This is a genomic window from Escherichia albertii (assembly GCF_028622335.1).
In the GTDB taxonomy this organism is placed as follows: domain Bacteria; phylum Pseudomonadota; class Gammaproteobacteria; order Enterobacterales; family Enterobacteriaceae; genus Escherichia; species Escherichia albertii.
The window spans coordinates 1-57,671 of record NZ_CP117569.1 but is presented as its reverse complement, the minus strand read 5'-3'; the positions used below and the strand labels follow the sequence as shown (position 1 = coordinate 57,671).

Here is a 57,671-nt window from a genome sequence, read left to right as displayed (position 1 = left end):
ATCATATTTGTTTTCATTGTGAATATACTTGGCAATCAAATCAAAGTAGGCCCCGGACGGGAACAGGCCACTGGCATAGAGTCCACCGCCCCATGATTTTGTTTTACCACTGTACAGACCCGCTGACGCATCAGTATCAGTGTAGGTGGCCATCACACCGGTAAACAGATCCATACTCCCCAGCTCATGTTTACGGTCTGCCCCCATCTGCAGCAGGGTGTAGTGGTCACTGAAACCGCCATCGGCAGAGCCGGAACCATTCAGCAGGCGAACCCAGGTACCGGCTTCGCCGTTGATGTCCCGCAAATCCCCCATGCGTTTGTTCAGGTTGTTAACTTCAGTGATAAAGTTGTTATAGCTGATATGCATGAAGGTGGCAGCAGCCTTGCTCTGACCGTCATTGCGTGCAACCTGATAACCATCGAGGACCCACTCTTTTTTCCCGTCACCTTTTCTGACACTGAGGGTTGGGGTGACATTACTGAATCCCACAACCCGTGTTGATGCCCTGAACAGATTATCAGCTGCCGTTTCTGGTGCGCTGACCAGTGGGATATCAAGCGTGTCCTTATCGGACGGTTTTTTCAGGAAGTTAACCCAGATGCTGTTGTCATGACCCGTCGCAGATTTGTTTATCACCAGATTATCTGCCTTATTAAGGTCAGTACGCATAACAAATGCAGACTGAACCGCATCCAGATTATCCGTCGTCAGTGTCGTAAACGGCGACGTTCCTCCGTTAAAACCGATTATCGTCCGGTTAAGTTTCAGGTGTCCTGCCGTGGAGTCTCCGTTCATTGACCACCGGGTGTCTGCCATGCTGACACTGGCATCAGGTGCGTGCAGACTCCCGTCCCAGGTGTTCCGGTAGTCGTTGAACAGACTGTAAAACATTTTATCCTGTAACGTCAGTTCAGGACTCAGCTCTCCTTCGCCTCCGATGGTGACGGAGCCTTTATCCTGAACGGTGATATTACCTGACAGCATACTGAAAGGCCCCACGTTCAGGCGGGCATTATCGCCCTTCAGGTTCCATGACCCCGCACTACTGTAAACGGGTAAAAGTGTGTGGGATATTTCACCAGGATGACTGTTCAGACTCAGAGTGGCATCTGAAATATTCACAGGACCGTCAGAAATAAAGCTCTGGCTGAGCAGTGCCCGTGCACCTTTGTTCAGGTTCAGCGCGGTATCGGTCAGTGTTGAGTTTTCCAGCACGGCATCAGCAGAGGAAATATTTACCGTACTGTGATTAGCCTGTATTCCGCCGCTGAATTTCTCATTAATATTCAGTACTGACTTGTTGTCCAGGCTGACGGTGCCGTTGAAAACACTTTTATCGCTATCTTTAACGGCAACAGATGTTCCTTCTTCCAGGGTGAAGGCTGTTCCCTTACCGTCGTTTTTGTCGATAAATACCCGACTGTCGCCCAGCGTGACACTGGAGTTATCAGCCAGGATGTGTGTGTTCAGTGTGGCATTGCGTCCCAGACCAAAGTCCGTATCCTTTAATACCAGTGAACCAAAACTGAACGTTCTGTTCTCCCAGTCATCCTGAGTGAATGAGGTGGGCTGTGTCAGAACGGAATTGTCGCCCTGGGACGCGACTGTATTTGCAACACTCTGAGAGGTTGATGCATGGATAACCGGGTGTCCCTGAATGGTCAGACGGCCATTTTCCTGGCTGAAAGAGCCCCGAATGTTTGCAGAACCATCCAGAACCAGCGCTCCTGTTGTATCCGGGAGTACTTTATTTGAAACATTAATATTTCCCAGCAACCTGCCGTGATACAGATATCCTTTGCTGTTAGTTCTGTCTGCAAGCAACGTCTGTGCGCTGCTCTGGTCATGACCGATATATTCCCAGTGTTCATTACTGACCTGTCCGGTCGGGAACCAGCCATAGTCGTTTGTCTTCAGGATAAAATAATCGACGGTATGTGTGTAAGGGTTGTTATAAACATATAATGCCCCTGCAGTACCTTTTTTGGATGATGACCATTCGTTAATTTTCACGTCTGCCGGATGCATCTGATAATCCAGCGTGATACTGGCCATTTTATCACTGCTGTTACCCAGCACGGCGCCGTAATCAGCCGCATTCAGTTTATGAAATGTCAGGTCATTACCGTTAACATCCAGAACACCGCCCCGGTATCCCCAGGAAATATTGTCCGGATTAACCTGCCGGTTATCTGCCAACACGACTGTCGGGCGGCCACTGGCAATATTCACACTACTGAATGCCTGAACCTGTCCTGAGCTGTCTGCCTGCTGATTCAGGACAACGGTACCATCCCCGACTTTCAGGCCGCCCTCATTAACACCGGTCCCCTGTACAACCAGGGTTCCCTCGCCGATTTTATGCAGATTGTCGCCTTTTACACCATTAACCTGCCAGTTTACGGAGGCATCCTTATCCACAATAATACCGGCGCCGGTCCAGGTACTTCCGTTTGAGGTGGTTACAGTGTAGTCATCATGGAATGTCAGGGAGCCGGCGCCCTGAGCCACACTATTCCGGATATCTATAACGCCGCCATGCCCGCTGAATGAAAGGTCTTTACCTGCATTCAGGTCAGAGCCTTTTTGCCCGTGCATTGTATGGGAATGATTTCCCTGAGACAGACTTCCTACGCCTTCTTTAGCATCAAACGACCAGATAATGTTCTCATGAGAAGCGCTGTCGTAACTCACCAGACCATCAAAATAAGAGTCCATTATATTCTGAATTTTGCTGGCTGAAACCACAGACCATAAAGCATTTTTTCCTGAACCAGAAGACAGATTAGCTATCAATACCCATTTACCCTGCAATTTATCATATGCATATAATGGGGAGCCACTATCTCCTCCCAGAGTATGCGTCGGAAGAAGTCCCTGAGCAGAGGCAAGGTCTGCAGTGGTGGCCATAAGGGACCCGCCAAACCAGCCATAATAGCTGAGACCGGAAACAGTTCCTCCTGTCAAATATTGATAGGCTCCGCTGACACTTATGTTTTTTCCGTTAGTATCTTTTATCATCTGAGAGCCAGAACCCAAGCGGTAGAAGGCAGCATACTGGTTGCTTTTGTTGAATGAAGCATCAGTAGTCGCCGCATCTATAGGTGCCACTTCCGTAACCAGCTTATCCAGTCGTGGGGTATGAATATCCATATCAGATGCATTGTTTCTGCTGACCAGTTTATAGAGATTTTCACCATTTCCAAACCTGACCCCTGTATATCCACCATTGTGCCTGACACCAGAGAGATATTGAGGGTTGACAAGCGTGGCAATACCACTCGTATCAGTAGCACTGAAGTCAGGCATTGAAACTGAACTCAATATTCCGGATATGTTGCCATTTTTGTCTTTTATTATAATACTCATGTTTCCTGCCTGAAACTCCCCTTTATTTTCCGCAAAGTCGCGATATGTCTGATAGGGAATGTTTCCACTGACTACTGATGCTATACTAATAGGAGGAAATAATGCAGCCAGTGTCAAAGAGGAAATAGCAGAGAGTCTCCTGCCTCTGCGAGTACTTCCCTTACATACTCTTCGTGCCAGTTCTGAAACCACTTTTATGGTATTGGTAATATGACAATATTTTAGAGAATATATTTTATTCATTGTAAATAACTCCGGAATAACCATCCAAGGAAGGCCACATTAGCAACATTTGTAGCCTGAAATGAACAATATTTATGTTGTTTGTAATTTGTCAACACTAAATGCAACAGTGATTGTGATATTTATCACAATCACTGCCTCCCCAAATAATAAACGTTGGTAGTTGCAACATAAAAACACTTGTGTTCTGTTTTATATTAATGACTTAGGGGTATTACTAATATTAAAACAATAATTGAGAAATAAATCAACCTGCCGAGTTATGCATTAAATAACAAAAAAAACACACAACAGATAACTTTGTATTGCCAATGTTTTTTTAATTATTTGCAATTTGTTTTTTGTGTAAAATATTACTGATATTGTTCTTGCCTCCTTATCTCCAGACAGGGATTGTATCTTAAGTTAACGTTACCCGCTGACGTCGATATTCTCGCGGAGAGCGATAACCCAACGCACTGTGCGGATGGTTTTCATTGTAATGTTCGATCGCCACTGCAAGATTATGCAATGCCGTTCTTACATTCGGTTTCGGCATGAACGCGATGTAGTCTTCCTTCATCGTTTTCACGAACCTTTCAGCCATTCCATTACTCTGAGGGCTGCTGATTGCCGTTGTGCAGGGCTTCAGATTCAGCTCTCTGGCGAACTGCCCTGTTTCATGCGCTCTGTACGCTGAACAGCGTATCTGTCAGCTACTGGATGGACTGTTCCGGTACTTTATCGCCAAAGCGTTTTTCTATCGTTCCTAACATCACATCCTGCACTGTCGCTTTATCGTAACCTCCCGTGCTTGCGGCCCAGTCTATGGCTTCACGATCGCAACAGTCCAGGACGAACGTAACACGCAGTTTTTCTCCATCATCGCAACCGAACTCAAAGCCATCGGAACACCAACGCTGGTCGCTTTCCTTCACCGATATTCGGCCTTTATGTTCCCGCTGCCGTCGTGATGGTTTGTCATGTAACAACAGTCTATTTTCGCTCATTATCCGGTAAACACGCTTTGCATTCACGAATGGTAGTCCTTCATTTCGGGACTGCCGCCTGAGTATCGCCCAGACACGGCGATACCCCTATGCTGGCATATCGCCAATGATATCCAGGATGCGCGATAAGACTTCTGCATCCGCAGCCTCATCGTGCCTCTGACGCCGTTTATCTGGCTTGTTATCATAGGCCTTCATCCGTAATGTTAACTGCGCACGCGACACGCCCAGAACACGGCTTACCGGGGCTATTCCTTGTCCGAAGGTAACAAGGGCACATGCGCTATCCATTTTCGCGATTGCGCGTACTCCACCGCTTCTTTGAGGCTCTCAACTTCCATGGTTAATGAGATGGTCCCCACCACCCTGTGAGCTGTACCCTAGTTGAGTGTTTTTCTTTCATGAAGAAGACCATCATGCAAAACATTACGCTTATTGGTATAGATCTTGGCAAGCATTCCTTTCACATTCACTGCCAAGATAAGTCAGGCAAGGTATTGCTGCGTAAAAAAGTTTACCCGTACCAAACTTATTGAGTTTCTGGCAGGCTGTGCCTCGTCTACCGTTGTGATGGAAGCCTGCGCCGGAGCTCATTTTATGGCTCGCCGGATTGCTGATTTAGGTCATGAAGCAAAATTGATTTCTCCGCAGTTCGTTCACCCTTTTGTTAAGAGCAACAAGAACGATTTTGTCGATGCAGAAGCCATATGCGAAGCGGCATCTCGTCCCTCCATGCGATTTGTGCAACCACGAACAGAAGCTCAGCAGGCTATGCGGGCGCTTCACCGGGTCAGGGAATCATTGGTCAGTGATAAAGTCAAAACGACCAATCAGATGCATGCTTTTTTGCTGGAATTTGGCATCAGTATGCCGACAGGAGTCGCAGTAGTAAAACGACTTTCAACAGTACTTGCAGAGAACGAACTTCCTCCCTATCTGGCGCAGTTACTGATGCGCTTACATGCCCATTATATTTATCTTGTCGGACAGAGCACCGAGCTTGAAATCGCACTGGAGCAGGAACTGAGTCGTGATGAGACAGGACAACGTCTTCAGACAATACCCGGTATTGGTCCGATAACCGCCAGCGTACTGTCATCACAGCTGGGAGACGGTAAACAATATAGCTGCAGTCGGGAGTTTGCTGCTTCAACCGGTCTGGTACCCCGGCAGTACAGCACAGGTGGTAAAAATACTCTTTTAGGGAGTAAGCGTCAACGGAGCACCGTATTGACGCTTATTTATTGGTGAGTACTACGTTCCATGGCAGGAGTTCGTCAACACGGTTGGAGGGCCATTCCGGCAGTACGCTCAGAATATGGCGCAGATACGCTTCCGGATCGATACCGTTCAGACGGCAGGTGCCGATCAGCCCGTACAGCAGTGCTCCACGCTCGCCGCCGTGATCGCTACCGAAGAACACGTAATTTTTCTTTCCGAGACAGACTGCACGAAGCGCTCTTTCCGCTGTGTTATTGTCCGCTTCTGCCAAACCATCATCACTGTAATAACAGAGGGCGTCCCACTGATTCAGTACATAGCTGAACGCTTCGCCCAGTCTGGATTTTTTCGACAGCGTGCCATTCTTCTCCACCATCCATTCATGCAGCGACGTCAGTAACGCTTTGCTTCGCTGCTGCCTGGCTGCAAGACGCTCTGACTCTGGTAATCCCCGTATTTCATCCTCGATGGCGTACAGTTCACTGATTCGCTTCAGGGCTTCTTCTGCCGTCGCACTTTTGCTGCTGATGTATACATCGTGGATTTTTCGCCGGGCATGGGCCCAGCACGCAACTTCTGTCAGTGCACCACCTTCACGTTCTGCACTGAACAACCTGTCGTAACCTGTGAACGCATCCGCCTGCAGGATACCCCGGAAGGGGCGAAGGTGTTGCTCCGGGTGTTTTCCCTGCCGGTTCGGCGAGTACGCGAACCAGACCGCTGGAGGAGATGACGAACCCACATTGCGATCATCCCGGACATACGTCCAGATACGCCCTGTTTTCGCCTTTTTCTGACCCGGTGCCAGTACCTTTACCGGTGTGTCATCAGTGTGAACCTTGCGGGTATTCATTACATAACGGTACAGGGCATCATTCACCGGTGTCATTAACTGGCAGCACGCGTCAACCCAGTTGGAGAGTAAGGCCCGGCTCAGTTCGACACCCTGGCGGGCAAAGATTTCACTCTGACGATACAGTGGCAGATGTTCGCAGTATTTTCCCGTTAACACGCGGGCAAGTAATCCGGGGCCCGCGATACCACGCTCTATCGGGCGGGACGGCGCCGGTGCTTCAACAATACAGTCACATTTTGTACAGGCTTTTTTTACCCGTTCTGTGCGGATCACTTTCAGGGCACTGCTCACCAGTTCCAGCTGTTCAGCGCTGACTTCCCCCAGATAATCCAGCTCACCGCCACACTCCGGGCAACAGCTTTCTTCTGGCTCCAGGCGGTGTATTTCACGGGGAAGGTGTGCCGGTAACGGACGACGATGGCGCGACTGTCGCAACTGGCGGGGAACCTGAGGATCGTCTTCCCGCCCACTGTAACGATCGCTGTCCTGTTCACGTTGTTTCAGCAGAGCCTCAGCCAGTTCAACTTCACGACGCAGTTTTTCAGAACGGGTACCGAACAGCATCCGGCGCAGTTTTTCTATCTGAGCCCGCAGATGTTCTATTTCCCGTTCATCTTCTTCGATCTTTTCTTCGGCACGTGCCAGTGCAGAGCGCAGGAAGGCCTCCGTCTCTTCAACCAGACTCAGTTGCTGGTCTTTCTGACGGAGCTGGCTTTCCAGTTCTGCAATGCGAATGAGGTATTTCTGACTCATGGCCGTTTTTATAATGCGGCCAGGCGTTTTTTACAACATTGTCAGTGCGTTAAGGCGGGATGTTTTTGGCTGACGCCAGTCCAGCTTATCGAGGAGCATTGCCAGTTGCGAGCGGGTAATGGATACCTTGCCGTCACGTACCGCAGGCCAGATAAACTGGCCTTCCTCCAGGCGTTTGGTGAACAGGCACAGACCATCAGCATCAGCCCAAAGAATTTTAACGGTGTCACCCCGTCGGCCACGGAAGATAAACAGGTGACCGGAGAAGGGATTATCATTCAGCACATGTTGTACCTGTTCTCCCAGTCCGTTGAAGGATTTACGCATATCGGTAACGCCGGCAACGAGCCAGATACGGGTACCTGATGGGAGTGAGATCATCTTCCCCTCCCGGTCAGTTCACGGATCAACACCGTGAGCAGCTCTGGCGATGGATTTTCCAGCGTCATGTTACCGTGACGGAATTCCACCTTGCAGGAACTGGCACTGACTCTGGTCTGAGTGGAAGTGGATAAAGACGGCGCAATGGCCGCCACAGGTTCTTTCTGCTCATCCGGCGTTATTTCTACAGGTAATAATTCAACGCCAGTGTCAGAAGAGGTCGTTACCGGAAGACGCCGCGAAACACGCCCTTCGTTCTGCCAGAGCCTGAGCCATTTGAAAATAACATTATCATTGACGCCATTTTCACGTGCAATCTGTGCAACACAAGCTCCAGGTTGTGATGCCAGTTCCACCATACGAAGTTTGAATTCATTCGAATAGTTTTTACGAGGTTCTTTTCGCCAGTCCTGTAATTCCATACTTAGATGTCCGTCTATATCAGATGGGCGTCTAAGTTACCAATTCTCGTCTGATGGCTACATACGGCGGTCAGTTTACGCTTACTGAATACCTTTGAAGGAGGGTAAGCAGATGACTGCGAAAAACATAAACGCGGGTGCACCCACCGACATCGTGACTCACTGGCACAATATCAACTGGGCCGGGTGCCGTCGCGAGGTCAGAAGGCTGCAGGCGCGTATCGTGAAGGCAATACAGGAGGAGAAAGCGGGCAAGGTAAAAGCCTTGCAATGGCTACTCACCCACTCGTTCAGCGCCAGAGCAATGGCAGTTAAACGAGTGACAGATAACAGAGGGAAGAGAACGCCGGGTGTTGATGGAAAAACATGGTCAAAACCCGGCAGCAAGATGAAGGCTATATACACACTGAAAAGAAGGGGTTACAAACCTCTTCCGCTACGGCGTATATATATCCCAAAATCTAACGGCAAAAAGCGACCATTGGGGATCCCGACAATGAAAGACAGAGCCATGCAGGCACTCTATCTGATGGCGCTGGAACCTGTTGCAGAAACAACGGCTGACCCAAATTCGTTTGGGTTCAGGCCCTGTCGCTCAACAGCCGATGCCATTGAGCAATGTTTCACAACGTTGCACAGGGCTGATCGGGCACAATGGATTCTGGAAGCCGACATTCGCAGTTGTTTTGATGAGATTTCACATGAATGGCTAATCGCCAATATTCCAACGGATACGGCGATCCTGAAACGATGGTTGAAAGCCGGATATATTGATTTGGGGAAATTATACCCAACCAGTGCAGGAACTCCACAGGGCGGAATAATATCTCCAACGCTGGCAAACATGGTTCTGGATGGTCTGCAGCCTCTGTTGAAGAAAACCTTCTATCGAGGCGGACTGAATCCAGAAAAGATCAACATAATCCGTTATGCGGATGATTTTGTGATCACGGGGATAAGCCACGACACGCTGTCAGAAAAGGTTCTTCCCTTGTTAGAAAACTTTCTGGCAGAAAGAGGGCTTACCCTCTCACCAGAAAAGACACGAATCACACACATCAGTGATGGATTCGACTTTCTGGGTATGAACATCCGTAAATATAACGGGAAACTGTTGATTAAACCTTCACCCCAAAAGGTAAAGGAATTCCTGAAAAGGGTCCGCCAGACGATAAAAGACAATCCGACAGTCAGCCAGAGCACACTGATATGGCATCTCAACCCAGTCCTCAAAGGCTGGGCCAGATACTATCGTCATGTTGTTTCAAAAAAGATCTTTCAGAAAGTCAGTCATGAAATATGGAAAGCACTATGGCGCTGGGCATGTCGACGACACCCAAAGAAAGGTACAGGCTGGATAAGAAAGAAATACTTTCGTTCAGTTAACTTCCGACACTGGGTATTCGGCACAGAAACAGGGAAGATCCTGCCATCAGGCAAACGTGAGTTACTGGCGCTATATGAAATCTCGGATATGCCAGTCAAAAGACACAGACAAATAAAAAGCACTGCTAACCCTTTTGATCCCAGCTACGAATCGTACTTTGAAGCACGGCTAAAAGCTACGATGCTGGAATCCATACAGGGTTACTCTCGCCTAAGAAATCTGTGGCTCCGACAGGGAGGCCAGTGCCCCGTCTGCCATCTGCCAGTGAACGCCACAACAGGCTGGCAACTTCGACACATTGTGCCGAAATCCGAAGGGGGACTGGATAACATAGGTAATCTGGCCATGTTACATCCGGCATGTCATCACACTGCAAAACATCAGGGAATATCTGTTATGAAGCCGGCTCTAATGTGGAGTTATTGAAAGGCTTGAGCCGTATGCCGGGAAACTGGCACGTACGGTTCTTAGGGGGCGGCTGCACAGTAATGTGCAGCTGCTACCCGACATGAAATCAATGGCGTTATCAGGGATACGCGCCATAACATCGATGCAGTTACCGAGGACAAAACGGGACATAACAGCACTCCTTCTCTTACAGAGGGCACCGGGAGGGCGCCCCTGTGGCGTCCGTTCCCCGCTGCCTGTGGGCTGTTCACCGCGTCCGGTAACGGGTCAGGCCGACCGTGGAATACCGCAGCCGTCGTCTTTCTGACGGCGAGGATATGCCTATAAGGACATCTGTTGTAGAGTCAACGATGATGATGAAATTAATGTATCAATATGAAATAGAACGATTTTTATGAGAGAAAGGCTCATGTCAGAGACTTCATCCGCGAAACAGAGAACCAATAAAAATCTCCTGCATAGCTCAAGTACGCAATGACACAAGCCTTAATGCTTTTAATTAAACGCTGTTGCAACTGGATTGAGGCGGAGCGCAGCAAAGCGAGCACCGAACACTCCAGGTGCAACAGTGGAATAATTCTTTTATCTATCATGAGATTGATTTCTGCACACAACTTGCACAGTCAGAGTAAAAGGTTACGGACAGCGAGCCTATAAACGGTTATTAACGTGCTGTTGTTAGCAACGAACCCTGACGAAAGACGCACGCCATAGACTCCATCCGCGAAACAGATATCCACATAAACATGGCAGCCTCTTGCATATCTCGAGTAAACCATGGCGCAGGTCCAAACCTTTTAAATCATCATCGTGCAGTCGTCATGCAAGGAAAGAAATCAATTTCATAAACTCATTAATAATCAGTAGACTAGGCAGGAAATCTGAATTCATCTCTCAGGTGCAACATTGCCCAGCACATACGTGCATTTTTTGCTGCTATCGCAACAAGCGCTCGTCCATATCCTCGCCTTTCTTTTAACTGCAGGGCCCATCGACTGACCGGATCATCATTTTTAGCTGCTCCCAACAATACAGATCTCGCCCCCAAAACAAGAAGTGTTCTGAGATAGCTGTCGCCGGCTTTAGTTATTCTCCCTAACCGTGCTTTCCCCCCGGAACTTTGTTGTCTTGGTGTTAGCCCCAGCCAGGCACTAAACTGACGTCCGTTCTTGAAATCATGACCATTACCTATGCTGGCAACGATTGCTGTTGCAGTCATCGGGCCTATCCCCCTGAATTGCATTAGTAGTTGTGCTGCTGAGTTATCTCTGGCAAGTTGCTGAATGAGTTTTTCACTGTTTTTAATCTTTTCTTCTATGTGATAAAGCTCATTAAGAAGATCACCAATAACCTGATTACAGTAACCGGGCAAATCCTCAAGGACCTGAGCCACCCCGGATAAAAACGCTTTAAACGCCTGCGGGAGAACAATACCTAACTCACTGAGCAATCCCCGGATGCGATTAATCAATGCTGTTCTCTCACTGACATATCCCTGATGAGCTCTGTGTACAAATAACTGCCCTTGCTGCTCAACTGATTTTATGGGAACAAACCGCATATTAGGACGGGTAACAGCTTCACAAATGGCAGCGGCATCTGCAGCATCATTTTTCCCATGACGGCCACCCATACGGTATGGAGAAACCAGTTGCGGCGCCATAATTCGAACTGTATGCCCCATTTTCTGGAACTCTCTTGCCCAGAAATGTGCACCTGTACATGCTTCAATTCCAATCAGACATGCTGGAAGTGTTGCAATCAATTCAAGCAATTTAGCCCGACGCACAAGAGGCTTAACTAAAACAGCTTTTCCTGCAGCATTAACGCCATGCACAGCGAACACATTTTTAGCTAAATCAATACCGACAGTAACAACAGTCATAGAGGATCCCTTAACAATGGCTTTGTACGCTTATCATCGTGTTGACGCAGTCTTCCAAAGTAACTCCCCAGCGTAAAGACCGAATAAGATGTCCCTTTCATTCGCGAAAGCGGCTTGAAGGGCGTTCATCAGAAAAGGGCGACGGGCTGGCGTACACTGTCACCGACGCCAGCCGGGAGCGGTAAAAGCGCCCGTCCCGTGCCCGCCGGACGCGGGACACTGACCACAGGCAGCGTTTATGCCGCGCCGCGTCAGCCGGCGCAGTAAAAAGAGGAGCCCGGCGACATCCTTTACCGGAAAAGAAACGGGCGGTTGCCCGCCCGTCTCCGTCATACTTCATCCGCCATAATGCGCCACCTTGTCGACTATCCACGCAGGTCCGGTGACTTCCGGCAGCTCATCGTCATCTGTCGGGGAAGACCATTCCAGTTCCCCCCACAGCACATCAACAAGCTCTCCGCGCTCATACAACTGCCAGCCACAGAAATTGCAGCCCTGTTCGGCGTACCAGTGCTCCAGCGTGCAGCCGAAACGGCGGCTTAATTCTGCAACAACGTCGCTTTCCGGCTGACACCACGGCGTGTCGAAATCCACCTGAATGAAGTTGTCTCCCTGACTGCTGATATTCACCTCATACCCCACAGGCCACTTCACGCCATACTGTTCCGTATACCAGTGATACGCAGAAGGAACACCGTTCAGAACACCACCGTTAAAGCCATTCACTTCAACATCCAGGCGGGTGGGCAGAACCGTCAGCAGGTCAAACGGCATGGTTTTTTCCGGCAGTACATTGTCACACAGACGGTTCCACCACACCGATACATCCTCGTTACTCCAGAAGCCACACCAGTCACCTCTTTTGGCGGTGAAATGCACGGTGATGGTTTCTCTGACCTCATCCGGTAATCCTTCCCAGCGACGCTGGCCAGTACCGCTCTGCAGCCAGAGTTCATGCAGCATCAGGCAGTTTTGCTCATCCAGCAGTACACCGTCCTGCAGGTATGTCAGCCAGCGGGTAAACGCGATATTCTCCGGCGATACAACGCCACGCCCGGCAGCCGTCAGTCCGGGGCATGGTTCAAACCGCACATCTTCAGTGGTCTGCAGAAGTCCGGCACTTCCGGCCAGAAACAGCTGAATACCTTCATTTGTGGCGCGGCGATAAAACGGTGTGACTGCACCGCTGGCCAGTCGTTTAATCTCAGCAATCTTTGCCGGTTCACCAGAAAAATGCATACGATTTGAGCACCAGTTTGGCATGGGAATTCTCCTCTCACATGCGGCCTCCATCAGGCCGTGCCGCACCTGTAACCGGGCGACCGCATACGAATGCAGGTGCGGCCCCGAAGCCGCAGCGCGTGGAGGAGGAACGACGAAACGTGACCGGGTGAGGAGGCCGGCGACAGCGACACACTTGCATCGGATGCAGCACGGTTAACGTGCCGGCACGGCCTGGGTAACCAGGTATTTTGTCCACAGAACCGTGCGCAAAATGCTGTGGATAAGCTGGACACAGCAGTCCACAGCAGGCATACAGCCACACACTCAGAGAATTGAGCGTTTTTTAGTCACAATAATGACATTTGACTGTGTGCGGATTCAGTTATTAGAATACTGTATATAAATACAGAAAAAGAAAAGGGAGATGAGAACATGATCCGCATTGAAATTCTTTTCGACCGCCAGAGCACAAAAAACCTCAAATCAGGCACACTTCAGGCGCTACAGAATGAAATCGAACAACGTCTGAAACCACACTACCCGGAAATCTGGCTGCGTATAGACCAGAGCAGCGCCCCGTCTGTATCTGTCACAGGAGCCCGCAACGACAAGGATAAAGAACGTATCCTGTCTCTGCTGGAAGAAATCTGGCAGGACGACACCTGGCTGCCTGCAGCATGAGTACCGTTTATCACCGTCCGGCTTCCCCTTCAGGCGATGACAGTTAAGTGCGACCGTTGTTTGCCGATCGTTGCCAGGCCGGTTTTCCTTCTCCTGCCACTGATTATGCTGAGCAGGAACTGGATCTGAACAGCTATTGCATCAGCAGACCTGCAGCCACCTTCTTTCTGCGCGCCAGCGGTGAATCGATGAACCAGGCTGGTGTGCAGAATGGTGATCTGCTAGTAGTGGACAGGGCCGAAAAACCACAACATGGGGACATCGTTATCGTTGAGATCGACGGGGTGTTCGCCGTCAAACGACTGCTGTTGCGCCCACGCCCGGCACTGGAGCCGGTTTCAGACAGCCCGGAGTTCCGCACACTGTATCCGGAAAACATCTGTATTTTTGGTGTTGTCACTCATGTGATACACAGGACGCGGGAGTTACGCTGATGTTTGCACTGGCTGATATCAACAGTTTCTACGCCTCATGTGAAAAAGTTTTCCGCCCGGACCTTCGCAACGAACCGGTCATCGTACTCAGCAATAACGATGGCTGTGTGATCGCGCGCAGCCCGGAGGCAAAAGCTCTTGGCATCAGAATGGGGCAGCCCTGGTTTCAGGTCAGACAAATGCACCTGGAGAAGAAAATACATGTATTTTCCAGCAATTATGCACTGTACCACAGCATGAGCCAACGGGTTATGGCTGTTCTGGAGTCGCTTTCTCCCGTAGTTGAGCCCTACTCAATTGATAAAATGTTCATTGATTTGCGGGGGGTGAACCGTTGCATCTCTCCGGAGGTTTTTGGTCATCAGCTCAGGGAACAGGTAAAGAGCTGGACAGGACTCACCATGGGGGTGGGCATTGCGCCTACAAAAACGCTGGCCAAAAGTGCACAGTGGGCAACAAAGCAATGGCCACAGTTTTCCGGTGTGGTTGCGCTGACGGCAGAAAACCGTAATCGGCTCTTGAAACTACTGGGGCTGCAGCCTGTTGGTGAAGTCTGGGAAGTAGGACGCAGACTGACGGAAAAGCTGAATGCGCTGGGTATTAACACAGCACTGCAGCTGGCGCAGGCTAACACGGCATTCATCCAGAAAAACTTCAGCGTCATTCTTGAGCGTACGGTACGCGAACTCAACGGCGAGTCCTGCATATCCCTGGAAGAAGCACCACCGGCAAAACAGCAGATTGTCTGTAGTCGCAGTTTTGGTGAACGAATCACAGACAAAGATGCCATGCACCAGGCTGTTGTTCAGTATGCGGAGCGGGCAGCAGAGAAACTACGTGGGGAGCGTCAGTATTGCCGGCAGGTGGCGACATTTATACGAACGTCACTCTTTGCAGTGAAAGCCCCCTGTTACAGCAATTCCGCTGTGGAAAAGCTTCCATTGCCCACTGGATTTGCCCCTATATTTCCAGACACCTGTTATCACTTAACCCATTACTGGCCTGCTGCCGTAGATATTCCCGTGGCGAGCGATAACCCAGTGCACTATACGGATGCCATTCGTTATAATGCTCGAACGCCTCTGCAAGGTTCTTTGCTGCCGTTAACCCGTCTGGTTTAGGCATGACACTGATGTAGTCACGCTTTATCGTTTTCACGAAGCTCTCTGCTATGCCGTTACTCTCCGGACTCCGCACCGCCGTGTTCTTCGGTTCAAGCCCCAACATCCGGGCAAACTGGAGTGTTTCATTAGCCCGGTAGCATGAACCATTATCCGTCAGCCACTCTACTGGAGACGCCGGAAGCTCGTTGCCGAAGCGGCGTTCCACCGCTCCCAGCATTACGTCCTGTACTGTTTCACTGTCGAAGCCGCCCGTAGTGACTGCCCAGTGCAGTGCCTCACGGTCACAGCAGTCCAGCGCGAACGTGACTCGCAGTTTTTCTCCGTTATCACAGCGGAACTCGAACCCGTCAGAGCACCATCGTTGATTGCTTTCTTTCACGGCCACTTTGCCTGTATGTGCCCGTTTCGATGGCGGTACAGCGGTTTTTCGCTCAAGCAACAGCGCATTCTGGCGCATGATCCGGTAAACCCGTTTGGCATTGATCGCAGGCATACCATCAAGTTCGGCCTGTCTGCGAAGCAGCGCCCATACCCGACGATAACCATACGTGGGCAGCTCTCCGATAACATGGTGTATACGGAGAAGCACATCCGTATCATCTGAGTGACGGCTGCGGCGACCATCTTTCCAGTCATCGGTTCGTCTGAGAATTACGTGCAACTGCGCACGCGACACCCGGAGACAACGGCTGACTAAGCTTACTCCCCATCCCCGGGCAATAAGGGCGCGTGCGCTATCCACTTTTTTGCACGCCCATATTCAACGGCTTCTTTAAGGAGTTCATTTTCCATCGTTTTTTTCCGAGCAGGCGCTGGAGTTCTTTAATCTGCTTCATGGCAGCAGCAAGTTCAGAGGCAGGAACGACCTGCTCTCCTGCGGCCACAGCAGTAAGACTTCCCTCCTGGTATTGCTTGCGCCAGAGAAATAACTGGCTGGCTGCCACACCGTGTTGCCGGGCAACAAGGGAGACCGTCATTCCCGGTTCAAAACTCTGCTGAACAATAGCGATCTTTTCCTGTGTAGTACGCCGTCTGCGTTTCTCCGGTCCTAAGACATCAATCATCTGCTCTCCAATGACTAGTCTAAAAACTAGTATTAAGACTATCACTTAAATAAGTGATACTGGTTGTCTGGAGATTCAGGGGGCCAGTCTAGTCATAATACATAAATTCACATCTGATATAATATTTACCAAAGTAGAGATAAATTATTCAATATATGATTTTACCTATTAATGTACATAATCAAACGGAGCATGCAGGATGGATGAAAAAGTATACTTTCGCCTCAGCTATGAAACGATGACCGGCGATACGGAAGACTTCATTAACGCATGTCTTGAACGGGCAAACCGTGCGGACTGCAACGATACCGATGCGGAGATTACCCGCGCACGCAGCGCTATTGAACTCTGGTACTGTCTGGCACTCGCGGGGCGTGCCCCAGACGACGTCGCCGACAGGGACCATCTGCGGTTCACCGAAATGCTCCTGCGCGCCCCGACAGCAGAACAACGCGCATGTCAGCTGTAACCTCCCGTGGGCCGTCGCCGCTGCAACGACGGGTGCTGATTGTGCTGGCTGCCCTTGATGAAAAACGGCCTGGCCCCGTGCTGACTCGGGACATAGAACGGGTGCTGGAGCGAAGCGGGGAAGCCCCGGTCTACGGACCAAACCTGCGCGCCTCCTGCCGGCGCATGGAAGCATCAGGCTGGCTTCGCACCCTGCACACCCCGAATCTGCAGCTGGCTGTCGAGCTGACGGACGCCGGCCGGGCCGTGGCACAGCCTCTGCTGCTGGCAGAACAGCGCGCGGCAGAAGTCGTCGTACTGCCGCTGGTCCCAGCATCAGGTCTGCCCGCAGACGGCACTTCTGCCACTGATCTGGCGGTGGAGCTGAACGGCATGACGTATCAGGCCTGCCGTGGGGATTTTGTGGTACGTCTCGACGGCAGTACCTGTCTGCAGTTATGGAACAGAGAAGGTAGGGTGGTACGCCGGGAGGGCGATCCGCTGGAAGTTGCGCAGTGGCTGCAGGCCTGTCATGATGCCGGAATAAAAGTTCGTGTACAGGTTAATGAAAGCGTCACCCCGTAAAAACATGCCAGCATGTCAACGCCACGATCTTTGACCGTCTTGGGGATGCGGACGATTTCCTGGACTGCTTTATCATTCCAGCCCGCATTGTTGGCGGTACATTTCAGGGCTGACTGCACCCAGCGATAATTTTATACGCCGCTCGTTATACCATCTGATGTAAGCATCTACATGCTGCATTCACTCTTTCCAGCCAGCCTGGCCAGCGATAATGCCCACCTCTGTCACTGTGTATCACCGGTCGTTCGCCAGCATTTAACGTTTCGACAGCGCTATCCAGCATAGTGTTGACCAGTTCAGCATCGGGGCGTGTACTGAGAGACCAGCTCACAACTTTTCCATCGAAGCAGTCCACCACCGGTGACAGCCAGACTTTACCTGCAGGGAGCTGGAACTCCGTGATATCTGTCAGCCATTTCTGATTAGGTTGCTCCGCCTTAAAATCTCTGGCGATAAGGTTATCCGGAGCCGGTCCGATTTCTCCGCAATATGAGCTGTAGCGGCGACGACGGTTACGGCTGACGACAAGCTGTTCCTCCACCATAAGTCTGCGTACAACCTTTTCTGATAGCCGAACCCCCTCATGCCTGAGCATCGCATGCAGGCGACGATAGCCATAACACTGGTAATTACTGTTAAATATATCTGTCAGCATCGTACGTATCGTGGCGTATTTATCACCGGCTTTCAGTGCAGCCCGGTGATAAAAATAACTGCTACGGGCAAGGCCCAGAACATGCAGTAATTCTGTCAGGGGATATGTTTGTCTCAGGGCATCAGCGATCTTCGTTTTTTCTCTGTTGTTCAGGTGACTGATACTGATGCCCGGGTCTTTTTTTATGATTTCCTCCGCCTTTTTCAGAATATCCAGCTCCATCTGCCGGCGGCGTATTTCCTTATTCAGTCGGGCGACTTCCTCCCGCAACGCATCGCGTTCTGCCTCCAGGGAAGGTTCGTTATGTTTACGCATAGTCTGGTAAGCACTGTTGCCGATAATTTCATCTTTCCATTTATACAATACCGCACGACTGACACCAATACGCCTGGCGATTTCACTGGCTGATACTTGTCGTGTACAGAGTGCCATGACAGCCTGACGTTTGACTTCTGGTTCAAAGGGCGCAACCGGGTTGGCCTTACTGGTAAATATACGTCGTCTGTCGGGATAAAGTTCATTAACCCAGCGAGCGAGTACATCAGTGCAGGGATAACCCAGGGCTCTGCTGGTAAACGCCAGGCAGCAGCCGTGGTTAAGATAATGTTCAACGGCAACCTGTTTTTGCTCATCGGAGTAACGGTGCTTATGACGAATGGATTCTTTTGCGCCACCACCTGCTTCCCATGAGCGGATCCAACGCCGCAGATTTCTTTTCGAAGGGTAGCCCAGTTCGCGTACGACGGGAGCCAGCTTCTTACCATATTTGAAATAAAGCTCAATGGCGCGGATTTTTTCTTCTTCAGTAAACATGTTTTATCTCCTGAGAGTCCAGGAAATCATCCGCATCCCCCTTATATCACTGGCGCTGACAGAGTTATCCGGCATGGTGTCAATCAGTTCACAATTTTTCCATCGGAGCAGCCTACCACCGGTGATAACCAGACTTTGCCTGTAGTTTGTATACACAATCCCTGGCATTGAAACACACATATGAAGTGTACTTCGGATATGACCGTGCGCTCAGGAAGTACGGCAGATTCCGTCAAAAATTACCTGTAAAGGCAGACTTCAGAAAAAACAGTGCTCGCCGCAGACCGGTGACCGGTGACCGGGCGAAGCACGCGAACCGGCGAGGAAGCGCAATGGATCTGTAGTTACAGTGACCATAGATCCGTTTTCCAAGCGGAGCCCTTACGGTAGCCCGGCGTGCGCCGGGCAGGAAGATGTTTCAGAACAAAACTGAGTAGTTCATACCAAAAGTGCGGCCCCGGCCTTTATAGTCGTACAGAGAAGCGGGACCGTAACCCGGACTGTAGTACAGTGGTGCACGTTGCCCCCAGACAGTGGTGTAGTCACGGTTGAAGAGGTTTTCAATGCTGAAGCTGAGTGTACCCACCGGAAGCTGATAACTGCCGAGCAGATCCACGGTGGTATAGCCATCGACCTTGTAGCCCTGTGCGTCGCTCACGTCAAAGGAGGTGGTGCTCTGCACGCGCAGACTCCACGGGTCCGATGCCCAGCCAATGTAGGCTGTCGCTTTTGATGGGCTTGCTGTCTTCACATCGTATTTCTGCCAGGTACCGTTCGCTTTAGACTCAGTTTTCAGCACGTTGAAGTTCACTCCGGTACTCCAGTCAGTATCAGGAATCAGGTAGTCCAGTGCGCCTTCCACACCGTAAATGCGGCGTTTGTCGTCCATAACGCTAATGCTCAGGTCCTTATTGGCTACCACGCTCTTATCGGAAATCGAATAGTAAGCAGCGATTTGAGTACGCAGGTTGTCACCGGTAAAGCGCCAGCCCAGTTCATAAGAATCGACTTTCACGCCTTCCAGCTTACTGTCGCTGACGTTCACACTCCTTATCAGGGGAAGATGACCGTTCACTGCTGTATCATAGATACCGCGACCGTAGTATTTACCCGGATCCGACAGATTCACCCCCTGAGAAAAGTTGATCCATGCCTGCTGGCGTTCGGTGATGTGCATCAGCAGACCGGCGTTGAACAGGAAGTTGTCGTAATCGACTGAGCCGCCAGGAATGGCGTCGGCGGAGGTCGCCTTCCCGGCGGCAATCTGCCGTTGCTGAGCGTAGCCGATGAAATCATCAATCTTGTTTTCAGTGTACTGATAGCGTACGCCACCGCTGAGGGTAAAGATATCATTGATGTCATAGCCTGATTGCAGGAAGGCCGCCAGGTTGGTGATGTCATACGACGGATAGCGCCCGGTGGTGTAAATCTTCTTGTTGTTCAGCCCTCCGGAAGCACTTGCCTGAGCCAGGTCGAAGAACATCTGGTTGGAGGTAAAACGCTCATGATCAGCATCCAGCCCCCAGGTGATTTGCCAGCCGTCCGTCACTTCGTTGTTCAGGGTCAGTTTCATGCCATACTGGTCGGTATTCTGCTGTGACGAAGAGAAAGCCGTCGCTTGTTTGTTCGCATTTACCGTCGGGAACGGGTAGAACCGCAACGACTCATCGCGGTAGTAAACCTGACCGATCAGCTCCTGTCCCAGGAAATCGCTGTCAGAGTACTGCAGACTGATCAAATGCCGCTCAGTACCGGGAATACGGTCGGAATTCAGCCCCTTACTGACGTATGGCGTGCTGGTCCCGCTGATAGCGGAGAAGCCTTTCCCGAGATTAAGCCCGTAATTGTCGTCCCCCTGACTTTTATAGTACTGTGTTATCAACTGAAGTTGCCGGGATGCATCGATATTCAGCGTACCAGTCCCCATGATATCCAGCCGATCGGAGTGCTGCAGGCCAGTCTGGGTGTTATCGAACAGGGTGGCATCGTTATTACCGTCAAACCAGCCGCCAAATTTCTGATATGCCAAGGAAATACGTCCGGAGATATGGTCATTTCCACCGGAGACAGCACCGGCAATGCGCTCATCGTGATCTTTAGTGCTGTTAAAGCCACTTTTGGTGCCAGCCTCAAACTCCATCATTGTTTCCGGCTGGCCTTTTTTGGTCACGATGTTGAGCAGCCCTCCGGTACTGCCGCCACCGTACAGAGCCGTCGCGCCGGAGATCACTTCGATATGATCTATATTAAAAGGATCGACAGAGTCCAGTTGTCGGCTGTCGGAACGTGAAGAGTTGAGGCGCACACCGTCAATCAGCACAACCAACGGGCGGCCACGCATATTCATTCCGTAGTTGGTTCGGCTCTGGCTGCTGATATCAAGGCCAGGGATTAACTGAGCCAGTGCGTCTTTCAGCTCTTTACCGCCCTGAATCTGCTGCTCCAGTTCAGCATTTTCGATAATCCAGGTGGTTTGCGCCATCTCCGCTACAGTTCGATTGCTGCGGCTGGCGGACACTATGATCTCATTATCATCGTTTTGCTGAGCGACAGCTGGTGACAGCACGACAAGAAGCAGCGGACCAAGAGCCCGGGTCATATACTTTTTGCGTATCATCGTTATTCCTGAATATCTGCTGTATAGTGAATAAAAGAAGCAGCCTCCGACTGCGGTTCGCTGCGCCACTGAATCAGTGCAGGCGGCATACTGAGATCGAATAAATCACGCCCCAGTACGCAATTAAGAATACGTGCAGATCGCCATGCCATCAGGCTGAGCTGGGGTTCGGCGATGCCATGAGTTTGCATGCTGGCGTTGACCGCGAAGATATTATTTTCTTTCGGGCCACTCCATTCCAGAGTGAAGTCATCACGCACTTTAAAGGTGTTCTTATCGTGCATGGTGATCAGGGGCATCAGTGAGGGAAGTATTTGTGGCAACGCAGAACGGTAACCTGTAGCGAAAATCACCACATCACTTTCCAGGATCTCCCTGCCCTGATCCAGATGATGTTCCAGCAGCAACTTCCAGCCCGGACCACGACTTTCCAGAGTTGTTACCGAGCGGCTGGGTAGCAGACGGATATTTCTTGGTTTTCTCAGAACTTCAAAACGGTGGTACAACTCACGATAAATTGCCAGTAAAGAATCGGCAGTGATGCCATCCGATGTCATTTTCTGCTCATCCAGTAACTGATGGCGAATATCTTCCTCAAGTCCGGAGAAACCTGAAATATATTCAGGTGTAAAATACTCATCAGCAAAAGCCGCCTCATCCAGTGCGTTAAAATTATTGCGCCGGGAGACCCAGTTTATTTCCGCAGACTCTCCCCATTCCCCGCGTAAGGCATTAAGTAACAGGTCTGCACCACTCTGTCCTCCGCCAACCACAGTTATTCGTTTTCCACTAAGGTCCGGCCGACGAAGATTCATTTCACTGGCATGGAAACAGGATTGTGTCACTCGCTTCACACAAGGTGGTAAATAAGGTTGTTTTCCTGTACCAAGGCAGATATTGCGGGCAAAATATTCTCCCCGGCTGGTTTGCACCAGAAACAATCGGCGTTTTTTATCGAAATCAATATTTTCAACGGTATGACTGAAATACAGGTTATTCATATCTTCAGCAGCCCAGCGGAGGTAGTCAGAAAACTCTTCACGGGATACTGTACGTAGTCTGCTTGTAAGGAAACGATAGAACTTTTTGTGCTTCACCAGATAGTTAACAAAGCTGTATGGATTTGTAGGTGCAACAGCACTGACCAGATCTTTCAGAAATACGGTCTGCATATGGCAATCCGGTACCAGCATACCCGGATGCCAGGAAAAATGAGGATGTTCATCAAAGAAGAGACAGTCCAGTTCTTCGATCTGATGTGACAACGCAGCAATGCTGAGATTAAATGGCCCTGTCCCTACACCAATAAAATCGACACTTTTTTTCATGATTCATATTCCTGAGTTACCAGCCACAGCGGATTTTGCAGATCCTCAAGGTAATTCGGCAACATGCGGCTGCCGCCATCCTGGTCAGGCCAGGTCAGTTTTACCGGGTTCAGCACCACGCGAATGATTTGTGGCCTGAAAAGTGAGAAAAGCGCAAAACGCTCTGACATTTGTGGATGTTTTTTCATGTAATCACTCAACACTGCTGCCAACAGTTGATAAAATCGCCTTTCAGGTACGCCAAGATGAACCATCAGTGGAGAAATAAAACGCAGCACTGTCACGAAGTGACCCGTCTGCAAATCATGGATTAAGTAGTCCGCACTCAGGCGGGATGTAACATCACGAACTTCCTGAGGCAAAGAGTCCATTTCGGGGAACTCTTCTTTCACCAGCCGCATATCGCCCTGGAAGTCTTTCAGCAGAACACGCTGTGGAACCCCCTCTTTCATTGCGAGCGTTATATTTTGTCCATGTGCAATAAGCGCGACACCGTAGCGGCAAAGCAGGTGATACAGCGGAACCACGACCACCCGGAACAGTTGCGTAAGCCAGGTTTCAGCGTCAAGCCCTGATCGGTCGATATATGCGCCTGCCAGCGGCTGATTGTTTTCGTCGCACTCCATCAGTGTTGCCATCAGAACCGGACTTTCATCCGGATCCAGCCAGCGGCACGGATTCTCCCGCCAGATAACACCAAGCATTTCTTGGTAGCGATAGGGAGCCCGGGCAAGCGCGCCATAGCCTTCATGGGACACATAGCCCGCAGCCGGTTCACCAAGGATGACTGCGCCGCTTTGCACCAGGGTGGCGTCGGTCGCAAAAACCTGTTGTAGCCAGCGTGAAGCCAGTGGTCCGGCAGCGATGTATCTGCCAGGGATCCCCCGGTAGCATGAGGTGTTGTAGATGGTCAGCGGCAGCTTGACATCCAGTCCACTCCGGCGACTGGCGTTGGTCAGGGTACGCAGCGACTGCTGGGCGAGCCACTGATCGCCAAACTCGCCGAGAGACACCATCCTGCCTTCAGCAAAATCAGCGATGAAGTCGGAGGCGATTTTTTGCTGCCACTGCCACGGATGTACCGGCAGCGGCAGCCAGTTATGATCCAGTCCGTTTTCCTGCCAGACCTGACTGAAGCGGCCAAACTCCTGCGGATCCATTGCGGCCGTCAACAACTGCTGAATATCCAGCTCGTTATCACAGCGCCAGATCATATGTTCACGTTTTACCGCCAGCCAGTGCAGTCTGAAGGTGTTGGCATACTCTGGCGCATATCGTTCCAGCGCCTCTTTACCCCAGCCACGGCGACCTTTATTAAAAACGAATTTAGGATGACCGCTCAGCAGGCATTGCAGGCGGTCGGCATCAAGATTAATCAGGTCACTGGCGCTCAGCCCGCGACGGGCTTTCAGCAGTTGCAGGTCGCCCTGCAGCGTGGCATACAAATCCTGCATATGCTCAGCAACGGTTGCATCGCTCATTGACAGTACCGGCTTTAGCTGCATCAGCAGCGTCTGCGCCCGTACAGGCTCGTCCGCGCAGCGCAGAGTTTGAGCATCAATCCAGAGCCAGCCCCAGATACCACGTTCAGCGATGAAGCGCCATTGTGCACCCGGCAGGTTAATGCAGTAGCGGTCATCGCCCTGAGATTCCGCGTGGAAAACCTGCTCATACTCCAGCTCTGACAACATTTTTGCCACCAGGCGGCGGTTGACCAAATCCCAGTCTTTGTGATCCATTACAGACCGACCTCCGTGAAGAAGTGATGACGCTCCGCCATCACCATGCGCGAGCGTTTATGTGGGAAATCGAACTCTTTAATTGTCCGGTATCCCGCAGGCTCAAGATGGCGGAACAGGCGCTGGTTATCGGTGCGTGGCTCCAGTACTGTGCGTTGCGTACGGGGCTCATTCAGCAGCAGGTAATGTGTCAGCCCGCGCAGCCAGCTCTGCACATAGTGGGCTCCGCGCCATTGCTGTTCACCAACGAGCAGATGCAGGCCACGGTCAAAGGGCTGCCACGAATAGTGGCGGCCAATGCGGTCTTCCGCCGCCCAGTAGATTTCGAAATAACTGAACGGCCGATCGTCGAAGCAGCCAATCAGCGGGAATGCATGTTTATCTGTAAGCTGGCGCTCCAGATAGGCGCTCTGTACCTCCTGTGAGCCACTTTGCTCCCAGAAATACTCAACGCGCGGATCGTTCATCCAGCGAGTGAAACGTTCTGCATCAGAAACGGGATCGGCAATGCGAAAACTCAGCATCCTGCGAATGCGTGGATCGTAACGACGGTAAACCTCACCCTGCGGACGTGGGGGGCGCTGCGGGAAATAAATCTCACGCTCTGCATCAAAAAACATTTCACCGGAGGCCCGGTTTGCCGGAGAACTCAGCCATAACGGTAACTGCCAGAAAGCGGAACGATGGATAATGTCGCTTTGTACCTGTCCGAAAAGCGTCAGCGCCTGTGGCTCCTCACGCCATTCGGCCCAGGGAAGAACCACTGCTGAAAGTTGTGGTGCGGCAATAAATATCTGATCCAGCGCGTCGCACAGCCACCCTGTCGGCAGCGCCCCGGGCCAGTGCAGTACCGCGCTATTGTCCAGCCCCCACCCAAGATTCAGAGGCTTGTCGAGTTTTTCACAGCGCAGTCCATATCCGCTGTGAACAATGTTTGCCCCAGACATTCAGACCTCCTGAGCCAGCAGCGGGTTAGCGAAATCAAAATAGATCACCGAAGGGTCAACGATGGTGTTCTCGTTATGATCGTTCAGATAACAGAAAAAGTTCCCTTTTACGTTCCAGTACGGACTTTCCAGCACATAGTTGAGACAGGTTTTATGAGTCACCTGGTCACGCACTTCAGCCAGCAATGTTCGTACACGAGCCATCAGATTCGCTTCGCTGTCCAGCCCGGCAGCACCCAGCGCAGCAGTTACGGCAAAAGTGGAGTTAACCATCAGGTAATAAGGGAAATAGCGCAGCAACTGCTCACGGGTGAAAATATTTTCCGCCTGCGCCTCGTCAATGGTGTCGAGCCAGTCTGTCGCGTGAGGCATAAACGCGCAGCCCTGGCAGTCACGGTAAATAAATCCGACCGGCAGATCCCCAAGCATCTGCACAAGAATATTTTGCTGATGCGCCAGCAGCACCAGGCCGTAATCCGCTTCAGCCGTAAACAGAGGCTTCAGCACCTGCTGACAGTAAGCATCGACCCATGCGTGGGCGGCCTGTTGCACAGTGATACCTAGGCGATCGCTCAGGCGTTTTACCGCCGAAACCAGCAGAGAATCACCGCCATCCGGTGCGGCCTGAGTCAGGGAAACCAGTACGTTGGTCTGATTTTGCGGTTGCTCTACCAACAGGTTTTCACGCAGGGAAAACAGACTTTCATGCATGATGTTGCCGTTAAGATCGCGCAACCCGGCCCAGCCGTCCTCCAGCATTACCCGGAACGTCGGGAAGCGGGCCTGTAGCATCTGCCAGCCGTCGGTTTTCGCCAGGCGTGCCAGGCGCATTCCTCGCTTCACCTCTTTCACAGATAGAGTACGGACGGAGTTGGTCAGCCGTACGCTCAGGGAAAACTTGATCATATCGCGGCTGGTTGCACAGTAGAGGGAGCGGGAAGAGGTGGTCGGCAGCCACGACGTGCCGGACTCGCCTAAGTCTCTGATAAGTCCTTTAGCAACAAGTGACTGGCACCACGCCTGCTGCAAAAGATATTCTCCCTGCCACGGGTGCTGTGGGAGCAGCCATTGATTGCCACTTAATTCGTTGAGTAACTGGGGGGCATTCTCTGCGGCAAATCGCGTCAACCGCTGTTGAAGGTTGAGATGCAGACTTTCACCAGCGATTTGCGTTTTATCCACCGAAAACCACCGCAGCGGGAAGTGGGGCGCCATGTCAGGCAGGTATCGTTCAGCCTCCTGCCGGTTAAACGGTTCATGAGACTTGGGTGCAGGGTGGAAAGCGTGCCCTGTCAGCAGTGCCTGCTCAGCCTCGCCAAAATTCAACGCTTTTTCACGCAGGACGGCCCAGTCATGGCGGGCATCTATTGTCTGTTGCGTATGGGCGTAGCTTTCCAGCACGCGTTGGTGGAAAGTTTCGCAGAGGGGAGCTGGCAGAAAAAGTTGACGTCGTAACTTATCAATAATAAGCCGGGAGAGAGTGGTAAAGTCGACAGGATAACTGCCTGATGCAGTGACCAGATGAGCAGGAAATGCAAAGCGGTGATGCTGGGTTGGTGAGAAATAAGTCACTCTGAAATGGAGCGACTTCTGCTCGTCCAGCGGGATAATCAATTCGTCTGACGGGTATTCCGTCAGTTGCCAGTCTTTGGTTTCACGAATCAGGGCATTCAGGAAGCACTGCGCAGCCACATCTGTGGCGGATTTTTCAGAGGGCAGGGTCATCATCAAACAGCTCCCACACAGTAAAATAATAACCATTATGTAGATAACGATTCTCATTATCAATGAGAAATGTTATTGTCAGAAAAATTAATTTTACAAACAAACACAATTAATACATGGAGTTGAAACATTACAATGCCACCTGAGAGCGAAGAAACGCCCCAAAAAACACTGTCCTGCTGGCCACTTGCGTTCAGTGCCGGGCTTCTCGGTATCGGACAGAACGGTCTGCTGGTTATACTCCCTGTTCTGGTCATACAGACAAATCTGAGTCTGTCTGTATGGGCTGCCCTGCTGATGCTGGGCTCAATGCTGTTTCTGCCATCTTCCCCATGGTGGGGAAAGCAAATTTCCCTTACTGGCAGTAAGACTGTGGTGCTGTGGGCTCTGGGAGGATATGGCGTAAGTTTTACCCTGCTTGGGCTGGGAAGCCTGCTGATGGCTATCGGTGCTGTAACAACAGCGGTGGGGCTGGGAATATTAATCATCGCCCGGATCGCCTACGGGCTGACCGTGTCGGCAATGGTGCCAGCCTGTCAGGTCTGGGCATTGCAGAGAGCGGGAGAAGGGAATCGCATGGCCGCTCTGGCAACTATCAGCTCTGGCCTGAGCTGCGGCAGGCTATTCGGGCCGCTGTGCGCGGCGGCAATGTTGGTCATTCACCCTATAGCGCCAGTATGTATGCTGATGGCAGCGCCAGCGCTGGCACTGGTGATGCTTCTGCGGTTGCCCGGCACACCACCACAGCCCACACCGAAGCGCAAGAGCGTCAGCCTGAAGCGGGATTACCTGCCTTATCTGCTTTGCGCAATGTTACTGGCTGCGGCAATGAGCATGATGCAGCTTGGACTTTCGCCAGCCCTTACTCGCCAGTTCGCCACTGATACCACCACTATTAGCCAACAGGTGGCGTGGTTGTTGGGGCTGTCCGCAGTAGCTGCGCTTATCGCGCAGTTCGTGGTACTCCGTCCACAGCGCTTGACTCCAGTGAATCTGCTCCTGAGTGCCGGGATGTTGATGAGTAGTGGTCTGGCAATCATGCTCGCTGAACAGCTATGGTTGTTTTACCTGGGCTGTGCAGTACTGTCATTTGGGGCCGCTCTGGCAACCCCCGCTTATCAACTTTTACTGAATGATAAGCTGGCCGACGGCACAGGCGCGGGCTGGCTTGCGGCCAGTCACACACTTGGCTATGGGCTGTGCGCATTGTTGGTGCCACTGGTGTCGAAAACAGGTGTCTCAATCGCGCTGATTGTGACGGCATTATTTGCCGCAGTATTATTTACCATAGTGTCTGCATGTATTTGGCATTACCGTACAATCAAGTAAGGCTATGATGTTGCACTCACAGCCAGCATGTGCTATTTCGCTGTCGAAACCGCTTGTGCTGACCGCCCGGTGCACTCACCTGAAGCACATCGACAGCATGCCACCTGGACGCTAGATCGTCTTCTGAAATGGGTGGACACATTGACCGTAAGCGGCTCGCCAGAACCGTATTGATATTTACTGAGAGCTCAGATCAACTTTCCAGGGCAACAGATCGCGTACCCGGTTTGCCGGCCAGTCCAGGATATGCTCAATGACGTAACGCAGCCATTTTTCTGGCTCCACATTGTTCAGGCGGCATGTGCCGATCAGCGAGTACAACACCGCCGCATGTTCGCCACCGCTGTCGGAACCAGCGAACAGCCAGTTTTTCCGGCCTACGGCCACTCCCCGTAAAGCGTTCTCTGCGATGTTGTTGTCGATTTCCACCTGGCCATTACTGCAGTACACGTTCAGGCCCTCCCACTGTTTCAGCAGGTATGCGAACGCTTTTGCCGTATCTGAGTGACGCGACAGTGTTTTCATCTGGGTCTGTATCCAGTCATACAGTGACTGCATCAGTGGCGCAGCTCTGGCTTTTCTTGCTGCCAGACACTGTTCTGCTGAACATCCCCGGACTTCTGCCTCGATGGCATACAGTTCACCGATACGCAGCAGGGTTTCCGTGGTGATATCGGTTGGCGCTCTTGCATGCACATCGTGGATTTTTCTCCGGGCATGGGCCATACACGCGGCTTCCGTTATTCTGCCGGATTCGTATAACGCCCGGTAGCCACCGAAGCATCGGCCTGAAGCACTCCGCTGTAACCGGACAGGTGATTCTGTGGATGTATGCCTTTCCGGTCCGGGCTGTACGCGAAATAGAGAGAATGATACCTACCGCTTTCAGCGTCGCCACAATGGTCAGAGAAACCATGCACAGCAGCCCATAATGTAGCCATCTTGTATGCAAACCACTTACCTGCGCCTGTTGATAATCAAAGCAGAACAGCAAAAAATCCCGCCATTTTACGCTAATAACAAGTGTAACCAGCCCGGCAATAATCACCGTCTGGATTATATCGCCGATGGTTATCCCGAGCATGTCGCCGAAAAGAATATGGTCAAGACGCACGTCTGGTTTGACTGCAATATACAAGATCAGACCTGCGGCAAACATGCCAGAAAAAACAATCCCCATCACTGTATCTTGCTTGATTCGGCAGTTGTCTTTCAGGTATCCCGTCGCCACCGCACAGAATACTCCGGCGACAAATGCCCCTGTCGCCAGAGGTACCCCCAGAATCCAGGCAAGCACGATGCCAGGAAAAACCGCATGGCTCATCGCATCTCCCATCAGTGCCCAACCTTTCAGGACCAGAAAGACCGAAAGCAGCGCACAGGGGATGGAAACATGTGAAACCAGAAAAATGGCTGCGTTACGTCATTGAGCATATCCTGGACTGGCCGGCAAACCGGGTACGCGATCTGTTGCCCTAGAAAGTTGATCTGAGCTCTCAGTAAATATCAATACGGTTCTGGCGAGCCGCTTACATTTGAACAGGAGGTTATCATTGATATCGTGTTCCCGGGCAATACGGGCAACAGAGGCTCCTGGTTGTGAAGCCAGTTTAACCATTTGAAGTTTAAACTCATTTGAAAATGATCTGCGGGGTTCTACGGATAATATTTTCTGCTCCATAACAGGTGTCCACTAGTTGAAAAGGTGGGCACTTACGTTACCAATACTGGCTTAATGTCATGTTCTGACAGCGCCTGTTTATGACCACCACGTTTATACCGGTGAGTCGGCTGCAGCTGACCAGCCCCAGCTCTTTCATGGCCTGCCAGCAAGCCAGCGTCCCATCTGGTAGCCTCTCCGGGTTGCCATTGTGGCGATGCTTCTTGCTCCGGCCGAACCGTGGCTGATGCCATGTAGCTCAAGTACCTGACTGCGTAATACAGCCCGTCTGCCGTCTGGTTTTTCAGGACGGTTTTTCCAGTATCTGTAGCTGCTGCGATGAACCCCGAACACATGGCAGAGTGTGACCACAGGATAATGCGCTCTGAGTTTCCCGATTATCGCGAACTGTTCAGGGAGTCTGACATCAGGAGCGCGGTAGCCTTTTTTAATATTTCATTCTCCATTTCAATGCGTTGTAGCTTTTTCCTCCGCTCACGTATTTCGATTTGTTCTGGTGTTATCGGAGGGGCTTTTGGTGTTTTGCCCTGACGCTCATCACGCAGCTGTTTGACCCATCTTGTCATTGTGGAAAGGCCAACATCCATAGCTTTGGCGGCATCTGCCACCGTGTAGTTCTGGTCAACAACCAGTTGAGCGGATTCGCGTTTAAACTCTGCGCTGAAATTTCTTTTTTCATTGGAGCACCTGTGTTGTTCTGAGGTGAGCATATCACCTCTGTTCAGGTGGTCAAATTCAGTGTGTCACTACAGTTTCAACCGTACAGAGGATTGACAGTATTTCCATGCTAATTGTTAAGCTTAAAATTGAACTATATCTATCTGTCATTTGGGGTATTTGCCAATGACATGCGGTAGCTTTACCTAAACAGTCAAAGAGCGTGGCGTTGACATCATGCGCCAAAATGCGCTGTTGCTTAAGCGTAACCCTGTTGTAACGCCATCTAAAAGGGCACATATAGGCAGAGTGGCTGAGAAAGAAAGTAATCAGTGATGGTTCTCTGACGGGGTCGAGTTCCACTGTGATAACTGAGAAAAACTGTGTGTTACGTTCGCGCTGATAAGCTTTTTCTGCTTCTGCAGAAGGAATGTAGCCCTGCATTTCCAGTAATCATCGATTGTTATATTTGTCCGATGTTATTGGGACGGGTCAGAATGACATCCACATTGTGTTCTGAGATATTGTTCACTACGGGAATATCTGCGGCGACGGTTCAGTAATGGGGTAAGTGATACTGGTGTCTGGCAATATAGGGGCAAATACATTTAGCACGATATATTTATAAAATAATGGAGAATATATGAGAGTTGAGAAATCACAAGTACATAAAGAAACAAATCTAATTCAAGATAAGAAAAATATAGGTACTTTAAGTTTGTTGCGAAAAATAAAACCATCCTCAACTGAGGATGTTATAATGGCAGGAAAGCTTATCCAAGATGAAATAAGAAAAAGTTTTTCAATAACTGAGATAAAAAAAACCCATACGTGGGGGGGGGGGGAACTGGAAATCAGCGCTGGCTCATAGGATAGTTTTACTGATATCATCGATACAATACGTGAATAATTTAGCAGTCCCTAGCAACATCAAAAAAGATAGTATCGCTCATAAATTTTTAGGTCTCTATAATAATAAAGACACTCAAATACATTATAACAATTCAAAAGAAACGCATAGTCTATCTTGGTCAGACAAAATACCTCAAGAACCATATAAAAAGAAAATAAAAAGATCTTTAGATGATATTGTTGTCGATAGTGCAATTCACAACCAGAATAAAGAGCACACTTATGGTTTAACTGAGGGGAATATAGAGGAAAAAATTCACTCAGGAAGTGATCATACTTGTTATATTTCTGATGGTCTAATAAAATCATTAAAGTCAAATATAAAGCTTTATAATGAACTAAGTAACAAAAATAGCCGAGATGGCCTAGAAGCACTGATGCGTCAGGCAAATATCTTGTCAAAAATATATAAAGAAATAGATATTAGTGATAATGGAAGCATTGAAAAAGAAAATATTTCATCATTAATTAAAACAATACAAAATGAGTATAAAAGTCACAAAGTGCAAATAGAGCCTAATATTCATGTTATTTGGGTTGCAGGGGCCCCGCCTGATAGCATCACAAAATATGCTAAAGCTTATAAATTAGCATATCCTGACTTTGTATTTAATTTATGGGTTGATCATGATGCAATGTCGGCTTATTCATTTAATCAAAAACTAAAAGAACTAGCTATTGAAAATGCAAAACATGAGATGCTTAACTCATTAACTCATAGTGAAGTTTTAGATATAAAATCTGGGAAAACGCTAAATAACAAGACTTACTCAAAACTGAGCCATGTTTTTGAAATTCATTTATTTAATTCAATATTGAACATTCAGGATTCAATAATGAATTACGCATATGCAAAGGGATTGTTGACATTTAACGACAATGACCGCATTGATTTTTTAAAGGATATATTAAAATACGATGACATTCAATTAAGTGAATTTAAGGAAAATATTTATCAAAATAAAGAAAAAATAAAACATCTGGAGAAGAAACTCATTGATATCTTTGGAAAGGAGAAAGTATCTATAAATGACATAAAAATACTTTCAGATATGAAGAAAGTGCACAGAAAACAACAATACCAACAAGAATTAATTCTTAGGGGAAATTATGCTGCAGCAACAGACCAACTGAGGATATCTGTCTTGAAACAATACGGAGGAATTTATACAGACTATGATGTAACCCCTGCCTATACAAAAGATGTATATAAGATAATAACTGATAATAGTAATAATTATGACTTCTTAGAAGATATAACATACCGTCGCGCACTCAGTGATGAAATTCTTTCGTACATAAGTGGAGAGGCGAGCTCAGGCCTTAAAAAGGCGTTACCCTTAGATGGTCAAAATAGATTAGAGATAATTATTAGTAAAATAAAAGAGAATAATGAAGTATTTTCGCCAATAGACACAAAAGTCATACGTGACTACCTAGTATTATCAAAACGTTATCAGTGGTGGGGGGAGGAAAAGGGATGGAACATTAGAGGGAATAATAATTTTATGGCTACGCATAAAGGTAGTCGTGCTTCCGACTTTATTATGTCTGGACAGGATGAGACATACCGGGAGATATTGGGGATACGAGAACAACTTAGGACAGAAAAGATTAAAGAGCAGGATTATTATCATAATAGAGATAATCAATATTCATTTCGACGAGAGCGTGAAAAAATGGAGGCTACATTATTTGTTTCTGGACTGGAAAATGATGACAAGAAAAAATCCCAAAAGGAAAATTTAAATTATTTGGAAAAACCGATGAAGGAGTACCTCAAACTCTTGTATCCTGAAAATATAAGTGATTCAAAAGATGATATAAGAGGTAATATCGATTTCCTTCAAGGATATAAGGATGGGAATGCTGTTGATATAGTTCCAGGTTTCCAGAATACGATGAAAGCAAAAGACATTGTGTTATTAATGAAACACAATAAAGATAAGTTTAATAAGAAACAACTTGGTGCATTATCTTATGAAGTTGAAAAGCGTGTTTTATCAACTTCATTTCAAGCAAAACCAGAAAGAGAACACCTACTTTTTAGTAAAACAGCTAATAATGACGGTATTGATTTTTTTGCAAAAGAAAAGATGGTACCGCAATTGTTCTTTTTGGATTTAGTTGGAGATGGATATAGTGGGAGAAGAGATCCACTATCGGTTCTTATACTTACTGAAAAATATTTGACACACAAGAAAAAAAATAACAATGATGGTGTAATAGAGAGTTTACATATTACAGCATCCATCCTGAATGATCCAGATAGATATTCAGAAACAGAGGTTGCAAAGGCAAATCAGTTATTTAAAACATTAATACAACTTCATGTTAAAAACCCTATACATTCAACAGACACACAAATATCAACAGAAAAACTAGAAAGTCAATCTTTAACAGAGATAAAAGAGCGACTTCTTAGAAGTGATATTAGCAATGAACCTTTGCTATTAGAGTTAGAAACAAAAAAAAATACAATGGCACTATGGTCTATCCTTGAAGATTCTGTCCAAAAATACGGTTTTTATGACACTAAAATGGGGACTGTTGAATTTTCAAGTATAAAGAAAATAAGTACCTATCTGGATGATTTTTTTAATGATGATGGTTTGTCATATGGAAAAAAATACCATCTCAAAAAAGTAAATGGAGATTATGTCTTTGATCGTGTCATATCAATTAATGGAGATGCCCTATCAAATTACAACACAGATTTAAGAGGTAAAAAACTGTATGAAATATTAAGTGATAATATATTCAACTCATCAGAAAAACTTACTAGACGAAAAGAAAAAGTTAAGTTTGTTCCCCATAAATATTCAGATAATAGCTTGTTTTCAAAGTACAGAATGGATGGGCTTATTCCCCGTGTATATAGCACCCTTCATATAACTGGTCCCGATGCGATAATGCGTTCGCTCAAAAACTATTATAATTCGTTAGGAGAACTTGGAAAATGTCGAATGGACTATGAAGACACTCGATTTAAAGGATTGTCAAAGGATTCATTCGTGGGAGATTTGGAAAAGATTAGTAATCTAGCGGGAGAACATTATGATTGGATTAACCCACAAAGCGTGGGGATTAATGATATAACCCCCGATGACGCAAGCACATGGACTGGTAAAAATATAAATATAAAAGAAGTAGTGTCAACATTACCCACAACAAATATAAAAACTCATCAATTAGATATAAATCCTATAAGAATTGATTTAAAGAGGTTAATGATTGGTTGGCCGGCAGAGTTAAAGGATAAACTACAAAAAGAACATCCCACTTTCGAGCATGATTATAATGCAATCATCAACTCTGAGAATATTAATTTAGAACATTTGTCATCCATTGATAAAAAAATTTACAATAATCTCATATTATCTGACAATAACCTTGTAAAATGGGCTGGAATATCTTTATCCTCTCAACTAATAGAGAAAATAAATAATATAAAGATTCCAATAGACAACAAAGTCCATTATTTATTGAGCGACATAAATAAACATCCTGAGCAATACAAAAAATCAATTCTCTCATTCCTGTACGGAGATCCTTCAACAAAAGTGATAATATGGAGAGATGATTTTTATAGCAAGAATTTATTACTCAGAGAATTATTTATAATAGGAAAAAGAGAAAAACTCTTGGCAGAGCTAATGCTTACATCCAATACAGAAGAGAAGAAAAAGCTAGAGCTATATAGTAATTTGAAGAAAAAAGAACAGATGGGCATTATAACATCACATGAACAAGAGACCTTGCAGGTTGTTTTAATGGAGTTGTCAGATAATGAAGAAATAAAGAAAAAAATAACTGACATTGAAATTAAAGCACATGCATCACCTCATAAAAAAAACATCAACATAATGGGGAAAGATATTAGTATCATTGATATACATATGCTTAACTCACTAAAAAACTACGCTGGAATAAAACCTATATGGAATAAATATATAACAAGTGAAAAAAACATGCTTGATATGCTATTACAAACAGCAAAAGATAGAGGTATAGAAAAAAGGATCATAGTGAAATATATTTCGCATGACCTTGATAATAGACTGATAAAAAAAATGATGCACAGTGATTATTATTTTGATGACCTTGACAGTATAGTCAGATATGGGATTCTTCGTCAAGAATCAGGTGTTATGATGCAGGAAGCTGCCATGGCCTCTCCATCAACAGAATTAGTAAACATTGTTTCTCAATATACTCTACAGAATGAATCAGACACAAAGTTCATATTGAGTAAAATATATGATTACATTTTAGGTAATCAGGTACTTTTTGGTACCGGACATGAGCAAGAATTAAAAATAGCGTTTGAACATATTATAGATGGCTTAGAGTTTAACGCTCTCAATAAATACTTCTCATCTATAATGAACCAATCTGTTTCTCCGCTTGGTATAAAACTTTCTTGCTCAGATGGCATTTTGACATCCGATATTATTACATCAGGAATTAAGGATTATGAGAGTCGATATAGCAATGTTATATTAGATAGACTGAATGACTATTTATCAATGCTTTATGACATAAAGAAAGATATCAAAGAAATGACAAGGGAACAAATAAAAATATTATTTAATGACAGAGACTTCCGGTTCCTTTTACAAGATGACACACACCTTGACAGTTCACTGAGTCAATTAAAAAGTATCGATGATATTTCCGTCTCTGAATTAAATCGGATTTTTTCAGGAAAAAACGGGTTTACAGAAATAATTACAAACATTGCAGCATCTGACTTTCCCTCTATCATTGGATTTACATTAAAGAATGTGGAGTTCAAAAAACCATCACTATTCTCAATTGCCGATTCAATATTTATTGAGGATAAAACCTTTAACGAGATTGGTTATACAGGGGGAGTTGATTATATTTCTCGACGTAAAGTACATGATATATCTATACAAGCAAAATACAGAGCATTAAGCTGGCATAATTTTTATAATAAACATGCAGTGCAGTGGAAAGATACAGTAACAAAGTTTAATGGTGAAAATATCATATTTCACCCACAGATGCTGTTATCACCCTCAGAAGGACGTTGCATGGGGCTTGCTGAGTTATATTTGCGGGTGAATGATAAAGAACACTATACAATATTACAAAAGAATTTAGATCTAGTGAGTGCATTGTCTCAAGAAAGTCAAGAAGTGCATATTTCTGAAAGAGATAAGAGGACTCTGGAGTTGATCAATAACCAAATTCAGTATTCTCACCAACATGGAAATAATTATTTACTTCACTCTAACTCTCTTGAAAAAATAAGAATCTCTGATTTTGAGTTAAATAGCGTTGTTGAGTACTTATTAGATAATAATATAAAAAAGATATTGGTTACAACTGATTACCATGGGATGATTATTTCTAAATTTGACAATGATTACCGTGTAACAGATCCAAATTTTGGTCATGCTGATTTTCCTGATTTAAGATCAGCATTAAAGTTCACTGAGGCGTCAATCAGTATTTCACCTGAGGTACAGCATCTTTATACTGGTGGAAGTGAAGCTATTGATATTTTTTTTACTAAGAGTGAGAACTGGGACTCAATTACTGGAAATGATGCATTAAATTTACAACGCTATTATAGAGAAAACACATTTGAAAAGATAAAAGGATCAAATATCAAAGTTCTTATAAAAGAAAAAGAGTTTGAACTAATAAAGTTGTATGAGTATGGAGTAACTATAAATGGCGCTCGTATTGATGAGCAAAATGCAAAGACCGGGGTATTAAAAATAAAAGACCTAAAAATAGATGTTAATATATTGAAAAAGTATATTGATACACATCATATTGACATAAATGAATATGATCGCCTTCAAGTTATAATGGATGAGTTAGCTCCTCTTGATGGACAAAAAATTACTAAATTAAATGATATATTGCCAGCGCAATATCAGGAAGACATTATGTCAATCCGCCAACAAGAACAATATAAACATATATCTAATATTATTACAGCTATTTATTCTAAAGTAGCTAAAAATATAAATAGCATTGGAGAACAGAATCTCAAACTCAAATCAATAAATATAAACACCTCAGATAAAGCTATCGTATCATTAGAAAGTACATCTGGTAATAAAAATATTGTATTAGATGTTGATGTTTCTGATTTAACTTTAAACATGCGTAAGGGGCTTGATGCATTATCGGATGGCATTAATAATATGAATATTGATGCCATCATGTCTATTGTATCTATTATTCAATATGTAAGACTATCTCTTGGTGACAATTTTATATCATCTATTGACCATTCTAATATGGTAAGTGATGTTAAGACAATAACTGAGAAAATAGTCGGGTTATCTCTTAACTTTATGGGGAAAAGTCAGTTCGGCTCAATTAGTGATTTCACCTTAGAAGGGATTGCATCACTGAAACTTAACCAATTAGCCATACAGGTTGGAGGGGCGACCGGTAAATTCCTTTCTAAATTATCCAGTATTGTTCGTTTTCCTGTTTTTGATACTGCCTTAAACTTATGGTCTTTAGGTGAGTCGTTTAAAACATACTCCAGAGCACCTGATGGCAGTCTAGAGAAGCTTCTGGCAGAGGTTGATATTGCTTTTGCTTCGACGTTTACTGGTATAGCTCTATCAGGTTTTATTCTTCCTCCAGTTGGATTGGCATCATTTCCATTAATGTTTCTTCAACAAGAAATAAGACAATTTGAGGGCTATATACATCAAGAGAATATGAGAAGAGAGGCATGGGTAAAATTGGAGGAATTTTTTGAAACGACATCTAAGACTCTTCTTAATGTTGATATAGAAAATGGAACGATTGACCTTTCCTCTTGCCATATTCTTGGTGGGATAACATTAAATCTCTCCGTTACCCCCCCTGAATTTACGGGCTTTCCTTCCTATAATGATGGTAAGAATGTTGGAAATGATCCCTCTCTTTCGGATGAAGAGGTTCGAAGAATAAGCAAATATGCTATTGCGTGTGTTGACAATTCAGATGCCCATATCCCTAATATTTTTGGTAATACAGATCAGATACAATGCTCAGATTTATCATCAGAGACCGCTATTGTAAAAGGTTTTGCAAACAGAAATTGGCCTTCAAAAACCCCCCAGATTCCCGAAGGGAAATATAGTGCTGTTATTCTGGGTTATGGTTCCCAGATAATAGCTCATACAGAAGTTATTCGTATGACTTGGAACGATTTTCAGGAAGTGGCCAGAACAGACTTACCTTTGATTTCTCGTAGGTTTAAATATACCAATATTATATCTGGTGATGACTTTATAAATCTATTTTTACCAAAAGTTGAGGGGGCATGGCACGATATAGATGAACTATCAGAATATAAATTTAATGTAGAATTTGGGAAGAAAGGTGGAGTTATTTATACCAATGGTATTGGTAACTTCAAATTAAATGGAAAAAAAGATACACAAAATGCCATATCTTTTAAGGAGTTGAGCTCTATTGGTGGCACTGATACAAATGTTACTGTTGATTTAAATAATAATGAAAAGCAAAATGTTGTAACTTATACTTATCCTCAGTCACATTTTAAAAAACATACAACAATGACGCTAACCCAAAACAATATAAATTCTCTTATTGGTTCTGATTTTGGTGTTAATACTTTTATAGGAAACAGTCATAGTAACAACTTTGTTGTAGGCGCTGCGGACACTAAAATACATTTATGTGGAGGTGCAAATATAATTGCTATCCCTGATGCGAACAGAAAAAACTTTAAACTGTCTGTTTTTTTGGGAAGTGTTGAGCATCACCAGCACATTAATATAGGATGTAAATTTGAGGATATTTACCATATAAGTTATGATGCGTCTCACCTTATTATCTCTCTTAATGAAATGACAATAGATGATAACAGAACAATAAATATTTATCCCAAAAAAATATATCCATGGCTACTTATGTAAACACTTTGAACTTTATTACAGATGATGGCATAGAATTTAAAATAAATGATACTGGGGAGCCGGTGCTAGAGAAAATAAACATGAGCACCTATTTTAAACATCATACTGAATACTGGTTAATAAAACCCGGCAATATAAGCTCTTACGATAAGAGAAATATATTGAAAAGAGCAGCCAAGGTCTTTGATTATCGGGACTACACAATAGAAAACCATGAAAACATATTAACATACAAAGTAAAAAATAATGATGTAAATATTACTATAGATAAAAACAATGCTTCTTATGTATTTGGTAATAAAGGAGGTGTATATCGTTTTTACTGTGTTGAGCAACCCAGTCATCATGTTTTCCTTCATAATGACAATAAAAATCCTGAAACTATAGATTTATCTATTTTGAGTACTCATAAAAAAATAAAAGTGACCGCTACTTGCAACGAGGATAAATGTATTCTGAAAATTTATGACACATTTAGAATATTTGAGATAGCATTAAAGCTGAGAGCGACAGGAAACGGTCATTTACGTAACTCTCTTACCAAAATAACTATATCTTATAAACATCACATATATCTAAGAGATATATTTTTATTATCTAATAATGTCGTCAATGAAGTTATTATATATAATAGTTAAATTCAAATATCATATATGATGAGGGTCCAGTCTACTAGACTGGACTCCCTGAATCTCCAGACAACAAATGATTCGTAAGCTGTATTCGCTCAGACCTGATCTGACAGTTACCGGTTATTTATACAGTGAGCCGGCCCCCTGAAATACCAGACAGTAGATGTGGATTTGCCCCTATATTTCCAGACATCTGATCTTACCCAGCAATAGTGGACACGCGCAAGCTATTAAGAGTTATGGTAAACTTGTACTGGACAACATTGATGAAAATAGAGATTTAGAGTATCTGCTTTCAGCATTTAAATGTGAATCATATGGTTCTAATAAATATACCCCAGGATTGTTTGCTGCATTTCAAAATGGTCATGCTGACGCAATACGAGCTTATTGCGATGTACTTAAAAATAGTAATCTCACAAGAAGTGAGATAATCAGGATGCTTGAAGCAAGAAATTATGATGGAGCCCCTGGATTACTTCTTGCGTATCAAAATGGGGACATTAATACGATTCAGTTTTTTTTGATTCACTAGTAATGTTAGATATACCAAAGGATATTATCGAAGAGTTATTGACTGTAAAATATTATGATTTTACTGGTCTGTCATTAGCGATTACTCATGGACATGCTCAGGTTGTTCAGTTATACAGTAAGTTATTAAAAATAACTTGACACCAGTCCATATCAAATGGCAAGAATCTTAGCATTAGCAATTGGTTGTGAAAGAAATAATGTGAACTTAATTATTGGTGGTGAGTATAAATCAAATAAAGCAGTAAAGGAATATGTGGATGTTTTAAAAGAATTTAATATATATCCAGAAAAGATAACAAAACATCTGGGCGAGGCTAGCAGCAAGTATTTTCTCGATGTATATAAGTATTATTATGATGATTGAGAATAATATAAGACTTCTGTCATGGCACTCTGAGTTGAGGTCACAGATTCGTATATTTCTTTAACATGTGCAGATAGTAGTTAGACTGAAAGAATATTTTTCCCGTCGCCGTTATTTTTATAACCAGGCTGCACTGAAGACCTATGATAAATACGTAACGATACGTACGATGCTGACAGATATCTTTTACAGTAACTACCAGTGTTATGGCTATCATCGTCTGCATGCGATACTCAAACATGAGGGGCTACGGCTATCAGAAAAAGTTGTACGCAGACTTATAGTGGAGGACAGCTTATCATCAGATGCAGAGATAATATTGGAACGGTTAATCTGATAATTATTCTGCAGGCTAATATTGCTGTTTTGCGGAAAGTTTTTCTCTCTCTCAGGGATTCAGTCATACCATCGCGCTTTTTGGGAGTAACTGTTCTTATTCTGAAGAATGCACTCAGCATCAATCTTTCCCAAACACGAGGGCAATAGCTGACTTGGTATTACCCCAATTCTCCCAAAAACGGCAAACCAGCCCTCAGCCCGCGCCACGACTGGCTTAATACGGGATCCCTGCTGCAAAACGTACCTTTACGTATTTGGTTTTACCCGCAATAATGCGTGATAAGCAAACAAAAGGATCCGCACGCTGCGATTTATTGTCGTGGAAGGATCCGGGCGTTCAGGTCAGAATACCTGTATCCATAAACAGTGCGTGTGCTACGTGAAAAATAACTCATGAACAATGTCATTCCCCTGCAGAATTCACCAGAACGCGTCTCCCTGTTACCCATTGCGCCGGGGGTGGATTTTGCAACAGCGCTCTCCCTGAGAAGAATGGCCACTTCCACAGGGGCCACACCGGCCTACCTGCTGGCCCCGGAAGTGAGTGCCCTTCTTTTCTATATGCCGGATCAGCGTCACCATATGCTGTTCGCCACCCTCTGGAATACCGGAATGCGTATTGGCGAAGCCCGGATGCTGACACCGGAATCATTTGACCTGGATGGAGTAAGACCGTTTGTGCGGATCCTGTCCGAAAAAGTGCGTGCGCGACGCGGACGCCCGCCAAAAGATGAAGTGCGCCTGGTTCCGCTGACAGATATAAGCTATGTCAGGCAGATGGAAAGCTGGATGATCACCACCCGGCCCCGTCGTCGTGAACCATTATGGGCCGTGACCGACGAAACCATGCGCAACTGGCTGAAGCAGGCTGTCAGACGGGCCGAAGCTGACGGAGTACACTTTTCGATTCCGGTCACACCACATACCTTCCGGCACAGCTATATCATGCACATGCTCTATCACCGCCAGCCCCGGAAAGTCATCCAGGCACTGGCTGGTCACAGGGATCCACGTTCGATGGAGGTTTATACCAGAGTGTTTGCACTGGATATGGCTGCCACGCTGGCAGTGTCTTTCACAGGCGACGGGCGGGATGCTGCGGAGATCCTGCGTACACTGCCTCCCCTGAAGTAACGGCACTTCCTTATATAAGCAGTGGTCAGCAGAACAGACATAACATAAGCTGGAGCAGGTAGATAAGCTGTAGTGAGTAAACCATGTTTTATGAAGGGAGCAATGCCTCAGCATCGGGTTACGGGGTGCTTTACACAAGGAACAGGCAGATGGCAGTTCGGCCACAGACAATACAGCAGGAAACAGAATATAAACTGCAGTGAGCAGAGCACTCACTGCATCTGTTAACATAAGCTGTAGTTAGTAAAAAACGCCCCTTCTCTGACTACAGTTTATGTTCAGCGGGATTTGAAGAGTTTTTCCAGATCGTCCAGTGTGATACCCAGTTTTTCAAGCAGGGCAAGTTTCTCCGCCATCTCCGGACTGACTTTTTCCGCAGGTGAAGGTTGCAACGGATTTTCCTTACTCTCATCATTCGGCGCTTTTAACCGGGGACGCCGGTAGTGAATACAGAAGAATTTTGTCCGCCCCCGCTGGATCTCCGTGTAATCAAGATATCCAATCTCGCGCAACTGCTCCATTGCCCGTCTGACCGTCTGGTTCTGGGAAAATACAGGAGACTTCAGATTGAGGCGTGCACGCAGCCGCGCCAGCGATATCGGTGCCGGATCCCGGGGCAGGCTCTCTATAAAGGTGTAGAGTGCCTGGGCGGACTCCCGTCGCTTCAGGGCATTAATCGCCTTAAGCTGGAGAAGGACTTTTCTGTCAAACTGGTACAGTTCAAACAGGCGGGGATCGGCCTGTAACTGAACAATATCCCGCTCAGTATCGTAGTAGGCTGACTGTACCAGATGAGTGATGTATTCCCGGGTGTGCTTCTCATCGGTACGGGAAAACGAAATCACGGTACCGGCAATGCGCTTCAGGGAAGGGCTGATGCGCTCACGCAGCCTGCGGGATGACTGGCTTGAAGGTATACCACACAGTTTTGCAAACTCGACAAAAGGCAGTTCAACTTTGTCACCAATCACGTTATGGCGGGCAAAGGAATGAATGATCCCCACCCAGGTCTTGAAATCGTTATCCATATCCAAGCGGGGGCCGGTGATCTCAACCTTATCGAATCCCTCAGCACGGGCCAGGGAAAGACGTGTCAGCTCTTCCGTGGCATCAGTACGTGACAGTGTATTTTTTTTACTGTTCTTCAGTGATTTAAGGGTCGGTACAAAAACGCCCAGACGCATCAGCGCCACAGGTTGTACGGTGTTGTTATTGTTTGGTGTCAGTGTCACCAGCTCACCGGACGACTTATCCACCTCGCCGAACAGTTTTTTGATGTCTGAATTTTCGTTTTCCAGAAAGCCTCCCGCCTGTGGACAGTAAAAGAATAAACAGAAAATCGTGTGTCAGAACTCCGCTAACTGACTGAAGAAAAACCTGCAGCCTGTATTTAACAACTGAGTCTGGCGTACTGACCATAGTTTATGTCATTAACTTACTTCAGTATATGTATTACTGAATACAGCTTATCATGAACCTGTTACAGTTTATCCATAACATGCAACAGCTTATGTGAACGTGGTCCCGGCCCATGAGTGACAAGGTTTGCAGCGATATAGGGATCTTTAATGGATCCTTTGTTGATCATTCATGGATCTGTTTACTGGATCGGGCCTCTGGATATGTGGATAAATCATTCCGGAAAAACCGCATACACAGCTGTTTTATAAAAGGGCTTCAGAGCGTACCTGCTCACTGTGACTACAGATACATTGCGCTTCCTCGCCGGTTCGCGTGCTTCGCCCGGTCACCGGTCTGCGGCGAGCACTGTTTTTTCTGATGTCTGTCTTTACAGGTAATTTTTGACGGAATCTGTCGTACTTCCTGAGCGTACGGTCATATCCGAAGTACACTTCATATGTGTATTTCAATGCCAGGGATTGTGTATACAAACTACAGGTAAAGTCAGGTTATCACCGGTGGTAGGCTGCTCCGATGGAAAAATTGTGAACTGATTGACACCATGCCGGATAACTCGGTGTGTAAGTTCACAGAGATATTGCAATTTCCTCAGGATAAGTAAGGGAAGATTTCTATGTTGATGCAACATGTCGGCGTTGGGTATTAGCGTGCAACCATCTATGCGATGAAACACTCTGTTATGCCTGAGATTGCCAAATTAAGAATGAAAGCACTGCACTTCTGGGAGAAACATGGAATCAATGCAGCTGCAGAAGCTTTTGGCGTATCCACTCGAACTCTGTACTGGTGGCGACTGTTACTTTATACTGGAGGCCCGGAAGCGCTTATCCCACGCAGCAAAGCTCCACTGGTACGTCGCACAAAGCAATGGCATCCCGAAATCCTGAAAGAAATACGACGACTGAGAACAGAGCTTCCCAACCTCGCGAAAGAACAGACTTTTATTCGTCTGAAGCCGTGGTGTGAACAGCGCCATCTGCCCTGCCCGAGCGTCTCCACCATCGGAAGAATGATCGCAGCGGCACACGATAAAATGCGGTTAATACCGGTGCGACTCGGTTCCCGGGGAAAAGCCCTGCTCATTAAAAAACGCCCACAAAGCCCCGCAGACCAAAGCACTATCGCCCGGTAAAGACCGGTGAGCTCATTGGCATGGATGCTATTGAGCTCAGAATGGGCGAGCTGCGCTGTTATGTCATTACCATGATGATCGACGAACACAGCAACTACGCTCTGGCACTGGCCGTACAGTCACTTAACAGTGATATCATCTGGCACTTCTTCTGCCGTGCAGATCAGTTGTTCCCTGTTGGTATCAACCAGATCATCACTGACAACGGGAAAGAGTTCCTAGGAAAATTCCACAAGAAGCTGCAGGAAGCTGCCATCAGGCACCTATGGACTTATCCCTATGCGCCGAAAATGAACGCCATCTGTGAGCGCTTTAACCGAACACTGAGAGAGCAGTTTATTGAATTTAATAAAATATTGCGCTTTGAAGAGCTGAATATATTCAATCAGAAACTGGCTGAATACCTGGTACTGTACAACAGTAAAAGGCCTCATAAATCGCTCGAATTACTGACACCAGTAGAATATATTTTACGTGAACAAGCAGGGGTACGGCAGTAGCAGTGGCGGACGGAAAATACAAGCCATAGTGTCTGCCCTGAGCAGGGTAGATGCTGTATCTGGCGCCGACGACAACTATGAACAGAGTCGCTGCGTTTAAGGCATTCAGGACATTGTGCTGTTTTGCGTTTTCCGCGGAGTGTTCCGTCAAGAAAAATAGCTTAAACTCTGACGTACAGCTCCCTTAGTACTGCCAGCAAGCTGTCAGTACTAAGTCCCCGTTAGCGCGGCGTAGCCGCGCTAACGGGGTTAAAAGGGCTTATCTATACTTCATCCCGCATGGCCTCGCAGGGCAGGGTGATCTTACCCAGCAATAGTGGACACGCGGCTAAGTGAGTAAACTCTCAGTCAGAGGTGACTCACATGACAAAAACAGTCTCAACCAGTAAAAAACCCCGTAAACAGCATTCGCCTGAATTTCGCAGTGAAGCCCTGAAGCTTGCTGAACGCATCGGTGTTGCTGCCGCAGCCCGTGAACTCAGCCTGTATGTATCTCAGCTCTATGCGTGGCGCAGCAAACTGCAGCAACAGATGACCTCGTCTGAGCGTGAAAGTGAGCTGGCCGCTGAAAATGCCCGCCTGAAGCGGCAACTGGCGGAGCAGGCAGAGGAACTGGCTATCCTCCAAAAGGCCGCGACATACTTCGCGAAGCGCCTGAAATGAAGTATGTCTTTATTGAAAAACATCAGGCTGAGTTCAGCATCAAGGCAATGTGCCGCGTGCTCCGGGTGGCCCGTAGCGGCTGGTATACGTGGTGTCAGCGGCGGACAAGGATAAGTCCTCGTCAGCAGTTCCGTCAGCACTGCGACAGCGTTACGGTGCACCACGCCTGACGGATGAACTGCGTGCTCAGGGTTACCCCTTTAACGTAAAAACCGTGGCGGCAAGCCTGCGCCGTCAGGGGCTGAGGGCAAAGGCCTCCCGGAAGTTCAGTCCGGTCAGTTACCGAGCACACAACCTGCCTGTGTCAGAAAATTTGCTGGAGCAGGATTTTTACGCCAGTGAACCGAATCAGAAGTGGGCAGGTGATATCACGTACCTGCGTACCGATGAGGGCTGGCTGTATCTGGCGGTGGTCATCGACTTGTGGTCGCGTGCGGTTATCGGCTGGTCAATGTCATCACGGATGACGGCACAGCTTGCCTGTGATGCACTGCAAATGGCGCTATGGCGGCGTAAGCGTCCGGAAAATATCATTGTTCACACCGACCGTGGAGGCCAGTACTGTTCAGCTGATTATCAGGCCCTGCTGAAACGGCACAATCTACGCGGGAGCATGAGTGCAAAAGGCTGCTGCTATGACAATGCCTGTGTGGAAAGCTTCTTTCACTCACTGAAAGTGGAATGTATCCACGGAGAACGCTTTGCCGGCCGGGAAATAATGCGGACGACGGTGTTTAATTATATCGAGTGTGACTACAATCGCTGGCGTCGCCACAGCGCATGTGGCGGTCTCAGCCCGGAACAATTTGAAAACCAGAATCTCGCTTAGGGCTGTGTCCACATTACGTGGGTAGGATCAGGAACGACCTGCTCTCCTGCGGCCACAGCAGTAAGACTTCCCTCCTGGTATTGCTTGCGCCAGAGAAATAACTGGCTGGCTGCCACACCGTGTTGCCGGGCAACAAGGGAGACCGTCATTCCCGGTTCAAAACTCTGCTGAACAATAGCGATCTTTTCCTGTGTAGTACGCCGTCTGCGTTTCTCCGGTCCTAAGACATCAATCATCTGCTCTCCAATGACTAGTCTAAAAACTAGTATTAAGACTATCACTTAAATAAGTGATACTGGTTGTCTGGAGATTCAGGGGGCCAGTCTACCCACACAGGACAGCCGGGATTATTTGATGAGATCCAGCCCCATAAAAACAGCGAAAAGTTAATGAAAACACTCGATGAACTGAGCCAGTCGGGAAAAGGGAAAGTGTGGTTTGCGGGGCGAGGAACCGCCCCTGAATGGCAAATGAAACGGGAAATGTTGAGTCAGTGTTATACAACTAAATGGCGAGATATTCCCCTGGCCAGGCTGAGTTAGTTCAGTCATCTCCGAACATATTTTCAGCGTTTCTTCTGGTCTGGTCTTCACCGCCATTTCTCGACGGACTCTGCTCTGTAAGAGGAGTACTGCAATCAACAGACGTATGGAGACCAGATTGTTTTTCCAGTAATTCAAGCAATTTCTTTTCAACCGAAAAAGCACCTGGTATTACGCTGGAAATCACCTTATTAATATCATCCAGAGTCGTATTTTCTGTCAGTAACTCCGATATCAGCAAAGGAAGACGTTTATCTATAGCTGCAAACGCCGCACCAGTAACTAACATCGCGCGCATGAAACGTCCCCGCTCCTTCAGTTTTTCATTTGCAATGAGCTCATCTGCTATCTTATCTCCTGTCCGTTCATCCGGGAAAAGTTCAAATGAGCAGCGTCTGGATTTATTTTCATCACTCATTAGTCACACCACCTTTCATTTTTATCATTCCCATGACTAAATCAAACTGTGGGGATGAGCTCAGATAAAAGCGCTCATCAGGAACCTTAGTCAGGTTCTTCACAGCCTCGGCCACAATTTCAGCCCCACCACCAACACACATTACATGTGTATAGTCGGTGAAACGGCTGATGACATCATTAACTCGTTTAATAAGCAACTTCTGCCGTTCATTGATAACATTAATGATAGACTCACGCTGTTCAGCATTATAAATGCGACGGGAAAGGTAGTCAGGTTCATTACGGTGCACAATGATATTGTCAGCCTGGAATGAGCTCACTCTTGTATTAGCATGTACCGCCATCTGTTCCTTAACCCCGGATGTAATCAGGGACACGCCGATATTCGGATCACACCAGGTTTTTGTAATCCCTGTCATTTTGCTACGAACATGCGACACATCAAGAGTTGTACCACCGAGATCTACGATCAAAAGGGATTCATCATCCTCAAGCCCCGCAAGAACACTGAAACCAGCGGGAATACTTTCAGGAAGAACGGAAACACTGCGAATAACAAATGCATCCCCCCCCTGCACCCGTACTTCACGCATCACATTTTTTTTCTTTCTTTCAATGTTTTGCTTATTTTTCTGATTGTTGGCGTCAAGGTATTCAGAAATCGGCAATGTGACGATGACATCAACAGGCTGCGCTTTCAGGCCGGTCTGCTGTAGCGCATGCTGAATGGCCACAACATTCACATCACTGTACTGATAGCGTGTTTCAGTCGTTACGACAGCATCAGCACTTAATGGATCAAATGAAAACTTCTCGCTGTCGATCTCGTAATTAGCCGGGGCAGCATCATCCAGTAAACTAAAAGACCATTCCGGTTTAAAGCTGTTAGGGCTGATTAACGTTTTCACGTCACTATCCTCCAACCAAGCAAGTTTAATGTTGGTAGAACCATCATCAATAAAGATTTTCATAACCAGTCTCCGTTGCTCATAAACAAATAGAAAAAACAAACACACTTCATACATACAATGTATATTCAATTATAATGGAAAGATGGTCTTTCTGAAAGGGTGAAAGCAATATAAAAACACAATAAATTGCATTCATATTGTACACTCAACCTTAAAACCAGAGAAATCATAGATACAAAAACATTATGAAGGTTATATGCAATGCATAAATGCAATATAAAAACATCTTTGACATCATGGTTCAGGTTAAGGGAAGGGAATGAAATGGTGAAACTGAGAGGAAAGGAAAGCAGTGACGAATCATGTCACCATATACAGAAAGATGTCTAATAGGTACTCTTTAGGTACACAAGGAATCCCCATAACGCATTTAAAAGACACACATCAGATACCCTTAAGGTATCTGATAGTTTATTGACCTATTGCACCATCACGTTCAAGCTTCTCTCTTATAGCCTCAATAATATATGAGCTAAAATCCAGAGATGTTTTACTGGTCGCTTTAAGTTCCGCATGAGCTTCAAAATACGACAGCGGTATGGCCTTAAGATTCTTAGCCTTCGTCCTGGCGGCCACGGGACGACCTGAAACTTCCTCTGCACCTTCATTTGGCTGAGACGGGACTGTTGCTGTTACGGCAGAAGAAGAAGTTTGTAATCTGGCAGAATCCACCAAGTTTTTCAGTTTTTCAGCCTGTGCACTAAATTTCGCTTTGCTCATGAGATAACCCAGGATGTTTGTTAGATATTCAAAAGATATCCATTAAAAGCCCAAAGGATACTATATGGATACCCAATAGATACACTTTACTGTTTGTTATTTTCAATCAGATGATTGATTTCTTCGATAAGGGCAATAACTTCCTTACCTCCTGCCGAATAGCGCCCATGAACAGACTCAGTGATTCCCATCCCAGTCTCAATGACATCCTCAAATTCTGCACGAGCAGAAATGCGGCTCTTCATCAGCTTCAGATGTTTGAACGATGGCAGGATTGCATCAAGCTTAGGGAATTTCTTCTTGTTAGGATTAACTTTACAGAGATACAGGTGAGCAGTTATATCGGTCCCCATGATAGAGCTGATTTCGTCCAGTACTCCATCAAAATGCATCAAACCAATACGCTCAGTCAGGGAGTCTTTTGAAGGGACAATAACGCAGTCTGCAAAGGCAATCGCAGTACGGGTAAGATCTGAGTCAAATCCCCCACAGTCAATAAGTAACGTCTTATCGCTGTTCTTGTAGGGAGTCATAATTTCGATTAACTCATCCACTGTTTTGGGTACTTTCACGGAAATTTCTTTTCCTTCAGGTCTCAGCCCCAGAATGATAGAAAGCCCGGTATGAGTATCCAGATCAACTGTATCAGACTTCATTTCACCAACAATGTTTACGGATGAAGTTGTCTTACCCACACCACCTTTGGGATGTGTATTAGCAATAACAGGCATAGTGTATCTCCAGAATCCACATGTAATACCCATAAAGAACCCAAAAGACACCTTTCAGATATCCAAGAGGTACTCAATGGATGTTTTTTTACTCTATACCGGTCCTGCATGTCAACAGAATATGAAATACCGATAATATATCCATGAGATATCCGAAGGGGATTTAAAAAAGTCAGAGCTTAAGGAATTCTTTTGAGCATAGACACCGCATCGGACTCAGGCATCGAAAACTGCACCCGGTGCCGTGCAGCCACATCCAGCGCAAACACCTTCGTGTAGACCTCCGTTGAGCTGATGGACTTATGCCCCATCAGGCTCTGCAGGACCTTCAGCGGTATACCGGCATACAGCATGTGCATCGCATAGGAATGGCGGAACGTATGTGGCGTGACCGGGACAGAGAACGTCACACCATCAGCGGCAGCGGCGACAACCGCTTCCCCAATCCAGGTCCTGACCGTTCTGTCCGTCACTTCCCTGATCCTCGCTTTCTCTGTCCTGCCGGTTCGTTTATTACGCGGTTCCAGAGGAATTTTCAGTGTTGCGACCATCGTCTGCAGCTGGCTGACGTACCAGGTGTCGGAGAGCGGAACCAGCCGGTGAGTCTGCTTGGCCGGCTGGCATTCTTCCTGCCGTCCTGGCGGCTTTTTCGGTCCGTTGTTTCAGGGTCGCAAGCTGCACAAACGGATACGGAGGCGCGAGCGAAAAATCCCCCCGCGTCAGCGCCAGTGCTTCATTAATGCGCGCACCGGTGTTCCACAGTGTGGCCAACAGCATCTTGCGGCGCAGATCCGGGACGTAATGGAGCAGGGCACTCACTTCCGGAGCCAGCAGATATTTCGGCAGTTCATCATGAACCATCGACATCTGGCGAAGTGCCAGAGCTGCCGGATAATCAATGACAACAGGAAGTTGTGGAGACTGTACCGGCAGAATACACTGCCGGTACCATGGCTGCAGACTGGCTGTGTATAACGGAGCCTGACATTTATATTCCCCAGAACATCAGGTTAATGGCATTTTTGATGTCATTTTCCCGGTGGCTGAGATCAGCCACTTCTTCCCCGATAACGGAGACCGGCACACTGGCCATATCGGTGGTCATCATACGCCAGCTTTCATCCCCGACATGCACCACCGGGTAAAGTTCACGGGAGACTTTATCTGACAGCAGGCGGGCACTGGCCAGGGGGATCACCATCCGTCGCCCGGGCGTGTCAATAATGTCACTCTGGACATCCACAAACAGACGATAACGGCTCTCTCTTTTATAGGTGTAAACCTTAAACTGCATTTCACCAGTCCCTGTTCTCATCGGCAAAAGAGCCGTTCATTTCAATAAACCTAGCGACCTCTGCCATCCCTTCCTGATTTTCAGCCTGCCAGCGTTCAGCGCGCAGTCGCCGGGCTTCGTTCTGCATGGTCGTACTGACCAGACCGGAGATATTCACGTCATACGCCTTGAGCAGCTGATAGCTGTCGCTGTCAACTGTCACTGTAATACGCTGCTTCATAGCACACCTCTTTTTGACATACTTCTGGTATGCATATCAGTATATATTCTTATGCCGCAAAAATCAGCGCGTTAATACACATACTGTTATCTGGCTTTTAGTAAGCCTTATTTATTTTACCTTGCATTATGTTAACCAATAAAAATTAAAATCAGACTTATAAAAACAAAGCGTAATTATCGAAGGACCATTTCCGGCAGATCCGATTTTTCTGTTATTGACGGGTTTCCGGAAGTGTACCACGCTGAGGAAATAATCATATCGCTGTTTTCCGCCCCTGCACGGCGCCTCACAGGTCAGGGAAATAACACAACATATAGTGTCATGAGCAGCTGAATGCAGTACGACATGTTGTACTTACAGGAGGTGGCGTTGTGTGGGGGAGAGGAAGATCCGTAACTCACAGAAACCGGCTCTGCGTGATGAGAAAGGAGTAGTAGATTGATCCTACCCACGTAATGTGGACACAGCCCTAAGCGAGATTCTGGTTTTCAAATTGTTCCGGGCTGAGACCGCCACATGCGCTGTGGCGACGCCAGCGATTGTAGTCACACTCGATATAATTAAACACCGTCGTCCGCATTATTTCCCGGCCGGCAAAGCGTTCTCCGTGGATACATTCCACTTTCAGTGAGTGAAAGAAGCTTTCCACACAGGCATTGTCATAGCAGCAGCCTTTTGCACTCATGCTCCCGCGTAGATTGTGCCGTTTCAGCAGGGCCTGATAATCAGCTGAACAGTACTGGCCTCCACGGTCGGTGTGAACAATGATATTTTCCGGACGCTTACGCCGCCATAGCGCCATTTGCAGTGCATCACAGGCAAGCTGTGCCGTCATCCGTGATGACATTGACCAGCCGATAACCGCACGCGACCACAAGTCGATGACCACCGCCAGATACAGCCAGCCCTCATCGGTACGCAGGTACGTGATATCACCTGCCCACTTCTGATTCGGTTCACTGGCGTAAAAATCCTGCTCCAGCAAATTTTCTGACACAGGCAGGTTGTGTGCTCGGTAACTGACCGGACTGAACTTCCGGGAGGCCTTTGCCCTCAGCCCCTGACGGCGCAGGCTTGCCGCCACGGTTTTTACGTTAAAGGGGTAACCCTGAGCACGCAGTTCATCCGTCAGGCGTGGTGCACCGTAACGCTGTCGCAGTGCTGACGGAACTGCTGACGAGGACTTATCCTTGTCCGCCGCTGACACCACGTATACCAGCCGCTACGGGCCACCCGGAGCACGCGGCACATTGCCTTGATGCTGAACTCAGCCTGATGTTTTTCAATAAAGACATACTTCATTTCAGGCGCTTCGCGAAGTATGTCGCGGCCTTTTGGAGGATAGCCAGTTCCTCTGCCTGCTCCGCCAGTTGCCGCTTCAGGCGGGCATTTTCAGCGGCCAGCTCACTTTCACGCTCAGACGAGGTCATCTGTTGCTGCAGTTTGCTGCGCCACGCATAGAGCTGAGATACATACAGGCTGAGTTCACGGGCTGCGGCAGCAACACCGATGCGTTCAGCAAGCTTCAGGGCTTCACTGCGAAATTCAGGCGAATGCTGTTTACGGGGTTTTTTACTGGTTGAGACTGTTTTTGTCATGTGAGTCACCTCTGACTGAGAGTTTACTCACTTAGCCGCGTGTCCACTATTGCTGGGTAAGATCATTATACATCAGATTCAACTAATTAGAGGCATCACCCAGAAAGTATTACATCTTCGACAGTAAGTTCAAAAAAAACATACACATATGAACAGAATACTTGATTCTTTACATGATTTTATGTTGAATTACAGGGGGGAAAAGAGATAACAACACCGTGACGTTATCAATATTGAACTCAATAATGATTTTATTATATTTTGGTGTTTTTTATATTATCAAAAGTTCCAGAAAATATTTTTATTCAAAATGGTGTGTTTTATGAGAGTCTTTTTTATTTTGTTTATAATGCTGTTGTCATGTTCAGTAAGCGCTGTTGATTTTGTATACAGAGTAGATTCCCGTTCTCCTGATGAGATTTTCCGTGATGGATTTAGATCTCATGGTAATAACAGGAACTTACAACAACACTTGCGTGGAGATTCTTGTGCTGCTGGAAGTAGGGATAGCGCTTTTGTTGCCACAACAACAAGCCTAAGAGAGACATATAATATTGCCAGACAATATTACTCGAGTTCAACTTTCCACGGTCGATTGTATAGATATAGAATTCGTGCAGATAATATATTTTATTCGATCCAGCCCTCGGTTAGTTACCTTACAGAACGAGGGGTGACTTTTACCGGATTTGAGCAGATAATGATGCGGGAACAAAACGAAATTGTTGCCGTTGGACATATTCCAACAGAAAATATTGCAGAAGCCGTGGAGTTAGTGTATGACAGACACAATAGCAGTGTATCCGATGGGGCTGGAACATCCAATGCCCGATATGTATCGGTGTCAACAACTTCCAATCCAGGAATAATTCCAGAGCTTGTTGTACCCACAGTATCTGTCAGAGAAAGGATTAATGCTTTTGGCAGTTTAATTAGCGCGTGTTTTTCCTTAAAAGGAGTAAGAAGAGATCATTCATACAGAATTGGTAATTACTATGAACAAGAATTCTACGATGCTCGAGGAGCTCTGAAAGTTATCATAAAATAGTTTTCAATAAAATATTATGTTAAATAACATTCCCTTCCATGAGAATAAGATCATATTGTTACATTTATTTTCATTTCTTAGGGAGGAATGTTGCCTCAGAGGTTGTTTTATGTGTAAAATAAAATATTTTGCTATTGCTTTGTTGTTATCTGGGAGTTGCCATGCTGGAATGGCTGATTATGATACATATATGAGCAATTTACAGATTAATAATATTTCTTTTGGAGTATATAAATCAGGAGAAAAAGAAAGTCAGTTTTTCTGTATAGGTGTTAAGCAGGGGAGTATAGCGCCCACTGTTAATACTATGTGCAAATTTGATGTATTCGGTAATCATCAACAAGGTTTTGATAACATGTTAGAAACAGCACGGTATTATTATGCTACAGGTGAAAATGTTCGTGTTTATTATAAAGAAAATGTTTGGCGTGATGCTAATTTCACGTCAGCATTTTCAGGCGCAGAATTAATTGCTATAACGACGTGTCGCTCATCTGATTATTGCATGGGCCCCACATAACAATATGTTAATTACAATCCCATAAAAATATAAATGCATGATTAAGCCACCCTATGTTTACAATTGGGTGGCCAATAAAGGCATCGTAATTCTTGTTAAATTGTCATTCTAAGGCAGAAATGACATCCACACTTTCTTATTTTATCATAATGTTGGATATGAGCTGCGTAACATTTAACTTACAATATTATTATATTTTACTCTCAAAATAGAAGTTGTGCAAATAAATCTGCCAAATCCACTCTGTGTGGGAATGACTATTTTTCAAATAGACACCGAAAATTACTGAGAGAATTCGCTCAGTCTGCTACAGCATAACTATGCTGATGGTCTTTATGTAGTATTACATGTATTAATAATGTAATCAGATGCCGCGTCAGCGGCATGGAAGGCGGCACGCTGTGGTTACATGTGATACCGGAGTAAAACCGCCGAAGCCCGGCGTCAGCCGGTACTGATTGATAGATTTCACCTTACCCATCCCCAGCCCTGCTAGACTATACCCACTTTTAGCCATGAAAGAGTTTCTGTGCGCGGTCGGAGTGGTCCCGACGAGGGTTTACCCGAAGTCGGGGCGTATCTCCGCGTTAGCGGGCCGTTAGGGCCGCTTATGAGCGTGTACTGGGGACTTCCAGCCAGAAGACTGACAGCGATGATGATTTTTAGTTACAACATTTATAATTAAAAGCGACTCTGTTCTGGCCCTTGGGGTCCGGGGGGGACCGCTTTTCAGTTATGAGGGAGGGGCTTTGTGGCTTCAGTTCTGCGTTTGACCGGGTTTTTTTGGGGTTTGTTTTTGCATGTTGTAACTAAATTGTTTCTGGTTGGGGCCTGCTGCTTGCGGTGGGAGGTGCTTTTGAATTTTGAGTTGCGCGACTTTAGCAGCTGCAAGTGAAGATGTTTCTGTATTTGTTTAGAGAAGTTTCAGAGATAAAGACTTTCCCTGCGACGAAGCAATGCAGGGGATTAAGTAACTGGGGTAAGATTATATTGCAGGTTTGCTGTTTCTAGTTTGCAGCTTTCTGAAGTTCTTTTTTTGCAGATTTATGTGGATAACTGAAACGATGTGGCCACGTTCTGATGACTGATGCGTGGTTTTATGGGCAGATATTGCCCTCTGAGGAGATTTAAGGTGATTGCGGCGGATTTTGGGGTGAACGGAACCAGCACCAAAAGCCCCGGAGGGGCTGGCGATGATTCAGTGCTGAAGGAATGGTGCTGTCTAGTGCGGTGGCGGTGCAGCCAGCGTCAGTTCAAGCTGGTACAGCTCCCTGATGGCCAGTTGCTGCAGGCGTTCCGGCGTGCACCAGTAGGCTTCATCCGGCGGCATACGCTTCAGGATGTGCTGTGACATCTCATAAATCTGCTGGTCGGCAGGTAATTTCTTCAGGCGATTAGCACGCTTACGGACTGCAGCTTTTGCCCGACGGTGTTTCAGCGCATCCTGGCTGCGCTGCAAATACCAGCGTTTTCTGGCCGCATGTACGGAGATATCTTCATCCTCACGCAGAGCGCCTTCCCGGATGAGCTGCTGGCGGATTTCACTTTCACGCAGCCGCTTCTTCTGCTGTTCGTAAAGTTTCACCATGTCGACGCCCAGCATCTGCCACCCTGCCGGTGTTATCCAGACATAAAGTGGCAGATGCTGGCGGGTTTCACGGTCCCACATTGTTTCTTCCGACACACCCAGCACACCAAAACGCACCTGTTCGGCCAGCAGACGGGAAAGCCGGGAGACCGTCACCTCGAGTTCGGGGATAACCTTTCCTTTGCTGTCTTTCGGGCTGATTTCTCTGGCCAGACGGGAAACACTCATGCCTACGGTATGTGTGCCCGCATCACTGAAGCTGACCAGAACCGGCCAGATGGCATCGAGGAGACGTTGTTTTTCCGGACGGAAGGCATATTTGCGACCGACGAACGTCCGTTTCTGCACGTAAAAAGGATGCCGCGACATACGCATACGCAGGCTCTGCTCGCCGGTCACCGGGTCCTTTTTTACCAGACGGTGATAGGCGTGCCCGAGCTGCCCGCTCAGCGCCTTATAGCGCGCAGGACGATACCAGGACGGATTTTCACATTTGGGTCTGGTGGAGTGCTCGCCACGACGGCGCTTCGTGCGCTTCCTTTCCGGTTCAACCAGGAAAGAGGTCGCCCTTCCCGCTTCATAATCTTCCCAGAAACGAATCTGCTCTTCTGGTGGAAGTTGACTCCAGTGTCTTTGTGGATTGTATCTTTCAGCCAC

General features: G+C 46.8%; 32 protein-coding genes and 24 pseudogenes (1 of these 56 running past the window's edge). 22 read left to right on the top strand and 34 right to left on the bottom strand.

Features of this window, described 5'->3' with window-relative positions:
* Positions 1 to 3,615 carry the 5' portion of a S6 family peptidase gene (locus PS053_RS22940; protein ID WP_256878399.1) on the bottom strand. It extends 504 nt beyond the left edge of the window, so only the first 3,615 of its 4,119 coding nucleotides appear in the window; its start codon is at positions 3,613 to 3,615; its stop codon lies off the left edge, out of view.
* Positions 3,616 to 4,015: 400 nt separating this feature from the next.
* Positions 4,016 to 4,948, bottom strand: a pseudogene (locus tag PS053_RS22935) (IS3 family transposase); the annotation flags it as partial.
* 72 nt (positions 4,949 to 5,020) lie between these two features.
* Here PS053_RS22935 and PS053_RS22930 point away from each other — a divergent pair.
* Positions 5,021 to 5,819, top strand: a pseudogene (locus PS053_RS22930) (IS110 family RNA-guided transposase); the annotation flags it as partial.
* 22 nt (positions 5,820 to 5,841) lie between these two features.
* Here the strand turns inward: PS053_RS22930 and tnpC (PS053_RS22925) are convergent.
* The 3 genes from tnpC (PS053_RS22925) to tnpA are packed head-to-tail and all read right to left on the bottom strand — an operon-like array spanning position 5,842 to position 8,237.
* A complete protein-coding gene (gene tnpC, locus PS053_RS22925) occupies positions 5,842 to 7,434 on the bottom strand; it encodes an IS66 family transposase (protein ID WP_048237919.1) in 1,593 nt (530 codons plus the stop codon).
* A 30-nt stretch (positions 7,435 to 7,464) separates the two neighbouring features.
* Positions 7,465 to 7,815: an IS66 family insertion sequence element accessory protein TnpB gene (gene tnpB, locus PS053_RS22920; RefSeq protein ID WP_000624718.1), complete on the bottom strand. Its 351-nt coding sequence runs from the start codon at positions 7,813 to 7,815 to the stop codon at positions 7,465 to 7,467.
* Complete coding sequence (gene tnpA / locus PS053_RS22915) at positions 7,812 to 8,237, bottom strand: IS66-like element accessory protein TnpA (RefSeq protein WP_000422741.1); 426 nt, start codon at positions 8,235 to 8,237, stop codon at positions 7,812 to 7,814. The genes tnpB and tnpA overlap by 4 nt, the downstream gene beginning before the upstream one ends.
* A gap of 112 nt (positions 8,238 to 8,349) precedes the next feature.
* Between tnpA and ltrA the strand changes: the two genes are divergently transcribed.
* Positions 8,350 to 10,050, top strand: a complete 1,701-nt coding sequence (ltrA, locus tag PS053_RS22910) for a group II intron reverse transcriptase/maturase (protein WP_021579017.1) — start codon at positions 8,350 to 8,352, stop codon at positions 10,048 to 10,050.
* A gap of 81 nt (positions 10,051 to 10,131) precedes the next feature.
* Here ltrA and PS053_RS22905 read toward each other — a convergent pair.
* The 5 genes and pseudogenes from PS053_RS22905 to PS053_RS22885 form a co-directional block, all read right to left on the bottom strand.
* Positions 10,132 to 10,203, bottom strand: a pseudogene (locus PS053_RS22905) (hypothetical protein); the annotation flags it as partial.
* A 76-nt stretch (positions 10,204 to 10,279) separates the two neighbouring features.
* Positions 10,280 to 10,354, bottom strand: a pseudogene (locus PS053_RS22900) (hypothetical protein); the annotation flags it as partial.
* A gap of 546 nt (positions 10,355 to 10,900) precedes the next feature.
* On the bottom strand, positions 10,901 to 11,917 hold the full coding sequence (locus tag PS053_RS22895) for an IS110-like element ISShdy1 family transposase (protein WP_000219394.1): 1,017 nt from the start codon (positions 11,915 to 11,917) through the stop codon (positions 10,901 to 10,903).
* A gap of 97 nt (positions 11,918 to 12,014) precedes the next feature.
* Entirely contained in the window at positions 12,015 to 12,257 is a 243-nt protein-coding gene (locus tag PS053_RS22890) for a hypothetical protein (protein ID WP_001503439.1), read from the bottom strand.
* Positions 12,254 to 13,180, bottom strand: coding sequence for a DUF1281 domain-containing protein (locus PS053_RS22885; protein WP_476397317.1), 927 nt, complete (start codon positions 13,178 to 13,180; stop codon positions 12,254 to 12,256). Before PS053_RS22885 ends, PS053_RS22890 begins: the two co-directional genes overlap by 4 nt.
* A 393-nt stretch (positions 13,181 to 13,573) precedes the next feature.
* Between PS053_RS22885 and PS053_RS22880 the strand changes: the two genes are divergently transcribed.
* The 3 genes and pseudogenes from PS053_RS22880 to umuC all read left to right on the top strand — a co-directional run.
* Positions 13,574 to 13,822, top strand: a complete 249-nt coding sequence (locus tag PS053_RS22880; RefSeq protein ID WP_032084478.1) for a DinI-like family protein — start codon at positions 13,574 to 13,576, stop codon at positions 13,820 to 13,822.
* A gap of 47 nt (positions 13,823 to 13,869) precedes the next feature.
* Complete coding sequence (gene umuD / locus PS053_RS22875) at positions 13,870 to 14,256, top strand: translesion error-prone DNA polymerase V autoproteolytic subunit (RefSeq protein ID WP_273775005.1); 387 nt, start codon at positions 13,870 to 13,872, stop codon at positions 14,254 to 14,256.
* Positions 14,256 to 15,257: pseudogene (gene umuC / locus PS053_RS22870) on the top strand (translesion error-prone DNA polymerase V subunit UmuC); the annotation flags it as partial. The gene umuD and the pseudogene umuC, both read left to right, overlap by 1 nt.
* Here umuC and PS053_RS22865 read toward each other — a convergent pair.
* Positions 15,217 to 16,444, bottom strand: a pseudogene (locus tag PS053_RS22865) (IS3 family transposase). The pseudogenes umuC and PS053_RS22865 sit on opposite strands and share 41 nt — an antisense overlap.
* 199 nt (positions 16,445 to 16,643) lie before the next feature.
* Between PS053_RS22865 and PS053_RS22860 the strand changes: the two are divergent.
* On the top strand, positions 16,644 to 16,913 hold the full coding sequence (locus PS053_RS22860; protein ID WP_097411212.1) for a hypothetical protein: 270 nt from the start codon (positions 16,644 to 16,646) through the stop codon (positions 16,911 to 16,913).
* Positions 16,901 to 17,476, top strand: a complete 576-nt coding sequence (locus PS053_RS22855) for a hypothetical protein (RefSeq protein WP_256878422.1) — start codon at positions 16,901 to 16,903, stop codon at positions 17,474 to 17,476. The genes PS053_RS22860 and PS053_RS22855 overlap by 13 nt, the downstream gene beginning before the upstream one ends.
* Before the next feature lie 72 nt (positions 17,477 to 17,548).
* Here the strand turns inward: PS053_RS22855 and PS053_RS22850 are convergent.
* From PS053_RS22850 to iucA, 6 genes and pseudogenes are all read right to left on the bottom strand, one after another.
* Positions 17,549 to 18,944, bottom strand: a pseudogene (locus tag PS053_RS22850) (IS3 family transposase).
* Positions 18,945 to 19,362: 418 nt separating this feature from the next.
* Positions 19,363 to 21,558, bottom strand: coding sequence for a ferric aerobactin receptor IutA (gene iutA / locus PS053_RS22845; protein WP_273775140.1), 2,196 nt, complete (start codon positions 21,556 to 21,558; stop codon positions 19,363 to 19,365).
* 5 nt (positions 21,559 to 21,563) lie between these two features.
* Positions 21,564 to 22,889, bottom strand: coding sequence for an NADPH-dependent L-lysine N(6)-monooxygenase IucD (gene iucD / locus PS053_RS22840; RefSeq protein WP_256878421.1), 1,326 nt, complete (start codon positions 22,887 to 22,889; stop codon positions 21,564 to 21,566).
* Positions 22,886 to 24,628 (bottom strand): NIS family aerobactin synthetase IucC, encoded by a 1,743-nt coding sequence (iucC, locus tag PS053_RS22835; protein WP_256878420.1) that lies wholly within the window; start codon positions 24,626 to 24,628, stop codon positions 22,886 to 22,888. The genes iucD and iucC overlap by 4 nt, the downstream gene beginning before the upstream one ends.
* Complete coding sequence (gene iucB, locus PS053_RS22830) at positions 24,628 to 25,575, bottom strand: N(6)-hydroxylysine O-acetyltransferase IucB (protein ID WP_256878419.1); 948 nt, start codon at positions 25,573 to 25,575, stop codon at positions 24,628 to 24,630. The genes iucC and iucB overlap by 1 nt, the downstream gene beginning before the upstream one ends.
* On the bottom strand, positions 25,576 to 27,300 hold the full coding sequence (gene iucA / locus PS053_RS22825; RefSeq protein WP_256878442.1) for an aerobactin synthase IucA: 1,725 nt from the start codon (positions 27,298 to 27,300) through the stop codon (positions 25,576 to 25,578).
* Positions 27,301 to 27,435: 135 nt separating this feature from the next.
* Between iucA and PS053_RS22820 the strand changes: the two genes are divergently transcribed.
* Positions 27,436 to 28,629: an MFS transporter gene (locus PS053_RS22820; RefSeq protein ID WP_256878418.1), complete on the top strand. Its 1,194-nt coding sequence runs from the start codon at positions 27,436 to 27,438 to the stop codon at positions 28,627 to 28,629.
* A 177-nt stretch (positions 28,630 to 28,806) separates the two neighbouring features.
* On the opposite strand, the pseudogene tnpC (PS053_RS22815) reads toward PS053_RS22820, so the two are convergent.
* Both tnpC (PS053_RS22815) and sitD read right to left on the bottom strand, forming a co-directional pair.
* Positions 28,807 to 29,597 (bottom strand): annotated as a pseudogene (gene tnpC / locus PS053_RS22815) (IS66 family transposase); the annotation flags it as partial.
* A pseudogene (sitD, locus tag PS053_RS22810) lies at positions 29,486 to 30,025 on the bottom strand (iron/manganese ABC transporter permease subunit SitD); the annotation flags it as partial. The pseudogenes tnpC (PS053_RS22815) and sitD, both read right to left, overlap by 112 nt.
* Between sitD and PS053_RS23210 the strand changes: the two are divergent.
* Positions 30,022 to 30,108, top strand: a pseudogene (locus PS053_RS23210) (transposase domain-containing protein); the annotation flags it as partial. The pseudogenes sitD and PS053_RS23210 sit on opposite strands and share 4 nt — an antisense overlap.
* A gap of 46 nt (positions 30,109 to 30,154) precedes the next feature.
* Here the strand turns inward: PS053_RS23210 and PS053_RS23205 are convergent.
* Positions 30,155 to 30,247 (bottom strand): annotated as a pseudogene (locus PS053_RS23205) (transposase); the annotation flags it as partial.
* A 140-nt stretch (positions 30,248 to 30,387) separates the two neighbouring features.
* Positions 30,388 to 31,020, bottom strand: a pseudogene (locus tag PS053_RS22800) (transposase); the annotation flags it as partial.
* 181 nt (positions 31,021 to 31,201) lie between these two features.
* On the opposite strand from PS053_RS22800, the pseudogene PS053_RS22795 reads away from it, so the two are divergent.
* From PS053_RS22795 to PS053_RS22770, 6 genes and pseudogenes are all read left to right on the top strand, one after another.
* A pseudogene (locus tag PS053_RS22795) lies at positions 31,202 to 31,339 on the top strand (IS3 family transposase); the annotation flags it as partial.
* Between the two features lie 271 nt (positions 31,340 to 31,610).
* Complete coding sequence (locus tag PS053_RS22790) at positions 31,611 to 31,838, top strand: hypothetical protein (RefSeq protein ID WP_273775135.1); 228 nt, start codon at positions 31,611 to 31,613, stop codon at positions 31,836 to 31,838.
* Positions 31,839 to 31,869: 31 nt separating this feature from the next.
* On the top strand, positions 31,870 to 39,807 hold the full coding sequence (locus PS053_RS22785; protein ID WP_273775133.1) for a TcdA/TcdB catalytic glycosyltransferase domain-containing protein: 7,938 nt from the start codon (positions 31,870 to 31,872) through the stop codon (positions 39,805 to 39,807).
* Entirely contained in the window at positions 39,792 to 40,445 is a 654-nt protein-coding gene (locus tag PS053_RS22780; RefSeq protein ID WP_273775131.1) for a hypothetical protein, read from the top strand. The genes PS053_RS22785 and PS053_RS22780 overlap by 16 nt, the downstream gene beginning before the upstream one ends.
* A 205-nt stretch (positions 40,446 to 40,650) precedes the next feature.
* A pseudogene (locus tag PS053_RS22775) lies at positions 40,651 to 41,340 on the top strand (enterotoxin); the annotation flags it as partial.
* Between the two features lie 100 nt (positions 41,341 to 41,440).
* Positions 41,441 to 41,638 (top strand): annotated as a pseudogene (locus PS053_RS22770) (IS3 family transposase); the annotation flags it as partial.
* Here PS053_RS22770 and PS053_RS22765 read toward each other — a convergent pair.
* A pseudogene (locus PS053_RS22765) lies at positions 41,638 to 41,792 on the bottom strand (IS110 family transposase); the annotation flags it as partial. The pseudogenes PS053_RS22770 and PS053_RS22765 sit on opposite strands and share 1 nt — an antisense overlap.
* Before the next feature lie 37 nt (positions 41,793 to 41,829).
* Here PS053_RS22765 and PS053_RS22760 point away from each other — a divergent pair.
* Both PS053_RS22760 and PS053_RS22755 read left to right on the top strand, forming a co-directional pair.
* Positions 41,830 to 41,952: pseudogene (locus PS053_RS22760) on the top strand (hypothetical protein); the annotation flags it as partial.
* Between the two features lie 120 nt (positions 41,953 to 42,072).
* Positions 42,073 to 42,813 carry a tyrosine-type recombinase/integrase gene (locus tag PS053_RS22755; protein ID WP_158136703.1) on the top strand — a complete coding sequence of 247 codons (741 nt, stop codon included), beginning with the start codon at positions 42,073 to 42,075 and terminating at the stop codon, positions 42,811 to 42,813.
* A 278-nt stretch (positions 42,814 to 43,091) separates the two neighbouring features.
* Here PS053_RS22755 and PS053_RS22750 read toward each other — a convergent pair whose 3' ends face one another.
* Positions 43,092 to 44,069 carry a RepB family plasmid replication initiator protein gene (locus tag PS053_RS22750; protein ID WP_000361611.1) on the bottom strand — a complete coding sequence of 326 codons (978 nt, stop codon included), beginning with the start codon at positions 44,067 to 44,069 and terminating at the stop codon, positions 43,092 to 43,094.
* A gap of 830 nt (positions 44,070 to 44,899) precedes the next feature.
* Between PS053_RS22750 and PS053_RS22745 the strand changes: the two are divergent.
* A pseudogene (locus tag PS053_RS22745) lies at positions 44,900 to 45,867 on the top strand (integrase core domain-containing protein).
* Here the strand turns inward: PS053_RS22745 and PS053_RS22740 are convergent.
* Positions 45,828 to 46,007 (bottom strand): annotated as a pseudogene (locus tag PS053_RS22740) (transposase family protein); the annotation flags it as partial. The pseudogenes PS053_RS22745 and PS053_RS22740 overlap by 40 nt on opposite strands.
* A 223-nt stretch (positions 46,008 to 46,230) precedes the next feature.
* On the opposite strand from PS053_RS22740, the pseudogene PS053_RS22735 reads away from it, so the two are divergent.
* A pseudogene (locus tag PS053_RS22735) lies at positions 46,231 to 47,359 on the top strand (IS3 family transposase).
* A 29-nt stretch (positions 47,360 to 47,388) separates the two neighbouring features.
* On the opposite strand, the pseudogene PS053_RS22730 reads toward PS053_RS22735, so the two are convergent.
* Positions 47,389 to 47,595: pseudogene (locus PS053_RS22730) on the bottom strand (transposase); the annotation flags it as partial.
* A gap of 102 nt (positions 47,596 to 47,697) precedes the next feature.
* On the opposite strand from PS053_RS22730, the pseudogene PS053_RS22725 reads away from it, so the two are divergent.
* Positions 47,698 to 47,901 (top strand): annotated as a pseudogene (locus PS053_RS22725) (DUF4113 domain-containing protein); the annotation flags it as partial.
* Position 47,902: 1 nt separating this feature from the next.
* Here the strand turns inward: PS053_RS22725 and PS053_RS22720 are convergent.
* The 8 genes and pseudogenes from PS053_RS22720 to PS053_RS22685 all read right to left on the bottom strand — a co-directional run bounded on the left by PS053_RS22720 (position 47,903) and on the right by PS053_RS22685 (position 53,858).
* Positions 47,903 to 48,319, bottom strand: coding sequence for a plasmid partitioning/stability family protein (locus PS053_RS22720; protein WP_273775112.1), 417 nt, complete (start codon positions 48,317 to 48,319; stop codon positions 47,903 to 47,905).
* Positions 48,312 to 49,292, bottom strand: a complete 981-nt coding sequence (locus PS053_RS22715; protein WP_256878413.1) for a plasmid segregation protein ParM — start codon at positions 49,290 to 49,292, stop codon at positions 48,312 to 48,314. The genes PS053_RS22720 and PS053_RS22715 overlap by 8 nt, the downstream gene beginning before the upstream one ends.
* 411 nt (positions 49,293 to 49,703) lie before the next feature.
* On the bottom strand, positions 49,704 to 50,012 hold the full coding sequence (locus PS053_RS22710; protein ID WP_000030204.1) for a molecular chaperone GroEL: 309 nt from the start codon (positions 50,010 to 50,012) through the stop codon (positions 49,704 to 49,706).
* 86 nt (positions 50,013 to 50,098) lie between these two features.
* Positions 50,099 to 50,743 (bottom strand): ParA family protein, encoded by a 645-nt coding sequence (locus tag PS053_RS22705; protein WP_001144036.1) that lies wholly within the window; start codon positions 50,741 to 50,743, stop codon positions 50,099 to 50,101.
* A gap of 179 nt (positions 50,744 to 50,922) precedes the next feature.
* Positions 50,923 to 51,731: pseudogene (locus PS053_RS22700) on the bottom strand (site-specific integrase).
* Positions 51,732 to 52,037 carry a type II toxin-antitoxin system toxin CcdB gene (ccdB, locus tag PS053_RS22695; protein ID WP_001159871.1) on the bottom strand — a complete coding sequence of 102 codons (306 nt, stop codon included), beginning with the start codon at positions 52,035 to 52,037 and terminating at the stop codon, positions 51,732 to 51,734.
* A gap of 1 nt (position 52,038) precedes the next feature.
* The gene (ccdA, locus tag PS053_RS22690) at positions 52,039 to 52,257 is read right to left on the bottom strand and encodes a type II toxin-antitoxin system antitoxin CcdA (RefSeq protein WP_000813639.1); all 219 of its coding nucleotides are present in this window, start codon (positions 52,255 to 52,257) and stop codon (positions 52,039 to 52,041) included.
* A 472-nt stretch (positions 52,258 to 52,729) separates the two neighbouring features.
* Positions 52,730 to 53,858 (bottom strand): annotated as a pseudogene (locus PS053_RS22685) (IS3 family transposase).
* Between the two features lie 322 nt (positions 53,859 to 54,180).
* On the opposite strand from PS053_RS22685, the gene PS053_RS22680 reads away from it, so the two are divergent.
* Entirely contained in the window at positions 54,181 to 54,906 is a 726-nt protein-coding gene (locus PS053_RS22680) for a scabin-related ADP-ribosyltransferase (RefSeq protein ID WP_256878412.1), read from the top strand.
* A gap of 109 nt (positions 54,907 to 55,015) precedes the next feature.
* Positions 55,016 to 55,426, top strand: coding sequence for a subtilase family AB5 toxin binding subunit (locus PS053_RS22675; RefSeq protein WP_256878411.1), 411 nt, complete (start codon positions 55,016 to 55,018; stop codon positions 55,424 to 55,426).
* Between the two features lie 1,222 nt (positions 55,427 to 56,648).
* Here the strand turns inward: PS053_RS22675 and repA are convergent.
* Complete coding sequence (gene repA, locus PS053_RS22670; RefSeq protein ID WP_256878410.1) at positions 56,649 to 57,671, bottom strand: plasmid replication initiator RepA; 1,023 nt, start codon at positions 57,669 to 57,671, stop codon at positions 56,649 to 56,651.

Excerpts from the sequence above, each read along its gene's own strand:
- PS053_RS22820 (WP_256878418.1), top strand. The coding sequence starts at position 27,436 with ATGCCACCTGAGAGCGAAGAAACGCCCCAAAAAACACTGTCCTGCTGG.
- ltrA (WP_021579017.1), top strand. The coding sequence starts at position 8,350 with ATGACTGCGAAAAACATAAACGCGGGTGCACCCACCGACATCGTGACT.
- iucA (WP_256878442.1), bottom strand. The coding sequence starts at position 27,300 with ATGACCCTGCCCTCTGAAAAATCCGCCACAGATGTGGCTGCGCAGTGC.
- tnpB (WP_000624718.1), bottom strand. The coding sequence starts at position 7,815 with ATGATCTCACTCCCATCAGGTACCCGTATCTGGCTCGTTGCCGGCGTT.
- iucC (WP_256878420.1), bottom strand. The coding sequence starts at position 24,628 with ATGGATCACAAAGACTGGGATTTGGTCAACCGCCGCCTGGTGGCAAAA.
- PS053_RS22680 (WP_256878412.1), top strand. The coding sequence starts at position 54,181 with ATGAGAGTCTTTTTTATTTTGTTTATAATGCTGTTGTCATGTTCAGTA.
- iucB (WP_256878419.1), bottom strand. The coding sequence starts at position 25,575 with ATGTCTGGGGCAAACATTGTTCACAGCGGATATGGACTGCGCTGTGAA.
- PS053_RS22720 (WP_273775112.1), bottom strand. The coding sequence starts at position 48,319 with ATGAGTGATGAAAATAAATCCAGACGCTGCTCATTTGAACTTTTCCCG.
- tnpC (WP_048237919.1), bottom strand. The coding sequence starts at position 7,434 with ATGAGTCAGAAATACCTCATTCGCATTGCAGAACTGGAAAGCCAGCTC.
- PS053_RS22895 (WP_000219394.1), bottom strand. The coding sequence starts at position 11,917 with ATGACTGTTGTTACTGTCGGTATTGATTTAGCTAAAAATGTGTTCGCT.
- PS053_RS22855 (WP_256878422.1), top strand. The coding sequence starts at position 16,901 with ATGTCAGCTGTAACCTCCCGTGGGCCGTCGCCGCTGCAACGACGGGTG.
- PS053_RS22790 (WP_273775135.1), top strand. The coding sequence starts at position 31,611 with ATGAGAGTTGAGAAATCACAAGTACATAAAGAAACAAATCTAATTCAA.
- PS053_RS22880 (WP_032084478.1), top strand. The coding sequence starts at position 13,574 with ATGATCCGCATTGAAATTCTTTTCGACCGCCAGAGCACAAAAAACCTC.
- PS053_RS22885 (WP_476397317.1), bottom strand. The coding sequence starts at position 13,180 with ATGCCAAACTGGTGCTCAAATCGTATGCATTTTTCTGGTGAACCGGCA.
- tnpA (WP_000422741.1), bottom strand. The coding sequence starts at position 8,237 with ATGGAATTACAGGACTGGCGAAAAGAACCTCGTAAAAACTATTCGAAT.
- iucD (WP_256878421.1), bottom strand. The coding sequence starts at position 22,889 with ATGAAAAAAAGTGTCGATTTTATTGGTGTAGGGACAGGGCCATTTAAT.
- PS053_RS22675 (WP_256878411.1), top strand. The coding sequence starts at position 55,016 with ATGTGTAAAATAAAATATTTTGCTATTGCTTTGTTGTTATCTGGGAGT.
- PS053_RS22705 (WP_001144036.1), bottom strand. The coding sequence starts at position 50,743 with ATGCCTGTTATTGCTAATACACATCCCAAAGGTGGTGTGGGTAAGACA.
- PS053_RS22715 (WP_256878413.1), bottom strand. The coding sequence starts at position 49,292 with ATGAAAATCTTTATTGATGATGGTTCTACCAACATTAAACTTGCTTGG.
- PS053_RS22860 (WP_097411212.1), top strand. The coding sequence starts at position 16,644 with ATGGATGAAAAAGTATACTTTCGCCTCAGCTATGAAACGATGACCGGC.
- PS053_RS22780 (WP_273775131.1), top strand. The coding sequence starts at position 39,792 with ATGGCTACTTATGTAAACACTTTGAACTTTATTACAGATGATGGCATA.
- PS053_RS22890 (WP_001503439.1), bottom strand. The coding sequence starts at position 12,257 with ATGAAGTATGACGGAGACGGGCGGGCAACCGCCCGTTTCTTTTCCGGT.
- ccdB (WP_001159871.1), bottom strand. The coding sequence starts at position 52,037 with ATGCAGTTTAAGGTTTACACCTATAAAAGAGAGAGCCGTTATCGTCTG.
- PS053_RS22755 (WP_158136703.1), top strand. The coding sequence starts at position 42,073 with ATGAACAATGTCATTCCCCTGCAGAATTCACCAGAACGCGTCTCCCTG.
- ccdA (WP_000813639.1), bottom strand. The coding sequence starts at position 52,257 with ATGAAGCAGCGTATTACAGTGACAGTTGACAGCGACAGCTATCAGCTG.
- PS053_RS22710 (WP_000030204.1), bottom strand. The coding sequence starts at position 50,012 with ATGAGCAAAGCGAAATTTAGTGCACAGGCTGAAAAACTGAAAAACTTG.